Origin of the sequence: Candidatus Sysuiplasma jiujiangense, assembly GCA_019721075.1 — an archaeon.
Taxonomy (GTDB): Archaea; Thermoplasmatota; Thermoplasmata; order Sysuiplasmatales; family Sysuiplasmataceae; genus Sysuiplasma; species Sysuiplasma jiujiangense.
In genome coordinates this window covers 3,509-46,138 of record JAHEAD010000015.1, presented here as the reverse complement: position 1 = coordinate 46,138, position 42,630 = coordinate 3,509, and the positions used below count along the sequence as shown (strand labels likewise).

Annotated in this window: 44 protein-coding genes; 27 read left to right on the top strand and 17 right to left on the bottom strand. The window is 50.0% G+C overall.

From position 1 onward, the window contains the following. Positions 1 to 148: 148 nt before the first annotated feature. Entirely contained in the window at positions 149 to 538 is a 390-nt protein-coding gene (locus tag KIS29_08855; GenBank protein MBX8640429.1) for an OsmC family protein, read from the bottom strand. A gap of 240 nt (positions 539 to 778) precedes the next feature. On the opposite strand from KIS29_08855, the gene KIS29_08850 reads away from it, so the two are divergent. The 11 genes from KIS29_08850 to KIS29_08800 all read left to right on the top strand — a co-directional run bounded on the left by KIS29_08850 (position 779) and on the right by KIS29_08800 (position 12,406). After that, entirely contained in the window at positions 779 to 2,074 is a 1,296-nt protein-coding gene (locus KIS29_08850; GenBank protein MBX8640428.1) for an MFS transporter, read from the top strand. 4 nt (positions 2,075 to 2,078) lie between these two features. Further along, positions 2,079 to 3,083 (top strand): ADP-ribosylglycohydrolase family protein, encoded by a 1,005-nt coding sequence (locus KIS29_08845; GenBank protein MBX8640427.1) that lies wholly within the window; start codon positions 2,079 to 2,081, stop codon positions 3,081 to 3,083. Beyond that, entirely contained in the window at positions 3,067 to 3,999 is a 933-nt protein-coding gene (locus tag KIS29_08840; GenBank protein ID MBX8640426.1) for a carbohydrate kinase family protein, read from the top strand. Before KIS29_08845 ends, KIS29_08840 begins: the two co-directional genes overlap by 17 nt. 134 nt (positions 4,000 to 4,133) lie before the next feature. Further along, positions 4,134 to 4,607, top strand: a complete 474-nt coding sequence (locus tag KIS29_08835) for a helix-turn-helix domain-containing protein (GenBank protein ID MBX8640425.1) — start codon at positions 4,134 to 4,136, stop codon at positions 4,605 to 4,607. A gap of 396 nt (positions 4,608 to 5,003) precedes the next feature. Beyond that, positions 5,004 to 5,801, top strand: coding sequence for a hypothetical protein (locus tag KIS29_08830; GenBank protein MBX8640424.1), 798 nt, complete (start codon positions 5,004 to 5,006; stop codon positions 5,799 to 5,801). A gap of 653 nt (positions 5,802 to 6,454) precedes the next feature. Beyond that, complete coding sequence (locus tag KIS29_08825) at positions 6,455 to 7,318, top strand: sugar ABC transporter permease (protein ID MBX8640423.1); 864 nt, start codon at positions 6,455 to 6,457, stop codon at positions 7,316 to 7,318. Continuing rightward, positions 7,311 to 8,162 carry a carbohydrate ABC transporter permease gene (locus KIS29_08820; GenBank protein MBX8640422.1) on the top strand — a complete coding sequence of 284 codons (852 nt, stop codon included), beginning with the start codon at positions 7,311 to 7,313 and terminating at the stop codon, positions 8,160 to 8,162. The genes KIS29_08825 and KIS29_08820 overlap by 8 nt, the downstream gene beginning before the upstream one ends. A 6-nt stretch (positions 8,163 to 8,168) precedes the next feature. Next, positions 8,169 to 9,341, top strand: coding sequence for an ABC transporter ATP-binding protein (locus KIS29_08815; GenBank protein MBX8640421.1), 1,173 nt, complete (start codon positions 8,169 to 8,171; stop codon positions 9,339 to 9,341). 55 nt (positions 9,342 to 9,396) lie between these two features. Further along, a complete protein-coding gene (locus KIS29_08810) occupies positions 9,397 to 10,203 on the top strand; it encodes an SDR family oxidoreductase (protein ID MBX8640420.1) in 807 nt (268 codons plus the stop codon). A gap of 111 nt (positions 10,204 to 10,314) precedes the next feature. Further along, complete coding sequence (locus KIS29_08805) at positions 10,315 to 11,301, top strand: Gfo/Idh/MocA family oxidoreductase (protein ID MBX8640419.1); 987 nt, start codon at positions 10,315 to 10,317, stop codon at positions 11,299 to 11,301. A 97-nt stretch (positions 11,302 to 11,398) separates the two neighbouring features. Next, on the top strand, positions 11,399 to 12,406 hold the full coding sequence (locus KIS29_08800) for an alcohol dehydrogenase catalytic domain-containing protein (GenBank protein MBX8640418.1): 1,008 nt from the start codon (positions 11,399 to 11,401) through the stop codon (positions 12,404 to 12,406). Positions 12,407 to 12,501: 95 nt separating this feature from the next. On the opposite strand, the gene KIS29_08795 is transcribed toward KIS29_08800, so the two are convergent. After that, positions 12,502 to 14,112: an extracellular solute-binding protein gene (locus tag KIS29_08795; protein MBX8640417.1), complete on the bottom strand. Its 1,611-nt coding sequence runs from the start codon at positions 14,110 to 14,112 to the stop codon at positions 12,502 to 12,504. Positions 14,113 to 14,519: 407 nt separating this feature from the next. On the opposite strand from KIS29_08795, the gene KIS29_08790 reads away from it, so the two are divergent. Genes KIS29_08790 through KIS29_08780 form a run of 3 tightly spaced genes read left to right on the top strand, consistent with a single transcriptional unit; the run spans position 14,520 to position 17,163 of the window. Beyond that, complete coding sequence (locus KIS29_08790) at positions 14,520 to 15,551, top strand: zinc-binding dehydrogenase (GenBank protein MBX8640416.1); 1,032 nt, start codon at positions 14,520 to 14,522, stop codon at positions 15,549 to 15,551. Then, complete coding sequence (locus KIS29_08785) at positions 15,548 to 16,252, top strand: orotidine 5'-phosphate decarboxylase (protein MBX8640415.1); 705 nt, start codon at positions 15,548 to 15,550, stop codon at positions 16,250 to 16,252. The genes KIS29_08790 and KIS29_08785 overlap by 4 nt, the downstream gene beginning before the upstream one ends. 14 nt (positions 16,253 to 16,266) lie before the next feature. Next, entirely contained in the window at positions 16,267 to 17,163 is an 897-nt protein-coding gene (locus KIS29_08780; protein ID MBX8640414.1) for a sugar phosphate isomerase/epimerase, read from the top strand. A 32-nt stretch (positions 17,164 to 17,195) separates the two neighbouring features. On the opposite strand, the gene KIS29_08775 is transcribed toward KIS29_08780, so the two are convergent. The 5 genes from KIS29_08775 to KIS29_08755 all read right to left on the bottom strand — a co-directional run bounded on the left by KIS29_08775 (position 17,196) and on the right by KIS29_08755 (position 22,193). After that, positions 17,196 to 17,978 (bottom strand): SDR family oxidoreductase, encoded by a 783-nt coding sequence (locus tag KIS29_08775; protein ID MBX8640413.1) that lies wholly within the window; start codon positions 17,976 to 17,978, stop codon positions 17,196 to 17,198. A gap of 10 nt (positions 17,979 to 17,988) precedes the next feature. Beyond that, positions 17,989 to 19,140, bottom strand: a complete 1,152-nt coding sequence (locus KIS29_08770; protein MBX8640412.1) for a lactate utilization protein — start codon at positions 19,138 to 19,140, stop codon at positions 17,989 to 17,991. Beyond that, positions 19,140 to 20,045 carry a (Fe-S)-binding protein gene (locus tag KIS29_08765; protein MBX8640411.1) on the bottom strand — a complete coding sequence of 302 codons (906 nt, stop codon included), beginning with the start codon at positions 20,043 to 20,045 and terminating at the stop codon, positions 19,140 to 19,142. Before KIS29_08765 ends, KIS29_08770 begins: the two co-directional genes overlap by 1 nt. Positions 20,046 to 20,233: 188 nt before the next feature. Then, positions 20,234 to 21,244, bottom strand: a complete 1,011-nt coding sequence (locus tag KIS29_08760; GenBank protein ID MBX8640410.1) for a carbohydrate kinase — start codon at positions 21,242 to 21,244, stop codon at positions 20,234 to 20,236. 85 nt (positions 21,245 to 21,329) lie between these two features. Next, on the bottom strand, positions 21,330 to 22,193 hold the full coding sequence (locus tag KIS29_08755) for an SMP-30/gluconolactonase/LRE family protein (GenBank protein ID MBX8640409.1): 864 nt from the start codon (positions 22,191 to 22,193) through the stop codon (positions 21,330 to 21,332). Positions 22,194 to 22,609: 416 nt separating this feature from the next. Between KIS29_08755 and KIS29_08750 the strand changes: the two genes are divergently transcribed. The 3 genes from KIS29_08750 (at position 22,610) to KIS29_08740 (ending at position 25,411) form a co-directional block, all read left to right on the top strand. Beyond that, the gene (locus KIS29_08750; protein MBX8640408.1) at positions 22,610 to 23,635 is read left to right on the top strand and encodes a zinc-ribbon domain-containing protein; all 1,026 of its coding nucleotides are present in this window, start codon (positions 22,610 to 22,612) and stop codon (positions 23,633 to 23,635) included. A 470-nt stretch (positions 23,636 to 24,105) separates the two neighbouring features. Continuing rightward, positions 24,106 to 24,558: a type IV pilin gene (locus KIS29_08745; GenBank protein MBX8640407.1), complete on the top strand. Its 453-nt coding sequence runs from the start codon at positions 24,106 to 24,108 to the stop codon at positions 24,556 to 24,558. A gap of 349 nt (positions 24,559 to 24,907) precedes the next feature. Beyond that, positions 24,908 to 25,411: a hypothetical protein gene (locus tag KIS29_08740; protein MBX8640406.1), complete on the top strand. Its 504-nt coding sequence runs from the start codon at positions 24,908 to 24,910 to the stop codon at positions 25,409 to 25,411. Between the two features lie 55 nt (positions 25,412 to 25,466). Here KIS29_08740 and KIS29_08735 read toward each other — a convergent pair whose 3' ends face one another. After that, a complete protein-coding gene (locus tag KIS29_08735; GenBank protein MBX8640405.1) occupies positions 25,467 to 26,135 on the bottom strand; it encodes a peroxiredoxin in 669 nt (222 codons plus the stop codon). Between the two features lie 206 nt (positions 26,136 to 26,341). Between KIS29_08735 and KIS29_08730 the strand changes: the two genes are divergently transcribed. Both KIS29_08730 and KIS29_08725 read left to right on the top strand, forming a co-directional pair. Beyond that, positions 26,342 to 26,839 (top strand): GyrI-like domain-containing protein, encoded by a 498-nt coding sequence (locus tag KIS29_08730; protein MBX8640404.1) that lies wholly within the window; start codon positions 26,342 to 26,344, stop codon positions 26,837 to 26,839. A gap of 120 nt (positions 26,840 to 26,959) precedes the next feature. Further along, complete coding sequence (locus KIS29_08725; GenBank protein ID MBX8640403.1) at positions 26,960 to 28,057, top strand: M42 family metallopeptidase; 1,098 nt, start codon at positions 26,960 to 26,962, stop codon at positions 28,055 to 28,057. A 245-nt stretch (positions 28,058 to 28,302) separates the two neighbouring features. Here KIS29_08725 and KIS29_08720 read toward each other — a convergent pair whose 3' ends face one another. The 3 genes from KIS29_08720 to KIS29_08710 form a co-directional block, all read right to left on the bottom strand. Beyond that, positions 28,303 to 28,716: a PAS domain-containing protein gene (locus tag KIS29_08720; GenBank protein MBX8640402.1), complete on the bottom strand. Its 414-nt coding sequence runs from the start codon at positions 28,714 to 28,716 to the stop codon at positions 28,303 to 28,305. Positions 28,717 to 28,861: 145 nt separating this feature from the next. After that, positions 28,862 to 29,656: a nucleotidyl transferase AbiEii/AbiGii toxin family protein gene (locus tag KIS29_08715; GenBank protein ID MBX8640401.1), complete on the bottom strand. Its 795-nt coding sequence runs from the start codon at positions 29,654 to 29,656 to the stop codon at positions 28,862 to 28,864. Next, positions 29,653 to 30,306: a hypothetical protein gene (locus KIS29_08710; GenBank protein ID MBX8640400.1), complete on the bottom strand. Its 654-nt coding sequence runs from the start codon at positions 30,304 to 30,306 to the stop codon at positions 29,653 to 29,655. Before KIS29_08710 ends, KIS29_08715 begins: the two co-directional genes overlap by 4 nt. Before the next feature lie 311 nt (positions 30,307 to 30,617). Here KIS29_08710 and KIS29_08705 point away from each other — a divergent pair, with 311 nt between their 5' ends. The 3 genes from KIS29_08705 to KIS29_08695 all read left to right on the top strand — a co-directional run bounded on the left by KIS29_08705 (position 30,618) and on the right by KIS29_08695 (position 31,801). Then, positions 30,618 to 31,022 (top strand): SWIM zinc finger domain-containing protein, encoded by a 405-nt coding sequence (locus tag KIS29_08705; protein ID MBX8640399.1) that lies wholly within the window; start codon positions 30,618 to 30,620, stop codon positions 31,020 to 31,022. 361 nt (positions 31,023 to 31,383) lie between these two features. After that, positions 31,384 to 31,716, top strand: a complete 333-nt coding sequence (locus KIS29_08700; GenBank protein MBX8640398.1) for an IS200/IS605 family accessory protein TnpB-related protein — start codon at positions 31,384 to 31,386, stop codon at positions 31,714 to 31,716. Next, positions 31,646 to 31,801 (top strand): transposase, encoded by a 156-nt coding sequence (locus KIS29_08695; protein ID MBX8640397.1) that lies wholly within the window; start codon positions 31,646 to 31,648, stop codon positions 31,799 to 31,801. The genes KIS29_08700 and KIS29_08695 overlap by 71 nt, the downstream gene beginning before the upstream one ends. A gap of 164 nt (positions 31,802 to 31,965) precedes the next feature. Here KIS29_08695 and KIS29_08690 read toward each other — a convergent pair whose 3' ends face one another. Then, complete coding sequence (locus KIS29_08690; protein MBX8640396.1) at positions 31,966 to 32,331, bottom strand: PAS domain S-box protein; 366 nt, start codon at positions 32,329 to 32,331, stop codon at positions 31,966 to 31,968. Continuing rightward, positions 32,289 to 34,001, bottom strand: a complete 1,713-nt coding sequence (locus KIS29_08685; protein MBX8640395.1) for a PAS domain S-box protein — start codon at positions 33,999 to 34,001, stop codon at positions 32,289 to 32,291. Before KIS29_08685 ends, KIS29_08690 begins: the two co-directional genes overlap by 43 nt. Before the next feature lie 711 nt (positions 34,002 to 34,712). Here KIS29_08685 and KIS29_08680 point away from each other — a divergent pair. Both KIS29_08680 and KIS29_08675 read left to right on the top strand, forming a co-directional pair. Further along, positions 34,713 to 36,065, top strand: a complete 1,353-nt coding sequence (locus KIS29_08680) for a divalent metal cation transporter (GenBank protein MBX8640394.1) — start codon at positions 34,713 to 34,715, stop codon at positions 36,063 to 36,065. Positions 36,066 to 36,080: 15 nt separating this feature from the next. Beyond that, positions 36,081 to 36,287 (top strand): hypothetical protein, encoded by a 207-nt coding sequence (locus tag KIS29_08675; GenBank protein ID MBX8640393.1) that lies wholly within the window; start codon positions 36,081 to 36,083, stop codon positions 36,285 to 36,287. A 330-nt stretch (positions 36,288 to 36,617) separates the two neighbouring features. Here the strand turns inward: KIS29_08675 and KIS29_08670 are convergent, their stop codons facing one another. From KIS29_08670 to KIS29_08655, 4 genes are all read right to left on the bottom strand, one after another. Further along, positions 36,618 to 37,481 carry a site-specific integrase gene (locus tag KIS29_08670; protein MBX8640392.1) on the bottom strand — a complete coding sequence of 288 codons (864 nt, stop codon included), beginning with the start codon at positions 37,479 to 37,481 and terminating at the stop codon, positions 36,618 to 36,620. Between the two features lie 271 nt (positions 37,482 to 37,752). Next, on the bottom strand, positions 37,753 to 38,649 hold the full coding sequence (locus tag KIS29_08665) for a hypothetical protein (protein MBX8640391.1): 897 nt from the start codon (positions 38,647 to 38,649) through the stop codon (positions 37,753 to 37,755). 84 nt (positions 38,650 to 38,733) lie between these two features. Further along, entirely contained in the window at positions 38,734 to 39,846 is a 1,113-nt protein-coding gene (locus KIS29_08660; protein ID MBX8640390.1) for a hypothetical protein, read from the bottom strand. 61 nt (positions 39,847 to 39,907) lie between these two features. Beyond that, positions 39,908 to 40,546: a hypothetical protein gene (locus tag KIS29_08655; GenBank protein ID MBX8640389.1), complete on the bottom strand. Its 639-nt coding sequence runs from the start codon at positions 40,544 to 40,546 to the stop codon at positions 39,908 to 39,910. A 219-nt stretch (positions 40,547 to 40,765) separates the two neighbouring features. Here KIS29_08655 and KIS29_08650 point away from each other — a divergent pair, with 219 nt between their 5' ends. From KIS29_08650 to KIS29_08640, 3 genes are all read left to right on the top strand, one after another. Further along, positions 40,766 to 41,656: an iron-containing redox enzyme family protein gene (locus KIS29_08650; GenBank protein MBX8640388.1), complete on the top strand. Its 891-nt coding sequence runs from the start codon at positions 40,766 to 40,768 to the stop codon at positions 41,654 to 41,656. Further along, positions 41,565 to 41,939 carry a TA0938 family protein gene (locus KIS29_08645; GenBank protein MBX8640387.1) on the top strand — a complete coding sequence of 125 codons (375 nt, stop codon included), beginning with the start codon at positions 41,565 to 41,567 and terminating at the stop codon, positions 41,937 to 41,939. The genes KIS29_08650 and KIS29_08645 overlap by 92 nt, the downstream gene beginning before the upstream one ends. 137 nt (positions 41,940 to 42,076) lie before the next feature. After that, positions 42,077 to 42,630 (top strand): hypothetical protein (locus KIS29_08640; protein MBX8640386.1); only part of this gene is annotated, 554 nt, incomplete at its 3' end.

Genomic DNA, 42,630 nt, shown 5'->3' with positions numbered 1-42,630 from the left:
GCAACACCACCTTCATTCTTCGGAGTGGGATAGACGGGAATGGTTCCAGTTGGCATCTGTTCAGACCTTACGGGCAATTGCCCTGCACGGAACCAACGATAGGCCGTCTTGTAATCTATGCCTTGTTCCCGCGCCCAATCCGCCAACTTCATTTGATCCTACATAAGCACATATGGTATTGAAGTTTCCTGCTGCTAATTACCCTTGTTTCTTCAGCTTCCGGATCCAGAGCAGGCCTGACCTTCACATCCATTTTAGTGACTCTCCAGTAGCCTTCCTTGTTCCTTTCAAGCGTCGGTGTCACTTCTGTATGTATGCCCTTGACGTCTATCCTGCTCTTTCTCAGACAGAAAGCAAGACTAGCGCTCAGGCAGTTCCCTATTGCAGCAGCGAGCACCCTCGATGCATTGGGCCCCTCAAGCCTGCCAAGCGGTTCCGGCTCGTCCATGACAAGTGTCGTTCCGTCCGCGTCAGGGAACGAAACACGGAAGACATAGTCGTGCAGAAGATCAATTTCCACTTTCGGTTTTTCATCCATGCTTATTTCACTCCTTTTCCATAACCAGCCAGGCTCATACACAAACACATAGTCGAACTTTGCGATTGGCCCGTCATATTTGCCTGAACAGGGGGATATGTCAAAGTTTCATCACTGTTTAACAAAATTCCAGGTCTGATGCCAGCATTTCGATTCGCCCATGCCTTAAGCGGGAGTGGTGTGAAGACGCAAAAGCCAAATTTGAAATAGACTGCCTGATATGACCGCGGATGGGGTCATTTGGCAGATTATTCCACATATGTAGAGAATGCGAAATGGTCATCGCTTCACAGCTGGATATTCACTGCCTTTTGTGTTGGGACACTGCTAGAGGCATACATTTACTCGCTCCCGTACATCGCCACAACCTGGGTGAAATTTCCGATATACCTCATAGCCCTGATTTCTGTCTGGTCACCGCTCTGGCTCCTTGTGGGCGGTATTGCCGCAGGCCCTCTTGCAGACCGCATAGGCAGGAAGAAGACGTTCTATGTTACACTCTCAACCTATGTCGTTGGCGCTCTTGTGCTGATTGCTGCATACGACTTTGTCGAAATTCTGATTGCTCTTGCAATCCTGCTGCTTGCCGCAGGAGGGGAATACAACACGATTCTGGTCAGCACCCACGAACTTTTTCCAAAAAAACACAGATCCAAGGCCCTGTATCTCGAACTGAATTTCACGAACGTCGGCGGTATCGTCGCTACGGCGCTTGCAATAGTGGCAATTACTTCCGTCTCTTCCCAGAAACTCCTTCTGGGAATCTCTGTAATTGCTGTGGCTCTCGTTATCTTCCTTATCAGACTAAGGCTCCCTGAATCAGTAATGTGGCTTGAGAAGTCGGGTGAAGAAAATACAGCCGGCAGGGAGTTTGCCGAATACTATGATGGCAGTCCCGAGACGGTGAAGGCAGGTGAAACGCATTTCACGAAGGAGGCCGAGCCCGGGGAGCGGAAACATCCCGGGAAAGCGTTCAGGTTGGCAGTTGGAGGCATCATCGGGTGGTCCTATACTGCGGGCTTCAGCCTGGGCGTCCTCGCAATCGGCCCATACTTCTTTCCTTCTCTGACAGACTACATAATACTCATATCCGGTGTATCTGCATTCCTTGGCGGTTTCATAGGCATATTTTCCGACAGGCTGAGCAGGAGGAATATGCTGACTTATTCCATAATAGGAATGATAGTCGTGACATTTCTTTTCATCGTGACAGAGAAAGTATGGCTTGTAGACATGATTGTGTTCTGGCTCCTCTTTGTCGTGCTCAACATAATGATAAACATATTCTTCCTTACTGAGGACACGCTGAAATCGGAGGTGTGGCCGGTGAAGGGGCGCGGCACATTTACAGGCATAGTCCGTGTAATATCACTTGGCGGTTCCATACCTGTTATCTTCCTTGCCTCTGAGCTGCCGATTGGCGACTATCTCTGGGCAGAACTCGGCATCTTTGCTCTCGGACTCGCCGCTGCAGTCGCATGGCGTCTCCATGGCGTCGAGACCGGTGAAGGGCAGAGCGTAAGAATGTGGGGCTGAACTCTTGAATGAGACAGAGCAGAGGGCGGCGGGCACCTTTTCCGGCGTTGCCATCGGAGATGCACTGGGTGCGGCAACGACCTTCATTCCCCATCGCGAAATTTTAATGAAATTTGGCAGGGTAACTGGTTTCATCGAACCCAAATCTTCCAGGGTCCATGAGGCTCTCTCTGCCGGAAGCTTTACAGACGACACGGAGCTTACTCTGGTTCTTGCAGAATCAATAATCAGGACTGGAGCTGTCTCGCCGGATGCATTTGCAAAGTCGCTTGTATCATGGGCCAAAAGGCGCAGCATACTGCAGACAACTCTAATCGGACCAAGCACCCGTCGTGCAATAACGAAGCTCATGAACGGGCAGTCGCCCGAAAAATCGGGACAGGGCGGGACCACCAACGGATGCGCCATGAGAATTTCACCCGTGGCCATTGTAAATGCAGGCCGTGCGGACGAAGAGGCCAAGTCGGATGTTGAAAAAGCCTGCATGCCCACTCACTGCACAGGCATTGCAATATCCGGTGCAACAGCAGTCTGCCTTGCGACAAAGAGGGCCATCGAGGGCGAGAGGGACACCGCTCTGATAATACAGAGTGCGCTCGACGGTGCGGCTTTTCCAAGCTGCTCAAAATGCGGCCGTGATTATCGCGGCAAACTGGATCTCAGGATACGTCATGCCATCCGGATAGCGGAAGGTGCAGGAAGCGAGGAACAGCTGCTCACCGATCTCTATGCTTTTATGAAAGGCAAGAGGAAGGCACTCACCGAGGACGCCGTGCCGATAGCGCTTGCATTATGCGCGTATGCGGAATTCGATTTCAACCGCGTCGCGCTGCTTTCAGCAAATCTGGGCGGCGACTGTGATACCATCGGTGCCATAGCAGGCGCAGTGTCCGGCGCCTACACAGGGCTGGGAGGCATACGCAGTGACTGGGTGCGTGCAGTCGGAAAGAATTCGGATGTCGACCTTATCAAAACCGCGAGAGTGCTGTTAAATGCGAAAAGACATTGATCTTCTATGTATCGGCGATGCAGTCCTGGATATTTACCTCGATATAGATTCCTTTCCCCTGAAGGCTGACAAAGTCGTTTCATCCGGGAGTGCGTCATTCGTGCCCGGCGGAATGTGCACTGTCGCGATAACGGCGAGCAGAATGGGCTTGAGGACTGCGCTCTTCGATTTCCTGGGAAAGGATCCTGCAGGATCGCTGCTGCTCAGTGTGCTGAGGAAGGAAGGTGTCTGCACAGGAGGCGTAGTTTCGTCTTCCGGCCGGCACACGGCAATTTGCGCCGTGCTCGTGAGCAGGAAGAAGGAACACACATTTGTCGGATACGGCGGCAGCGGCGTCCATTCCCAGCTGCTGTCGCGGCGACTGCAGGCAGTTCTGCCAGGGACAAGGGCTATTTTTTTCGACGGTTATTTCATTTCGCAGGCGGTAAAGATTGCAGGTATGATGCGCAGTATTCTGGAGCAATGCAGGAAAACGGGTGTGACGGTGGCGTTCGATCCGGGACCGCTGATTGACACAATACCCGATCCGGGGTTCTTCCTGACGAACTCGGATATCGTGTTTGTCAACGAAGTGGAGCATCGATTCCTGCGCAGGTTCAAATCAGTGCACAGCTCCGGTGCAAAAGGAAATCTGATAGTTGTAAAGACCGGGGAAAGAGGCGCGTATGCAACTGACGGTAATGTGTCTGTTCGCGTTCCCGGTGTCAAAGCAAGGAGGCTGGAAAATACAGTCGGCGCAGGCGATGCGTTCGACGGCGCTTTCATGTGGGCACACTTAGGTGGCATGGATCTGGAGGATTCGCTGAACGCAGGCAACATAGTTGCTTCACGCAAAGTGAGTTCGCCGGGACTTTCGGGCATTCCTTCGGGGAAAGAGGTCACACGGGAAATGAGAAGAAAACATTCCCGTCGCTGAATTCAGGGGCCGGAGCTGTGGCACCGGCTGTAAGGCTGCAGAAATTGCGTGCTCTGTTTGACTAAAAAAACGAGCGCAGGCCCATGAATTTATTCGTGGGTAAGCGGGCGGCGGAACTAAACAGGAAGGTGAATATGCAACAGATGTGGCCTCCGGTGTATGTCCCCTTCAAGTACCGCCTGTATCCGTTCCGCAACCAGGAACGTAAGCTCATGCGCCAGCCCGATGAGCTGAGGTCCCTCTGGAACTATGCGCTGGAGCAGAGACAGCATGAATGGAAAACAGGGCGGGTTTCAGTCGTCTATGCTGAAAAGTGCAAATCACTCGCTATGTGGCACAGTAACGACGGCAGCGGTATAGGTCAAGTCTACAGTCATGTCGCACAGGAATGCCTGCACAGGCTGGACAGGGCATTCAAATCATTCTTCAGACACATTGCAGGATATCCGCGTTTCAAGGATGAAATGCTGTCGCTTACCTATCCCGACGCATACAACGGCTCCGCCGTAACCACAGACGGCAGGGCAGGGCATGCCCGAATTCACGCGCGTGGAGAGAATTGCCAACACCTCCCAGAAGGGAAGGTGAGCAGTCTCGAAGAAACGTGAACCGCCGGCCGCAAAGGAGGTCGCATTCTAATGCAGCCAGGAACACACGAATTTATTCGCGGGAGGATGTCAGGTGATTCCAATGGCTGGGTATCCAAACGCCTTAGCCGTCAATGTGCCTGACGAAGACTCATTCTGGAAGGCAGGCGCAATATATTACGAAAGGAATGACGGCCGCGTTCTTGTTCCAGAGAGGCTTGTGGTCAGCTGCACTGTCAATTTGCCAGATCGGTGTCCAGGTTAGTTCAACTATCAGTCATGCTTATGCCGATTGCGATACTTGTAACGATGCCTGCCCGATGATTCCTGCGCCTGAAAGTGCCTGGGCTCTACAAAACTGAAACGGAAAATATTTCTATCCGTCGCTATTATCCGCCTCAGGTTACCCTGACAAAAATGCAAGGAGGAAGGCCGGCCGCAGCATTGTTGCTGGTCGTAATTTCAATAATTGTGGTGTTCACCGTTCCGGCAGTTTCCAGGCATACGGGCAGTCCACTGTTTTACAGAAATCAGTCTGCTGAAGTGAAGTTCCCTGTTTGGTTTTTTAACGGTTCGTTTGTCCGTTACAGTGTAAAGTCCACGGGCTCTCCCTCCGGCAGCAATGGAACGACGGTTCAGACCTTTTATATATCGAAGGTGAGCACAGCAAACGGGAGCTACACGGTGACAGTATCAGGTTCTTCAGGCTCTGGAGTTCCTAACACGACAGTTTCGGAGAATCTGTCCTCGCAGTCGCTGTATCCTGCCGTCAATCAGACGGCGCTGATGTATTTCAACGCTGGAAAGGTGCCCCCGTGGGTATCTGCCATGGAAGGTCCAGACTTCTCTATGACAGTTTCCGCGAATTCTTTGTTCACAACGCCTCTCGGCACTTTTCACTCAGACACCGTTCATCTGCATCAGGTTGTCTTCCTGCACGGAACAGCCATTTATTTCAACGCAACCTTTGCGATTGACAGATTTTCCGGTATTAGGCTTGGCGGACAAGCGAATACGTACTACGGGCAGGTATGGAACAATGAGAGCAGTGCTGTAATGGCGACGAACGTACCGCTGGGTCCCTCCGTCTCGTCGTCTCAGCGCGGTCTGTCGCAGTTTGTTCTGGAAGGCATCGCAGGCGCTGTTGCGATTGTTGCTGCAGTGGCTTTTCTGGTATTTCTGAAAAGAAAGCGAACAGGGGGCAGACCGGGATAGACCGTTGAGGTATTGCCTGATAAACGGTTGCTCAAAGTGCGACAGTCCAAATTGTGATCGCCACGCCATCTGCCTGTCCCGCCGCACTTTGGCGCGAGCGAGCTTTTTAATTTATGTATCATGCATATTGTATTAGTCCGATCGGAGGAAAACAATTGGTACATTCTGCAGGTTTCTTTTTTCCATTTCAGGCGACGGGTAACCGGTGATTGATGCGGCTAAACAATCACGCCCTTCATGCTTCGCCGCCCTTACCGCCGCGTTTTCTGAATTTCTTCAGGCCTTGAATGAATTGCCGCCTTTTTCTGGAAATAAAAGTTACATGATCAGAACTCTGCTGAGTGCATTTATTTCTGATGTCTCGCCTGCAGCAATTTTGGATTTCTGCCGAGATGAATCCTGCAGGCTCAGCCTTCACTCGTTCTGTTCTTACACGCACGGCCGAACTCCAGAGTTCAGTTCATTCCAGATCCTTCCACCTGACTCCTGGTCGTCGCGCTGGACTGCAGCGGGCATCTATCATGATTTATAGTTAATGTTATTTAAGGTAAAGCGTTTCGGACTGAAGTGTAAAACAGGAATGACAGAACCATAAAAATGAAAGAGATGGAATAGTTGCGTATATTGCAGTTTCAGACGGGGGGCAATGCAGTATGGTGCTTTTAAAACGAACCAGTTTCCTTTTCTTCATTCCAACAGGAATATTCTCCGTTGTCCTCCTGTATCTTGTCGGCTGGAATGTATATACGTCCTTCACAAACTCCTCTTCGTTTCATCCGGTCGCCACTTTTGTGGGCTTCCAGACTTACACTTCAATTTTCAGAGACACGGCATTCACCAATCCGCTGAGGAGCTCTCTCATATGGTCCGCTTCTCTCATACTGTTTGGCAATATTTTCGGAATATTTTTTGCAACACTGATATATAATGTCGGAAGCAGCAAAATAAGGCTGATATTCACCACTATTTTCATTTACCCGCTTGCCATTTCCCTGGCCGCATCCGCTGTGATATGGACATGGCTGTACAATACAAGGACAGGCATAAACACAATTTTCCGGGCTCTGGGTTTGCCGCAGTACACATGGCTCGACAGGCCTGCCTCCGCACTTCCAAGTCTCATCCTCGTATCCATCTGGGTATTCTCCGGGCTTGCTGTGATATTCTATCTTGCATCATTCCAGAATGTCACTAAGGAGGTAATCGAATCCGCCAGGATAGACGGTGCCTCAACGATCAGGATCCTTACGAAAATACTGCTTCCTGAATCGAAGAATGCATTCATTGTTTCAACAGCACTGCTTTTCCTGTTTGCACTCAGAATATTTTCACTTCCCTTTGTATCGACCGGTCTGAATCCCTTTACCGAAACGGCTGTCCTCAGTATGTACTTCTACTACATTACCGAGTTTTTCGCCGATTCATCTGCTGCGAGCGTAGTGCTGGTTATTCTGGCGGCAGTTGTCGTGATACCCTACGCGCTCCTGGGCCTGAAGAGGTGGATAACAAATGACTGAGCAGCTGATCAGCGCGCGGACCAAAATACTGATACGCTCTGCTGTTGTAATTGCACTGCTGTGCTTTTTTGCGGCAATATGGCTGATTCCTGTCTACAGCCTGCTAATCAATTCATTCAAGACTGCATCGGGAGTCATCAGCACTCCCGTTCTGGAGCCTGCGGGCTTCTCACTGTCCGCTATAGAAACAGTGTTCTCCCAGATGAAGCAGAGTCTGCTCAACAGCCTTATCGTCACGATTCCGGTGGCTGCAATCTCGACCTTCCTGGGGGCAATGGCTGCATACCATCTTTCCCTCAAGCAATCATACTTCAACGACACTGTTTTTACAATAATAGCAATCGCCACCTTTGTGCCCTATGAGATAACGCTTGTGCCGCTGACCAGCCTGGCGGTGAAGCTGGGTATTTTCAATACATATTACGGATTGATATTCGCCTTTCTTGTTTTCTACCTTCCGACAGGGGCCCTGTTGATGTCGATCTTTATGGCCGTCCTGCCGAAGCGGACACTGGAAGCGGCGCGGATAGACGGAGCAAATGACTGGCTCATATTCAGGAAGGTAGTATGGCCGCTGGTCATCCCAGGTGCGATATCCACCTTCATGTTCATAATAGTTGAAACATGGAATAATTTTTTCATACCTCTTATACTCACCTCGACACCTCCCATGAGAACTGCATCGGTGCTGGTGATGTCCTATTCGGGCAGCTACGGTGCGCTGTACAATGAGAGCTTTGCTGCCGCACTGATATCGTCCCTTCTTCCGCTATTGCTTATAATCGTACTCGGCAGATACTTCATAAGAGGATTTCTGGCCCTGGGCTCGGGCGGCAAGGGGTGAACCGGATTGGTAAAAATAGAATTCAGAAATGTTACGAAATCGTTTGGACGCGGAAACAGGATAAAAACAGCCATCAAGGACATATCGTTCACAGTTGAAAACAGGGACTTCTACGGCATTATCGGTTCCAGCGGCGCCGGCAAGACGACACTCTTGAGACTCATTGCCGGCCTGGAAGAACCAACGACGGGTTCAATCTATTTCAACGATGAAGTGGTCGCTGAAAACGGAAAGATCAATGTTCCGGCCGAGGGCAGAAACATCGGTATGGTATTCCAGAACTGGGCGCTCTATCCGCATCTTACGAGCTATGAGAATATAGCCTTCCCGTTGAGGGCGAGAAAAATGCCCGCTCCCGAGATCAGGAAAAAGGTGGAGTTCCTTGCCGATCTCCTCGATATACGGGAAGCCCTGAACAGGAGGCCCGGCAATATCAGCGGCGGACAGCAGCAGAGGGTCGCCGTGAGCAGGGCGCTCGCCAAGGATCCGTCCCTGCTCCTCCTCGACGAACCTTTCAGCAATCTCGATGCGACCATCAAGGACAGCGCACGTTCGCTTGTCCGGAACGTGCAGAAGGAACTGGAAATCACGGCCATAATTGTTTCCCATGATCCGGCCGATATTTTCGCACTCGCGCACAATGCCCTGGTGATATCCAACGGCCTGAACATTCAGACAGCCGCGACCGAAACGCTCTATCACAAGCCGAAGGCTATCGATGTAGCCAGGGCGATTGGTGAAATAAACCTCATACCTTCGAAACTGACAGCCGGCAGCAGGTCTGTGGTCAATATCGGGGAGAAGATCGGTTTTGAAATCAGCCCGGAGCAGTTAGGGGATGCGCACAGGAGCGCCGGAGAAATGAAAATCCTTCTCGGTCTCAGGCCAGAGGGAATAATGCTTACGACAGAAGATGAGGATGAAGAACTGAATGAGAAAGAATGGCTCATGCTCAGCAACGGTACGGTGAACATTTCCGGTTATTCGGTTGGCGTGTTCAGGGTGATATTCAACATTCCCGGCATAGACAAGGATATTGTGACAACAAGCGAAGTTCCGCTGCCGGGAGGAACTCCAGTAAAGGTATATGTCAGGAAGAACGAGATTCTGCTGTTTGACACCGAAGGGCGCTCGATAATGAATTACGACGGAAAAGTCATACAGCCGGCGTTTAACTGATTCCGGACGCCGGTAAGTTATATCAGTAATGCAGCGATGAACGGGATGAAGTGAAATGGAAGGAAGCGGAAATACAGTTGTTATTACAGGCGCTTCCCTTGGAATAGGCAAGGCAACAGCCATGAAGCTGGCCTCGGAAGGTTATGATCTTATTCTGAACGACTTAGTGGACACAAGCAGGGTTTTCGATAAAATCGCAGGCAGTAATGATTCTGTAATCCATGTCACAGGCGACATTTCCGAGGCCGGAACAATAGACCGGATTGCACGTGCCGCGGGCAGATCAGGGGTGAAACTGACCGGACTCGTGAACAGTGCTTTTGCCATGGTAAGCAAGCCCTTTCTGGAACTCACAGGGAAAGACTGGAGACGGACATTCGATGTCACTTTCTTCGCACCTGTTCTCCTGTGCAGGAAACTAATCCCGCTGATGATCAGGAATGGAGGCGGAAGTATAGTCAACATATCCTCTGTGCACGCTCTTGCGGCCGGAGATGTCGATTCAGCTGCATATGACGCCGCGAAGGCCGCAATGAATGCACTGACACGCTCGATAGCGCTTGAATTCGGTCATCTTGGGATAAGGGCAAATTCCATACTGCCCGGTCTTGTGGCGAGCGAGCGGATACTGGACTGGAAGAAGAGAAAACCGGCTGAATATGAGGCATCCTGCCTCTCGCATGCTCTCGGAAGGGCAGGCAAACCCGAAGAGATTGCCGAGGCAGTGAGCTTTCTGATATCAGGCAGGTCATCATTCGTTACCGGCAGTTCCATGCTGGTTGACGGTGGTCAGATGACAGCACTTAATGAGACGACCGCATTTTCAGTCCTCAGGAAAATGCACCGCAGCGATTCCCGCTGAGGCAAACGTGTGACGATCCCGGGAAATTAAAACTTCTATTTCCAGGAACGAACGGATTCGAAATGTACATCCATGAAAACTTTTAATCACCTTCACGTCTATCCCTCCTTCATGAAAACCCTGGTTCTCGGCTCAAGAGGTTTTGGCAAGGTGCATCTCGACTCATGGAAAAAACAGAACGTCGAAATTGCGCTCTATGACCGTAATGAAAAGATTCTTGAAGAGACGGCCGAAGCCTACGGCGCAACGGAGACTTTCAGCGATATTACGAAGGCTCTGTCATCAGACGCCGAAATAGTCGATATCATCCTGCCGCATAACATGCACAGGGCAGTTGCATTAGACGCCATCTCCAGGAAGAAGCATGTGCTGATTGAAAAACCGATAGCAACGACTGTCGCCGACGCCGAATTGATGATTGAAACGGCGGCCAGGACAGGAGTGAAATTCATGGTGGCAGAGCAGTATTACTTTGATTCATCCGTCAGATATGCAGTCAGGGCAGTGAACGAGGGAAAAATCGGCAGAGTTCACACGATCATTGTCCGGGATCAGAGGCTTTACAGCAAGAACGGCTGGAGGACAGATGCGAAAGTAATGGGTGGCGGTTCCCTTATTGACGGCGGCATCCATTTCGTCGACACGCTTCTCAACTTGGGCGGCGACTACCGCAGTATCAGGTCGGCGGCTTACCATGGCTCTTCCTCTATTGAGGGAGAGGACACGTCCATTTCACTGTTTGATTTCAAATCGTCGGCACATGGCCTGCTCTTCTATACATGGAGCTATCCTTACAGTCCGCGGTTACCCTCGTTCGAAGTCATAGGCAGCGAGGGCAGCATAGTGGAGGATGTCGGCACACATCCCGAAGTGGATTTCAAGTACATGTCCGGCATCCGCTACGCGTTTGGAAAACCCGTACTGAACGGAAAGACAGTTGACATCAAAATAGAAGATGTATTCGATAAGGAGATCGGAGGTTTTCTCAAGGCTGTCGAAGAGAGGAGCGAACCACCCATGGATCCGGTAATTGCGAAGAGAGATCTTGCAGCTGTCCTGGAAATCTATAAGGCCGGAACGACTCCGTTGCAGAAGTAACGAGCTTTGAAACGGTAACAGCGGCAACCTCTGAATCGCGTATGCGTTTCTGCCGAAAAACGATAATGTTAAGCCAGTGTTTCAGATGTCGGTGGCAATGAAAGCGCTTGTATGGGTAGCCAGAAATGAGATGAAGATCGAGGACGTGTCCAAACCTGAGATCCCTGCCGGCTGGGTGCTTGTCAGGGTCTCCATGTCCGGCGTCTGCGGAAGCGAAGTTGCTGCGTATCTGGGTCTGAATGAACTGAGGGTACCGCCACTCACTATGGGGCATGAATTTTCGGGCATCGTGGAGGAGACAGGTACTGGTTCGCCGGAGCATCTGAAAGGCAGGCTTGTCGCAGTCAATCCAATGGTAACATGCGGCCACTGCACGTACTGTCTTTCAGGTTTGAGGAATCTGTGTCAGGACAGGAGAATCATCGGAGCCGCGTTTCCAGGCTCCTTTGCGGAATATGTCGCTGTTCCTGCAGCATCATGCCATCCGGTGGAAAATCCGGTTGCCGGCGCAATAGCCGAACCGCTTGCAACGGCTCTCAGGGCCGTTGACAAGTGCAAATTCAGAACAGGCGACAGCGCTGTTGTCTTTGGAATGGGCATTATAGGGTTGTTAGTTCTCAAACTCCTGAAACTGCATGGCGTGGAAGACTGCACCGCAGTCGACGTGAACGAGGAGAGGCTGAAGACAGCCCGGAGTATGGGAGCCACGCGGGTGATAAACGGCAGTGACAGCAATGCCATACTGAACCTGCAAAATGCAGTTGGCCAGGGGGCAGATTTCTCATTCGATGCTGTTGGCCTGGAATCAACGAGGGCTCAGTGTGTCGAGGTCATAAGAAGAGGCGGCAAGGCAATTTTCATCGGGAATCATGAGGCATCGTCCAGGCTCGGAGCAAACTCAATTGTGAGGGGCGAACTTGTGATAGAGGGGTCGTACGCATATACGGACGTCGAATTTTCCAGGGCGGTGAAGCTTGCGGGCACGAACATCCTGGATGATCGGCAGAACTGGATTTCGATGGAGCCGCTTGATAACGGGCCTGATGTTTTCAGGAAACTGGCCTCCAATCTTATTGGCTCGTCAAAAGTCATGTTGACGCTGTAGCTACTGTAAAATGCCGGATGATGCCGCAGCGTATCATTCAAAAATAAAATAAAGAGAAGAAAGTGGTTTGTAAAAGTTTTGATTCCTTGCAGGGTTTACAGCAGTCTGGTTCCCTGGCTGACGCCCATTACATAGAACTTCTGAAGCAAGGTCACCGAAGTCAGTGAAATCTGGACGTAGTTGATCTTCACCGGTTTCTGGATGTGGCTGCTTGCAGTCGGAGACTTTGCACTGGTAACACCAGTGGTGCTGACGCTGTTAGGATGCGCTGCAACTCCTGACACTGCTGCTGTTGCCCATGGGGGGGCGTAGCCTCCGAAGGGGTGGCCCGGGAAGCCCATGTATCCGTAGCCAAGAGAGTTGGCGGTCATCCATTCGGATTGTTCGCTGCTGATGCCACTCGAAAGCGTCAGGTTCCATGCCGCTAGATCAGAAGGTCCTATCTCAGAAAGGGCAGTCATTGCGGAGGTGTATGACGCAAACACATTGTCGAACAGTCCTCCATCCGACAGCTGGTAAACGAAGTTGGACGGGCTCGTGTTGAGAAGTGTCTTGTAACTGTACCACTGCGCCTGGGTCGCGTAGTAATCGGATGTAACATTATTATAGAATGTTACTGCCTTGGTCTTTGTGAACACCTTATCTCCAGCATAGGATGAGAAATACTTTGCAAACGTCAGACCAAGCGTTGATGTAGGACCGGACGGTACCGCAACTGAGTCTGTAACAAGGACCCAGTAGTTCTGCGTTCCCGGGAAGGACTGGTCGAGCATTGTAAGGTTTGTCCACGAAGTGTATGGTGCGGTTGCCGGATAAACGAGGACATTGAGGTAATCTGTTGTATATTCAAGAACCCAGTTGCCTGAAGTGTAGAAAGCCGCCTGACCCTTCAGGACATAGGGCAGTGCCTGCAGCCAGCTGTCCGATTCGAGACCGGGCATGCTGTATTTCTCAAATGTAAAGAATGCGGCGTTTGTTTCGTTCAGAACATGCATAACACTCGGGCTGCTTGTGTTAAGCGTTCCATACATGAGTTCGTCATACATGGTATTGCCGCCATACGCGAGGAACGCATTCTCCCAGACATTCAGCTGGTCCCATCCGCCGTCTCCGCCGGGTATGACCCAGGCATTGATGCCATGGCTGCCCAGAGCAACGGTGTCGCTGAGCAACGTGGACATGTTATTGGGTATCGGGAGGCTGTATTTGGCCAGAACCTGAGGATTGAAGAATAGCTGTGCACCCTGATGTGCATCCACAGGCAGCGAGAATGTGACACCATTGTAGGTCCCGGCAGCAAGAACGGACGAAACAGCTTTGTTGGCCATATTGCTCTGAACATAGCTTGTAAAGTTGACGAACGAGTTGGCTCCGCTTGGAGCAGCCTCTATGTAACTCAGCATTTCAGGTCCATAGTGGGTCTGGAATGTGTTCGGAGGATCGTTTGCCTTGATTAGTGTAAGTATGGCGTACTTCGCATTGGTGCCTCCCGCCCCGGGAGATACCGTAGGCACGGCAGTGTACTGCGGATATGCCGTATGGAAAGCTTCCGTCAGATTCTGCAGCGCTCTACCGCTGGTTGGTCCCCACCAGGTGTAGAAGTAAACCGTATTGCTCTTCTTTGTGGGCGGTTTGGACAATATGACTGCAGTTGCGGCAGCAACTACAACAATGATAACTACCACCACAACTATTGACGCCCACAATATCTTTTTATTTCCACGCTTTTCGTTCCCACTCGCAGATTGCGTCAATTTTTCACCTTCCCCCCCATCCGGATATAGCTATATTAATCTGTTTCCCGGCAAACTTAATTTTGTTCAGCGCTGAGATCTGAACGATATGCAAATCTGCAGTTTTTCTGAAGAGAGCGCAACCTTTTGATTAAACGATCCGGTGAAACCGCCGATGTGCGTTTCTGTTTCTCGAATCGTTTCGCAAGCAAAGGATTCTTTCTGTAAAACGGCGATATAATTTCGTCGGTGTACAGACATGGGCTCCCTTTGCCATTTGCCAGCGGAATATGGCTGTCCATGCTGTCCTTCGCTTCGACCTGCATGTTTCTAGAAATGTTATTCTATGTGACCTGTCTAGCCGAGTGGTGGTGTCGAATTTGAAGGCTATAGTTTCCGAATCGCATGGTCAAGGAAAAGTTGTGCTGAAGGAAGTGCGTGATCCGGGCGAACCCGGAAAGACGGAAGTGAGATTGAAGATGAAGGCTGTTGGCGTGTGCGGCAGCGACATACACGTTTACAACGGAACGGAATCTTATCCAAGGAAGGAACCTGTAATTCTGGGACATGAACTGATGGGAATAGTCGATAAAACAGGGAGCGAAGTTCGAAATTTCAAAACGGGAGACAGAGTGGTTTGCGAAACCGCGTTCCATGTTTGTGGAAGATGCTATAACTGCAGGAAGGGAAATTACAACCTCTGCTCGAGCAGGATTGGCTTCGGCGCTCTAACAGACGGCGGAATGGCTGAATACCTGATTGCAAGGGAGGAGATACTCCACAAGGTGCCCGACGCAGTAAGCAATGTAACCGCTGCGCTGACAGAACCGAGCTGTGTGGCCTTCAACGCCACTTCCACGATAGGAAAAATAGAACCTGCCGACAGCGTTCTCATAATCGGTCCGGGTCCTATAGGACTCTTCTGCCTTCAGGTTGCGACGCTCAGATCCCCAGCGGCCATTGCAATGCTCGGTGTGCCTTCAGACGCTGAACGGCTCAAAACCGCCTTGGAAATAGGTGCGAACATGATTTTCGACAATGCGCGTGCGGCTGTGGAGGCACTGAGTCATTCCGGCTGGGGCGATGGTGTGGATGTGGTTGTTGACGCCTCGGGAGTCAGTGCGACGCTCAAGACTGCGCTTGATGTTATCCGGCCAGGTGGAAGGATTGTAAAGGTTGGCTGGGGTCCGGACGTTCCAGGGTTTAACCTTGACCAGATTGTTGCAAAGGCTGTCGAACTGCATGGGTCATTCAGCCACAACTGGGAGACATGGGAGAGAGTGCTAAGGCTGTTCACAACAAAAAAGCTGAATCCCGAAAGGATTGTCAGGCAGTACAGCCTGGACAGATGGAAGGACGCATTTGAAGATATGGAGAAGAGAAGGATCGCGAAAGGAGTGCTGATGCTATGAAACTGACGAAAGGAGATCTGAAAAAACCTACTGTCCAGGTCTCCCTGGATCTGGAAACGATAAGGGAAGCCGAACCGATTGCGGAAATAGCCATGGAGTCGGGCGTGGACTGGCTGGAGGTCGGCACACCGTTGCTGCTCGGCGAAGGTCTGCACGCCGTGTCCCATTTCAGAAAAAAATTTCCAGGTACGCCGATAGTGGCAGACCTGAAGACGATGGACGGAGGATATCTTGAGACAGAAATGATGGCAAAGGCAGGCGCAAATTTTGTCGTCGTGATGGCTGCAAGTCATCCTGCCACCGTCAGGGCCACGATACGGGCAGCCCGCGACTACGGCATATACGTCATGGGAGACATTCTGGGCAGAAGCGACAGGGTAAGGGCTGCCGAAGAACTCGAGGAGGCGGGGGTGGATGTTGTCATCGCCCATCTCGGATTCGATGAGAGGGGCGAGAACGGCGGCAGTCCGGTTGACTTCCTGCGGGAGATAGTGGATGCCGTTGACTGCCCGGTTCAGGCAGTAGGCGGTCTGTCTATCAGGGATCTGCCTAAACTGCCCGCTCTCGGAGCCCCGCTTGTTGTGGTCGGAGCCCCGCTGGTGATTGACGGGCACTCCTTCTCGCCTGCTTCCGAATCATCAGAAATACGAAAGGTTCTCAAAGAAGTCGTATCCCTCGTAAAGCACCCGAACACTGCATGAGCGGAGTGGTTGAAATGCAAGGACCCGGTTTGATTGCGTTTCCCAAAGGTTATTTCGATGACCTCTGCAGCGGAAACAGACCCCTCGAAAGCTGGATAGAAGAAGCTTCCAAACTCGGCGTTGACGGCATTGAAATGTATCCGTATTTCTACCAGAAAAAAAGCGAAGGGGACGTACTCAGAATTCATGACTATGCAAAATCCAGGGGGCTTCTGGTGCCAATGATGTGCACTTCCCCCGACTTTACGAATCCAGACAGGGAATACAGGAAAGGCCAGATTGATGATATGCTCTTCTGGATAAAGACGATGTCGAAGTCTGAAACCGGAGGCAGGATTAGAACATGCAGGGTTCTTTCCGGTCAGAGGCGTCCTCAGATCTCAAGGGAGGACGGAATCGGCTGGGTTGTCGAATCCATCGAGAAGCTTATTCCCTACGCCGAGGAATACGGCGTGCATCTGGTGATGGAAAACCACTACAAGGACGGGAGATGGATTTACCCGGAGTTCGCGCAGTCTATAGATATTTTCGAGGAAATAGTCAACAGCATTCACTCACCATGGTTTGGAATCAATTACGATCCTTCGAACGCGCTTGTTTCCGGACAGGATCCAATTGAGGTGCTCGGAAAATTCAAACGGCGAATACTTACCATGCATGCCAGCGACAGACATCTGAAGAGCGGCTACTCATTGGAGGATCTGAAAAAATATACAGGTGTGGGTTATCCTGAGTCACTCGAGCACGGCGTTGTCGGCACGGGGCTGATCGATTATGACAGTGTTTTTGGAATCCTGAAGGAAATTGATTTCAACGGATGGATATCTATCGAGGACGGAGTGAACGGAAACATGGATCTTGTGCGCTCTGTTTCATTCCTTGCCGGCAAAATCCGCAGAACCTTCAGATGAAAGGGCGGGGAACAGACGCCCCTATGCCTACCCTATCCGAGCGGCTGATAAACGGTGCCGTTGTAATTGAGGCCCCCGTCAACAACAAGTTCGTGACCGCTCACGTACCTGCTTGCATCCGAAATGAGAAAAATTGCCGCATCGGCAATTTCTTCCGGCAACGCAATGTGCCCCAGCGGTATCCTGTCGTTGTATGTCTTCCTCACCTCGGGGGTATAGAGTGTTTTATTCAGCGGCGTGTCGGTGGCCCCGGGCGCGAGTGAATTGACCCTGATGCCGTATCGTCCCCATTCGACTGCAAGGCATCTCGTGAGCGACGCAACCGCTCCTTTGGATGCCGTGTATGCGGCCAGAAATTTGACAGCAAGGAGATTTACGCCGGATGTAATGTTGACAATGCTGCCCGAAGAGCCCGTAGCTATGAAGTGCCGGGCAGCCGCCTGGCAGCCAAAGAAATAGCCATCGAGATTTACAGAAAGTATTTTGTGCCACTCAGTTTCGCTCAGTTCCTCAGACCTTGACAGTATCTGTATTGCAGCATTGTTGACCCAGCCGTTAAGCGCACCGAATTTATCCACGGCAGCTTTCCGAAGCAATTCCGATGTCCCCTTTTTTGATACATCGGCGTCAACAATCTCGAAATCTGCCGCATGCCCTTTACGTGACACATAATCTGCAAGCTCCGCAGCTCCCTGTTCATCCCCGCGATGGCAGGTTACCACTTTTGCGCCGCCGTCAATAAGACCCTCAACTATCGCTCTCCCTATTCCGCTTGAGCCGCCGGTTACAACGACTATTTTTCCCTTAACATCCATGAGTACACCTTCACTTTCCTTTTGTCATTCCCTGCATATCCTTCCATTTGAGGTATTCCATTACCCGCGGTATGTCTATATCCATCGGACAGACCTCCTTGCATCCTCCGGAATGAGTGCAGAGGTGCGCATATGAGCTGTCGCCTGTCACGATGGAATGCCACATCACACCTGTGGGCCCGCTGTATGGCGGCTTTCCCCAGTCCTTTCCCAGTATGCCGTAGACAGGACATGCAAAATAACATCTTCCGCACCTAACGCATAACAGAGACTGCCTGAGAACCGGGTCTCCGGCAGCTTTCATCCTTCCGTTGTCAAGAAAGACCACATGAACCTCCTTTGGTCCTGTAGCTGGTCTCACAATTTCAGATTCAATGTCGCCCGTTGAGCTTGGTCCGGTTGTGAAATTGATGTATGTGGGAGGGTAGGAACCCGCATATGCGGACTGGATCATTATCTCATGGAATGCGTCCTGCATTGTCGGAACAATTTTGTCGATGCCTGTCACAACGATATGAACGGCCGGCTTTACGGTGGTCATGCGGATATTGCCCTCATTCTCCACGAGTGCAACGGAGCCTGTATCAGCGGCAACCGCATTTGCACCTGTTATTCCGACCTCCGCCTTCTGGTATTTCTCGCTGAGAAACGACCTTACAACGGCAGCCATGTCCGTAGCGGACGAATTTTCGTCTATCGATTTCTGCAGCTTTTCATGTATGCTTCGGCCGAAAGCCTCCCTTGTCATGTGAAGCGCAACTGTTATGATATGTGACGGCTCCTCGTTCGATATCTGAAGAAGCAGCTCGCCGAAGTCTGTTTCCCACACATCCCTCCCGGTCTCAGCCAGATGCTTTCTGAGGCCGATTTCAAATGCGACGCTTGACTTGCCCATGATGATATGTTTGCTGTCGCCTATTATGCCGTCCACTATCTTCAGGGCCTCTTCGGCATTCCTTGCGAAATGCGGTTTACCGCCGCTCCTTGAGACAGACTCCATAGCCTGCTTCAGATACACGTCCATGTTTTCAATAACCTTCAATTTCGCTTCCCGGAGACTCTTCCTGATGCTTTCAATGTAAGGGTATCTCTCAAGGACGTTCCATACCCCGGGAACGTTGTTCACTGTCGACCTTTCGAGCGCTACATCCCATTCACTTATCAATGAATCACCTCAGCCAGATCCGAAATATCCCGAATGTGTGGCGAAAGATTCTGATAGCACATTGGGCACATTAATATCACCCTGCTCCCGACAGAAGACAGTTTTACTGCGCGATGGGCAGCTATTTCCCCGCTGAGCTCCGGATTCACAACACCGACGGGAGAACCGCAGCACATTGCAGTCTCCCTGCCTGTGACCATTCTGTCCTCCTTCAGCTTAAGGCCGCTGTCCCTCATAAACTGCCTGATGCTTTCGTACATTTTCAGGTGTTTCGAGTACAGGCAGGAATCATGCAGTACAAACTCACCCTCCGCCCTTGCACCCTTAAGAAGAAAGAGATACGGGATAACTTCAATGTCGGACTTATGGTATTCCCTGAGCCTTGACAGCGCATTTGTCGTGTGCGGATCCACTGTTATCAGTCTTGTGATGCCCCTGCTTCCGAAGAATTCCAGCAGGCGTTTTCCGTATTCCCGGAATTCGTCAATCATGCCTAGTTCAAGCAGCAGCGCCCCGCTGTATGGCTCCCTGTCATACAGATATGCAAACTGTACTCCTGAGTTACTAAGCATGGCTGCAATGTTGTTAAGGATGCGGTATGCCCTCTCAACCTCTGTTTTTGATGGCCTGTAAAAATACTTCCCGATGCCTGCGAGCTGTGAAATTCCCTTCATCTTTGAAATGGTGGGAAGCATCTTCTCATAGTTCTTGAAAAGAGGTGCCATCTGGTACATCATGGATGTATAGATTACAGTGGGACCTTCCGTCGGGATTCCCTTCGCCCATCCCGAACACAGTTTTGTATCCATTGGAAACGGAAGATAATTTTTCATCAGATTGCCGTATGCGAACTTTTTCAAAAATACCAGAGACTTCAGGCGCTGCTCGTTTGCAGGAGACATCAATAACACTGCCGGGGGTGAAGAGTTAATTTTACTATTTAACCATGGTTTTTAGACGGCTCTGATTCGACAATTTATGATCTACATGATGTGAAATTCCATTAAGTGCAGTGATAGTGACTGCTGCAACAGTCATCAGAAGAAACTGCTCATGGAAAGCGCTCATGTATCGAAACGGGAATGAGCTGTCATTTCGCGGTCTTCAGAATTTCTGATATCTCTCTGATTGTGGGGAGGGAATCAATTCCGCCGTAATGCATGCAGCTGAAACCCGCGGCCGCATTGCAGAAGCGACCAATTTCTGTCAGTGTGCTCTCAGACAAAACGCTGAATCCGGAAGCATCTGTAAAACCGTCCCTGACAAGGCGATAGAGCAGCGCTGCGGTAAACGCGTCACCTGCTCCGGTCGTGTCCACTGCTCTCACCCGGAAAGCGGGAACGCTTACGATGCTGTTTTCACATCCAACGACCGCACCTCCACGTCCTCGTGTGACGATAACCATTCCGGGGCCAGCAGAGAGTAATTCGTCTATACATCTGCGTATGCTGCGATCGCTGTAATTGCCTCCACTTTTGCGTGATCCGTCTTTCTTAAGTCCGCATTCCAGCAGGTGAAGCTCCTCTTCGCTGCACTTGAATACATCCGAATTCGACAGCAGAAACTCCATTACAGTGCCTATATCCCTCTTCTCAGGCCATAAATCCTCTCTCATGTTGAGATCGCATGAAACCAGGCATTTCGCTGATTTTGCATTCTCAACCAGTCTGACCATCGCGCTTCTTGGCGGATCCGTAGCCATCGAGACGGATCCGAAGTGGAAAATGGATGCATCATCGAACATCTTTCCTGAAACCTCTCCCGGAGTAAGCCGCGTGTCAGCACTCAGGTCATGGTAAAAAGCAAATCTTCTGTTTCCGGATTTGTCAAGCGAAACAACTGCAAGTGCTGTCTGCCTCTCTGAGCGTTCAGGAATAAAATCCGTGTCAACGCCATTTTTCTTCAATGTCCGCAGAAGCAGATCGCCGAACCAGTCATAAGAGAGCTTTCCAAAAAAGCGCGATCTGCCGCCGAGCCTTGCTATACCCACAGCAACGTTTGCAGGAGCACCGCCGGGATGCGCCTCAAAAACGGCACTCCCTCCCCCGCCGGACTGTGTCAAATCAATAAGCATTTCTCCTGAACTTACAACATACTTCATCGATTTCATTCCCCGAATACACGGAACTGCTTTCAGGCTTTCAATTAGCAGCTGTTAAGTCCAGCCTGCAGGCCCACAGTGCAGTTCATCCTGCAAATGCGTCCGGTTCCGTTCCACGGATGTCACTTCTTTCTCTGAATATCGCTCCGCTGAATTTTTCCTTCTTCAATTGCTCCCTGCTCAGGCCGTATGCAGCTGTTGTCACATATAGATCCTTCATATCACTCCCTCCGAACGCGCATGATGAAACATTGCACGCAGGGATCGAAATCCTGCTGATGCGCTCCCCTCCGGAATTCCAGACGGAAACACAGAACCCTCCCCATTGAGCGACGTAGACGTTTCCTTCAGTGTCTGTTGTCAATCCGTCCGGAAATCCTTCGCCTGCAGGGATTTCAACGAATACTTCCCTGTCGGAAATCCTGCCGCTCCCGGGGTCGTAGTGATATCTGAACACGCGTCTTGTCGGAGAATCGACATGGTACATCCTGGTGTTATCGGGGGACCATGCAAGTCCGTTTGATACTGTGAGTCCTCTAACTTTCCTGTCAATTTTCAGATTCTCTCCAATCATATAGAGGCTTCCTGTGGCGCTCTTCTCCTCCATGTCCATGCTTCCGATCCACAATCTTCCCGCCGGGTCACATTTTCCATCATTGAACCTGTTATTGGAAGGTTCGCTGTCGATTGAAAACATCTTTTCAGGGACTTTGTGCGGATCCCAGGAATAGACGGTATGTTCTCTGGCAATCAGGAAGCCGCCTTTCTGCCTTGGCAGGATGCAGCTGACAAGCTTTCCAGCGCTGTATGACTTAAAGGCATTTGCACCAGGGTCATACGAATGAATCCTTCCCTCAATGATATCCACCCAGTATAACACATTCTGTCTTGAGTCCCAGAGAGGCCCCTCCGCCAGCGTGCATTTTATCGTTCCTACGGTTTCCGCCATTCTTCGATTTCACCTCTGATTTGTTTCATAGTGGATGCACGGCTGTTCTTTTAGTCTTTCAGTTTTCAAAAGTTCCAGGGGGGCGGGGAAAAGAGTCATGCTGTTCGTTATCGAATAGCCACGCCAAATGCACATTGTCAAAACTGCTTTCGACTTGGCTTTTGCTGAAGCGAAGTGGTACGACTCCTTCATCCATCAAGAACGACTGAAAAGTAACGATGTTGTCAGAAGGATGCCGAATGCGCAAGTGCCCGAAACCCGGCTATTTCTATGAAGAACTGGATAATCAATACTCCCAGGCTGATTCGACAGCAACAGTTTTACACAATCGCTTTAAGGCACTATGTGTCAAAAAACGTAACTACGGCACAAATCCTTATCAAAAGATATGATATCTATCCAGCAGGCGATATGCGTTGTATTGTACGCAATGCGGTAGTCCGATTGAAGAAGGCGCCAGATTCTGCACTGTCTGCGGAACACCTGTGCAGACATCAGCCGGTGTGCAGCAGGCGCCGAAAAGTGAGTCTGTCAGACCTATGTCGATGCCATCGTCAAATGTGGGAATAACTTCACTGCAACAAAGGCCGGGCTGGAGCAGGAAAAAGAAAGTGGGAATTGTCGCAGTGGTTGTTGTTCTTGCGGTTATCGTGCTGTTTTCCCTCTCCTATTTTGTTCTTTTATTTGAGTTTCACGGCGGTACGCTTCAGTTGCCCAAGAACGCTGCTCCATATTATGATCTGCAGATCGGCGAGGCATTCCAGAGCAACTATTCCTCCCTCGCCTGGAATGTTACGGCGGTGGCGCAAAATGACTTCTCGGCCTTTGGACCCTCATATCTCCTCAATGGCGTGTCGAGCGCAGGCTACTGGTATCAGGTGGGCATCGCATGGAACTGGCCCGGGGATGTCAATAAGACTGCGAACACTGCAGTCATTTATCAGGGATTCCACATGGCTTATCAGGTTTATTTTCCGAACGGTACATCAGACACGATTGGCCTGATTGATCTCAGTGCCAATGTGAACAATGGTAACAGCGTTCAGCTCGGTATGCGCTTCTCGGCAGGTGATGTCATTCTTTCAGTGCATGACTGGAATACAAGCGCGGGCGCAAGCAAGACCGTAAGCGCATATGGCGCATCGTACTTTGCAGGTGGCATCCAGAAGGCAGGGCAGGGAGCATTTTTCACAGGGTTAATGACTGAATGGTACCGCGGCGATATGAATGATTTTACGATGTCTATGGTAACGTATAAAGTGGATGGAGCTCCAATATCCTCCGTCCTTGTGTTTGCCGACGAATGGAATTTCTCAGGCAACACACCTGTTTCAGTATTTCATTACAGCAGTGGATGGGTAAGCGTGAATTCCAATTTGAAACAGTATACATTCATTAGCGTCACGACGCTGACAAGCCGCAATGAGTTTGTAACATACTGACTCGGTTCAAATTACAATTCCAGCTAGAACGATGAGGTTTTGCATGTTGCAATGAATATTACTTTCCAGAAACCATACACGGTTGAGCAAAGAGCTGCCCAATAATCTGATAGGTGCAGGATCTAGACTCAGATCGTGCAGAGTGGACAGTCAGCCTGGCATAGCAATTGCATGGCTTTATTTGTCATAGTAACTTCAAAATCAGCCTACGTTAAAGAACAGGCTTTATTTTGGAAAAATGAAGCGAAGGCTATTGTGCAATTGTAGCAAAGACAAACGACCTTTACGGTTCCCCGGTTTGTTCTATTTTAATCTTGTGAGTCGATTCTCAGCTTCGAAAATAAGCCTGTTGCAGGTCTGTCCCTGAATATCAACATGAGCAATTCATCTGATAACCCTTTTAATTACAACTGCAAACTCAATCCTCGCAACTGTAAGTTGCAGGACATAAGTAAATGAATACAAAGAAAATGGCAAAGAGACTGAAGGACAGCGGTGTGTCGCCTGTCATTGCAACCATATTGATGGTGGCGATTACAGTCGTGCTCGCTGCAGTCCTTTATGTGATGGTGAGCGGGTTCACCCACTCACCGGGAACGGCGAACAGCGCGGGATTGACGACCACAAATAATGGTGCAGGTAGTTGGACCGTAACGGTGGATAAAGTAACTGTTTCGAACATTGCACTTTCCGGTCTGAAAGTTGTACTGAATGGAACTACTTACGCGTACTCTAGTTGGAATACACATGGAAACGGAAACAGTGTCTATCTGAATTTCACGAACGTTGCAACTGGTAGTTCAGATCTGTCAGCCGGAGACTATTTCTCTATTTCAAGCGCTGGTTCGGCACTTATTCAAGCGGGTACCACCTTTGAAATACTCGATGGCTCGTCAATACTCGTTTCCACGACTCTTCAATGAATTTAATTCACCAGAGCCAAAAATGACTTCCTAAATCCCTTAATTTTCTATTTTTACTCATTTTTGTCCGACATCTTTTAAGTTCTCAGTGCCGACACCGAACGCTGTCCACCTCATCGCTCTTTCAGCGCAGTCTCTTTCCAGACCTGCTGAGGGCAGCGAGGACTGCGGGCACCGTGATAAGCGCATGGACTAATGCGGCCGAATTCCAGGGCAGTTACGGAACTGCGGAAGGAAATGGCGGTTTGGCAGTATTCGCAATGGATGACATTTTCCCGGTTGTATCCGGCCCGATTTCCGGGAACGGGCATCAGTATATCTAAAGGTTGAACTGATCGGCCCTGGGTTGATGATGATGACGGACGTGCGTGAACTTGTAAACTATGCAAGGATGGTGAGGAGGCGTTTTGCCGAAAAACTCTCGACACTGTCTGCCGACGTTGTTGAGAAAAATATGGAGGCAAGCTTCTACAGCATGAAAAACGTGCTGCTGCACATGATCGACAACGAGGACTGGATTGTCAATTATGTCATAACAGGACGGCAGGACAGCTACGTAAGGAGGAAGTGGGAAAGCTACGCGGATATGGGTGAAGTGACAGAACACATGCAAAGCGTCGAATCGGGAACGGACGCGTTTTTTCAGTCGATCGACGATGCGGCATTGTCACGCGTCGTTGTATTGAAAACCTCTGCCGGAAAAGAGTTCAGGCTGAGTGTGGAAGAGTGCCTGTTGCAGTCCTTCACCGAGCAGCTCTATCACATGGGTGAACTCATTGCGCTTCTCTGGCAGCATGACATTGAGCCGCCTCCGATGCAATGGTTTTATAACAACCCGCGTGCACATGAATGATTTGCTGACTGGAACAACGCAGGCAGGTGTCGACTGCCCCCTCCCGGCTTCATCCTTAATTCTTTCGCACATTTCGCACTGATTTAAGGTAATCCATTACTTCAGCCGCATTCCTGTCAGGCGGGAAAACTGGATAGAATACCTTCTCTATGCGGCCGGCATATGCCACAATTGTCAGTCTTTTGATCAGCCTGCGGTTCTGCAGCGGGAATGTATATTTCTTTCCTTCGTAGACAACTTCCGGAAATTTCAGTCTGGCAACAAAAGTGGGGAGTCTCAGCGAATCTGCCAGCTCAAACTTTGAATCGTTCAGCAGTTCGTATGGCAGATTTTCGCGTCTGGAAAACTCCATCTGTTCCTCCAGGCCTCTTTCCGGTCCCTGTCCCTGACCGCTTACCCCGAAAACCTGGTACCGCAGTTTTCTGAAACCCTCGTAGGCGTCCCGGAAAGCGCAATTCTGGATCGTGCATCCCCTTGCTCCCGGTATTTCGCTCCACTCACCGGGTATCGGTATTCCCGGCGCAACTGTTGCGGGGTAAAAGAAAAAAATAGAAAGCTTCTTTGCGGCTTTTCCCACATTAACCAGTCTGCCGGACGTGGAGCGCAGCTCTATTTCGGGGACAGCCATGCCTGGAAGGTGTTTAGCCGCTCCGTCGTCTTCGGGAGCCGGCAAATTACGCGGAAGGCTATGCAGACTGGTATCTGTGGGGATGGGTTCTGCCATCGCGATACTAAAGGCCCGGCTGCAATATTAATAGATCCTCTCGCGCTGACTGAATATTCCGTCGGATTAGGTTGCATGATTTAAATCCTGTCTGGCGTCCGGTTTCATTCGGCCAGGTTAGTGTCGCCCGTCCTGATATGCACCCAAGCGGGGACAGTATTGTTTTAAGGGACAATGCGTTATCATAGAAGAGGAGATCGAGCGATATGGCTGTTGATTTCAGGATAAAACGTGCGCCGGGCTACACAGTTGCCTGCATAACGACTGAGGCTGCCTACAGCGACAGGGCAATAAGAACTTCATTTGAAAAGGTCGAAAAGTGGATCACGTCCAGGGGATTGCGTGGGGGGAAGTGGATATTCACAGAACAGGCCGAAGGAGAGGACAGGATAAAGTGGGAAGCCTGCATCGAACTGAAAGGGAAGGCCAGAGGCAGCGGCGGTGTAAGCGTCCGTACGCTCAAACCCTTCGACGTCGTGAGCGTGAAATTTAATCCGGATCAGGTGTCATCATCGATAGTCTATCATGCCATAAATGACTGGATAAGATGGAGAAGGAAGGACGGCACGATTGCAAGAACAGGACGCTTCAGGGAGGTATATGATGGCAATCCCTGGAAGAGCAGGGAAGCGTGGCAGAACATCGAGGTCCAGCTCCTGATCGTCAAAGGCCGGGACGAAATGAAAGATCAGCAGAAGGGCTGACGGACCTTACTGGCTCGGTATTCCTGCTATCGCTGCAGGGAGGGTACAGGAAAGGGCCGCCAGACCGCCACACAATATGGCGGGTCGGAAATAAATAATGCCCATGCTTTTACTGCCATCATGACATTTGCAAAAGAAGACACGGAACTGCTGAAGAGGCTTTCAGAATCCTTCGGCCCATCGGGTTTCGAACGTGAACCGGCGGGAATAGTCAAAGAGGCAGGAAGCCCTTTTGCCGACAGCGTCTCTTTTGACAAGCTTGGTTCAGTGATATTCAGGAAGTCAGGAAAGGAGGAATCACCCAGAATCCTGATGGCCGGGCATATGGATGAGGTCGGATTTGTCGTTACCGGCATAGACGAACAGACCGGTTTCATCTCATTCAGCCCGCTTGGAGGATGGTTTGATCAGGTTCTGCTCGGTCAGAGGGTCAGGATAAGGGCAGGCAAAGGGGATGTAACAGGTGTAATTTCCAGCAAGCCTCCACACCTCCTTGCGCCCGAAGAAAGGGAGAAGGTTGTCAGGCTAACCTCCATGTACATTGACGTCGGTGCGACCGGAAGAAAAGAGGTTGAAAGGGATTTCGGCATAAAGATAGGCGATCCGGTTGCGCCCGATGCGTCCTTTCTGTCCACGGGAAGGAACAGCTGCGTGATAGGAAAGGCGTTCGATGACAGGGTCGGGACGTTTGTGGGCCTCCAGGTGCTTAAGCATCTCCGGAAAAAGCATGTTGACCATCCCAACACGGTTTTCATGGCGGCGACCGTTCAGGAGGAAGTCGGTCTCCGCGGAGCACAGACAGTTTCACACATCGTCGATCCAGACGTCGCCTTTGCGCTTGAGGTGGACATTGCGGGCGATGTTCCGGGAATAAAGCCAAGCGAAGCTCCGTCCCGTATCGGCAAGGGACCTTCGATACTCACCTTTGACGCATCAATGATACCAAACCAGGAACTCAAATCGTTTGTCATAGACACAGCAGAGAAAGAGCGCATTCCATATCAGCTTTCGACCGTGTCCCGCGGCGGAACAGACGCGGGAAAGTTTCACATGAACAGAGCAGGCTGCCCTTCTATTGTTATTGGTGTTCCTACAAGGCATATACATTCGCATTCGGCGATTGCAAGTCTTGATGATATCGATGCGGCCGTCAGACTTATGGTTGCGGTGATACGCATGCTTGATTCGAAAAGGGCAAAATCATTCACAGAACTTTAAACCGGTGCTTTAAAATAATCTGGCGGGAACCCCATTGCCCTGCCCAAGAAACAGCAGCCGCCTGAGTGAAGGAGCTGCTTGCTGGTCCCTGTGCTTTCAGTTTCGACTGAATGGTGATCGGTTGATGGTGTCTTCTGGTATCTGACAGCTTAGTGCAGCAATGCACCGGGTCTCCGGCTTTCTTCTCAATGAACTTTTTAGCCTTTAGCCCTTTCAGCTTAACCGTTATTGTTGCAGTCAGGTGGTTACCTCAGGGGATGGAATACTCTTTGACCGGGACTACTGACCGCCTGAGAGACTGAAATGCGCCCTGTTCCCTTTATGAATATCATCATATGCCAGCTTCCTTCAACGCTGTTTGTGTGCATTTGAAGCTCATGGCAGCTTGTTGTCATTTCTCTTACAAGGCCCCTGAATCCTTCCGGTTTGCCGTTCTTGTCCTTCATGAGCTGTATCGAAACCTCCACCCATCTGGCCTTGCCATTCTTCCCCAGTATTTCGCAACTGACCCCCGTTTCAGGCTTACCTGTGAGAAACACACCATGAAAGACCTGATACAGTCTCTCTGCCGTTTCCATGCTGACGTAGTTTCTGTAATTCATTCCGGCAAGCTCTTCCCGCGAATAACCGGTTATCCCGCAAAGTGCATCGTCGAACAATGTGAGGTTGCCTTTCAGATCGACCTCACACTGTTCGACGACACTACAGTAAACATAAACAAAAATTAAAGCTTCGAACTCTTTACATTTTTATTTTCAGGTTTTAACAGTCCGACGTCTGTTAAGGAATTGTTAATGAATAACATTAACAATTCCTTAGTGCTCTTTCGAGACTTTCGACAACCACTTTGCTTTCAGGGAGCGGATTGACAAGATAGAAGAGTTCAGATCTCCATTTCATTCTATCCAGAGCTCCATTGATCTTGCTGAGTAATTTCTCTTTGTCGAAAATCTCCTTTCTTCTGCTCATCTTTTCCGATACCATGGACTCGTTATATCCGCGGCCACTCACAAAAAGAAGAAAATACAGATCGTATATGTCACGCAGTTTGTCTCTCTCGAATATTGATGCGATTTTCTCTGCGACTATCTCTTCAATGTTCATGACCGGAACTGTGAATGTGGCTATGTCCGGGTAAATAGGGAGCAGATACTTGGTGTCTGGATTCGACATGACGTCCTGCCTGGTGCTTATGTCCAACTTGATGTTCTGAAGCCGACCCAGCTTCCTGTTCAGCGGTCCCCGAACTCTGGCCTCAAAGTTGACGCCTATTACTCGCCCTTCAAACTTGTTGCCTCTGTGTTCCCTCTCAATGACCTCATATTGAAGGCTCAGACTGTCAAGTGCAGAGTTTAACTTGTGGTACAGCAATCTTCTGCCATCAGCTCCGTATTGTCCCGTGTAAGAGAAGTCAAGATCCTCTGAGAATCTGTTTAAATTGTAAAAGTACTTCAAAGATGTCCCGCCTTTGAATATCAGATCATTGCTGAATATAGAGTAAATCTCACGCAGAAGAAGGGTCAGAAGATAATCCTTCTCCAGTTGCCTTTGGTCACTGAATCTGCCGGACAACCCCAGAAGTGTCCCTTCGTCTATCATCGACGTCGACTCCCTTCTTCCGCCAGGCTCCTGTTCCTCGGACCGAGGAGCAATTCCACTTTTCTCACCAGGCTGCTGGAATTCATTCTCCTCGAGAATTCCAATAGTTTATCGACGTCTATAATGTCCCTTTTGACCGCCTCCGAGAATGTCTCCTGTACATAGGACATCGGTGGAGCATTGAAGTACAGCGCATCGATGATTGCCTTTTCAATCGTTGCAATATATGTGTTCTCTGTCTTCTTATAACCAAAAAACCTCTTCTTCTGGATACTCCTGAATTCGATCATGTGTCCGTATAGAGCTACTGGTCTGTGGCGTTTGAGAGAGACAACGCTGACAGTTGTTATGACCTGGTCAGTAACGTCGTAATACTCAAATGCTGCAAAAAGGCTGATGTATGAAGGAAACACAATCTGAGAGGCAATCTCGTAGAAATCAATGTTTTTTCCCGTCGTGATGAAGTATTTTCCTCTTTCGATTCTCGTTACTTTCCTGCTCATGGCTAGCAACTTGGAAACGTACTTCTTTGGTTTGTTCATTATTCTTGCAGCATCATTCAGGGTGAACACAGATTTGTTGTGTTCTGCCAGCTCATCCAGTACATCGCGCACCTTGTTGTGGGTCACATACGTATTACCGTTATTCATCGATATAAAGTATTTGTAACAATATATCCACAAAAATGGAGATTCTGTTACACAATTATAAACACGCACGCAGTAACCCGGTCTGGCCACAGCGGAGGACCCGTTCGAGTTCTCCTCATGCAAACAGGGTATTCCGGCATGAAGGACTGTACCAGATCTCTCAGGCTGTTGCGATCAAATCAACAACTTCACCATTCAGGTGATTATGCTCGACAAAGGCGAACAGCACTCATCGGAGTGCAGACTGCTCTGGTCTAACCGACTTGAAGATTTAAGAGGAATGACCCACATAACTGTGCAGGGAACTGCATATGGGGCGCTCAAGGGAAGAGAGAGTGGCAGAGTACGTCGATTCGGGCTTTCTCCGCGCGCGGCTGAGGACTGGAAACCGTCTTTCCTGCCTGATTGAGGGAAGATACGGCAGCTACATTACAAGTGTCGATCTTAATGACCGCCTGGACTTTTCCTGTTCCTGCCCTTCTGAAGAGTACCCATGCAAGCACGTAGACGCCCTCCTGGAGACTTACACTGTTAACAGGAAGTCGTTCCTCGATCTGGATCGTATGATGAAGAAACTTGCGAAACTGGAGAAAAATGAACTTCTGGACAAAATAAGAAGTATGATAATCGTTTCTCCTCCGGCGCTGTCTGCTCTGGGAGTCAGTGGTTTCGAACTTACAAGGTCCCAAGATATGGAGGAGCGGGAAAACGAGTAACGCATCCGGTCAAATCGAAGAGATTACATCTGAAACAGTGCAACAAATAAGGCAATAAATAGAGAATCCCTGCGAGACTGTGCAGAAAGTAAATGCCCTAATTGAATGCCGGCATTATCTCTCTTCTGCATTCTGCCGGGATGTTTTCTGTGCTGCTCCAGCAGCTGGTGATTGCATCACCTGCTTCCTCGTTCCCATCATGTTCAGCACTCTTCGCAAGTTGAAAGTCCGCACAGTGAGTCCTGTTTCTCCTCTCAGCTTCCTGAGGCCCTTGAGCAGTAGATACGCCCGGTCGAATATCTGATGGGAGGGTGATATTCAGGAAGATCGTTCGGGAGCATTCACCACACTGTTTTCTTGCGTGGAAGCCGGCAGCGCGAAATGGACGCTCACCGGGCCGGGGAAGAGAGCGGAAGGACTGAAGTCCGAGGCGCCGGACACATCCTTTGTCATTGTGATGGAGAAGCTGAAGCACATACGCAGGTCAAAGAGGAAGGGCAATGGCAACGGCCGATCAATCAGGCGACGCATAAACAGATGGCCTTTCTCGATGCTGCAGCAAGCGACAGAGTACAAGGCGGCGTGGGCCGGTGTCGCTGTGGAGTACGCCAAAGAAATGCTCCGTGTGCGGGAAAGTGAACCGCAAACTCGAAGCGGAGAAGGTGTGGCAATGCCCCTGTGGTGCCGCACATGACCGTGACCTGAATGCTGCGAGGAACATCTGGTCGCGGTCCAACCCAGTGTGTCTGCCTGTGACTCAGGCAGGAGCGGTAGGCTGATGAGGCGATGAAGCAGTTCAAAGACGCTGAGCGGAAGCCTTCAAGTGAAGAAAATTCGGCAGCCGGCGGGTTTTTTCACAAAGCTTCTGCGCTGATTGGACATGCCCTCAAATGGAGCTGGATGCAGTTGCTATGAAGTCTGTATTTCATTTCTGTCCAACCGCTTACTGTTTGTGTCCCTTTGAATGATCGTGACAGCCTGCAGTCATCTCTCTGACCAGGCCACTGAATCCTTCCGGTTTGCCGTCCTTGTCCTTCATGAGCTGTACTGATGCCTCCATCAATGTGCCCTTGCCTTGCTTCCCTGCTATTTCGCAGTCGACTCCCGCCTCGAGCCTGCCTGTAAGAAACACATTGTCAAAGACTTCGTATAATCTCTCTGCGGTCTTCCTGCTGACGTAGTTTCTGTAATTCATGCCGGCAAGCTCCTCCCGCGAATACCCGGTTATCCCGCAAAGCGTGTCGCTGAATAATGTGAGGTTGCCGTTCAGATCGATCTCGAAGTATGTTTCGCCGATGCCCTCGAGCATCGTCCTGTATCTCTCCTCGCTCTTCCGCAGTTCTTCATCAAGGTCATCTGCTCTGTTACGTCCCTCTTTATAGCAATGAAGTTCGAGATGGTGCCTTTTTCATTCGCCACCGGGGTGATAACAGTATCCTCTATGTACAGTTCGCCATTCTTGCGTCTGTTCGTGAGTCTTGCATGGAACACCTTTCCGGAAAGTATAGTATTCCAGAGGTTTTTGTAGAAAGCGGCGTCGTGCTTCCCTGATTTCAACACCCGTGGCGTCCTGCCCTTCACCTCATCGAGGGTATAACCGGTGGTTAGCGTGAATGCGTGGTTTGCCCATTCGATTATGCCTTCCTTGTCGGTGAGAACTACAGTGTCGCTCGCGCTCTCGAGGGCTGCCTCCAGAAGCTTCTGTTTTTCCCTTTGCCGCGATGACTGTATTGCAATGCTTATGGCTTCCGCTGCGTTTTCCAGTTGTCCTATCGCTTCAGCTGAAATTTTCCGTAGGTCGCTGCCTACCACGGTCATTGCGCCCATTGTCTGGTCCCCTGATACAATCGGTATGGAAATGACCGAATCGTAACCGTCCTTCCCCACAATATCCTTCCACTCAATGCAATCAGGATCGTCAATACGGCCCACCCGGATCCTGCCGGTTCGCACCGCACTGCCTGTCAGTGTTCTTCCGCCGGGGCTGTCATCCCATCGTACCGCCTTTTCCATCCCGAACTCCGGCATATTTTCCGCCCTCGACAGAAGTCTGAGAGAACCGTCATTCTCCTTGAGAAATACGCCGACTCCCCTGAACTGGAATATCTCCGCTACGGTGCCGCACAGATATGAAAGAATGCCGTCAAGCGGTCTTTCCCTGAGCACCGCAATGGACGTATCGCGTATGGCCCTCACAAGCGCCTGGGAACGTGTCTTGTCTGTCACATCCCTGATCGTGCAGGCGACGAACGCAACACCACCGGATGCATCCCTTATCGGCGTCATACTGACGCTCAGGTACAAACGGCCGCCGTCACTCCTCTCCAGCACTTCGTCATGGCTCATCGGAGTCCCCTTCTCAACAGTCTTTCTGAATATCTCATCGAATCTTGCTGTTGCACCTTCACCGCGCAGCGTGAGTCTCCTGCCCGCAAGTTCGCTTTCGGTCGCTCCGAAGAGCTGTTCCGCGGCAGCGTTGATGTTGAGCACATTTCCGCCGCCGTCAAAGAGGACGATGGCATCAGCTGTGTGCGCGAAGAAGGATGTGAGTTTCCTTTCCATCGCTACGAGCTCTTCCTCCGCTTCACGGCTTTCAACCACACCTTTGATGAAATGGGTGAGTTCAGCGAACTGGGAAGAAATGTCTCCTCCCTTCTGTAAGTAGAAGTCTGCACCGCTGTTTATTGCTTCGATTGCCACTTCCTCCCTCCCCCTCCCGGTAAACAGAATGAACGGAATCTTCCTGTCTTTCGAACGGAGATGCTTCAAAAATCCTATCCCGTCCATTCCGGGCATCTGGTAGTCAGACACAACAGCATCGTAGTGGCCGGAGGACAGCCTTTCCAGCGCCTTATTTGCCGAGTCCACGGCATCGACGAGGAATTCGCCGTCCTTCTCCATGTAGAGCTTGAACGGATCGTGTAGAAAACACTCGTCGTCAACGTAGAGTATTTTTATTCCACCGTTCCCGGAACGCATACAAGATCACAATCACAATTTCGCATTTTCCATCGGGTAATGAAATAAAAAGCTTCAGTATGCAAGTTCATTGGTTTGATAACGACCGACGGGCTATTCCGGAAGTGAAGTTTTCACAGATCTGTGCCACTGCTCTCCCGCAGGAAACTGCTGACAGGTGCGGAGTGATGCTGCATCCCAGGCAAGCAGTGAAAGGAAAGGCAGCGCCAGGACGGGCATCGTGACAGACACTTATACTGCACGACTGAAGAGCGCTTCATTCTTTTTGATCGGCTGTCAGCAGCTCACAAACATGCAGTGTTTGGCTCCGGGTAGCGGAATCTTTCCGGAATGCATGCATTTTTCAAGTTTTGATAAGCATCCGTTCAGTTTTGGCAGTTGTAATCCGCAGGCGGAAAATAATCATAGAATGCATTCGTACGAAGCTACATATATGATGGAAGGGTGAAGGGCAACAGCAGGTGACGGAGGATGAACGATGAACCCCCCAATAGTGCCATCTTCAGTTCTTATGGAACCAGTTTCGCTCCGCCTGTCTTGTGCCATTAACAGTTTTGCACCCGTGCATGCGGGCAGTAAGCCTTCTTTTTTTCACCCGTTCTCCCCTGACAAATCTGAGGCAATTTTAATTTAACAACAGCAGTCAAAATGGAGGTTCCCTGATTGTCATCCTGGAAAAAGCATGTTTCCGAGCATACGGAAACCGAGATGATGAAGCAGTTAAATTCGCTCCCTGTCGATATCAGGTACAGGGCGGAAGACAGGCTGCATGTGGCTTTTCACCGTGAAAGGCACACGCGTCTTTCAAGACTGGAACTCTTTTTCATTTTAATCGGCCCGGGCATACTGGTGATGATCGCAGACAACGATGCAGGCGGCGTGATCACGTATGCGCAGACCGGCGCTATCTTCGGCATAGGTTTTTTCATACCGTTCATGATACTCATGCTTCCGGTAGCATATTTTGTGCAGGAAATGACTGTGAGGCTCGGGGCGGTAACCCACAGGGGACACGCCGAACTCATATGGAAACATTATGGCAAATTCTGGGGTTCCTTCTCTCTGGGGGATCTGGTTATTGCCAACTTCCTGACGCTTATCACAGAATTTATAGGCATAACTGTCGGACTGTCTATATTCGGTGTGCCACGTATATTCTCGGCCGCAGTCTTCGTCTGCATCGTGATTGCAATACAGCTCTTCCTGCGTTACTATACCTGGGAACGGGTTTCGCTTTTTATAGCCGTTTTCAACCTTGTTTTCATTCCGCTGCTGCTGTTTCTGCCTCATCCCGCGTGGAGTCAGGTCGCCGCCAGCTTCGCGACATGGAGAATAAACGGCGGCGTGAGTTCCCTTTTCATCTACGTCCTTCTTGCCAACCTGGGCACAACCATTGCCCCCTGGATGCTGTTCTTTCAGCAGTCCTCTGTCGTGGACAAGGGACTGACGGAAAAGGACATAAAATTCGGACAGCGGGATACGCTTATAGGCTCGGCAGTTATGGTCGCAGTCGCCATTGCCATCATTATACTCACCGGAATGACAGTTTACGGCTCGGCTGTCAGGGGCACGCCAGGCATAGACAGCATACTGCTGAGCTTTGAAGCAAGGGTGGGAGTGTTCCCGATGGAGCTATTCGCAGCCGGACTCATAGAAGCGGGTTTTATTGCTGCAATTGCGATTTCAGCCAGTACATCATGGGCAATGAGTGAAGCATTCGGCTGGAAGAAGAGTATAAACCTTCCGGCACGCGACGGCGTCATGTTCTACCTGCCAAGTTTTGCCTCTCTTGCGATCGCGGCATCTGTAACACTTATTCCCGGTGCTCCGCTCGGTTATCTCAACCTGACAGTACAGGTCATAGCCACAATCTTCATGCCGGCAGCCATGCTGTTTCTTCTGCTGCTCCTCAATGACAAGGGGATAATGGGAGACCGCACCAACAAACGATGGCAGAATGCAATCGGTTTTTCAATAATAGGTTTCCTGATACTGATGAATGCGCTTTACGGTCTGTCGATCGCGCTTCCTGCCCTGTTCAGCCACATCGTGGGGTGGCTGTGAATGGAGGTGATGTGAATGACGCCTGAGGACACTGAATCGAGGATAGATGATGAAGATTATTTCCGGAGATTTATGGTGGAGGAGGGACTTGAAGACTATGCAAAAATTCCTGTGGAAAGGATAGTTTTCAGCAGACGGACAAGATTGGCGTTCTGGTTTCTGAGGCTCTACATCATCCTTATGGTTATACTGGTGATAATCGGCTTTTCACATATTGTCTAATGATAATCATACAGGTAATGAAACCTGATGAAACCGTTCGCACCGATCAGGACGATCCGGCGAAACGGCAGAATGCGGCACGGATATGACATTGCTCTTGAACATGAAGAGGTTTTACAGCGTTCAAAGATGGCTTGCTGAGACCTGTGCCCTGGATTGGGAAACGGGCTCTAATGACTCTCGCATTATCCAGGCGCCGGATGCACAATACGGATCCTTTTGAGCTACGCCAGAATTGCAATGCGCATTATGGGATTGGGGAATTTTGCCTGCGGAACTGAAAATGTTCAGACAGTTCCGGAAATGTGTCATGGTCAACAATTTACAGAATCACTGTTTTCGTCTGTTTGTGTTGCTGTAAGAATTGAAACTTGTCTCTATCTCCCGTGCAACGTCTTCTCCCGAAAGGTGCGTGTATCGTTCGGTGGTGCTGATTGTTGCATGCCCGAGATGTATCTGGACAGCCCTCAGACTCACACGGTTCTTTATCAGCCGGGTAGCGCACCAGTGTCTCAGTGCATGCGGATGCATTTTTCCAATACCGCAATCGCAGCTGACTTTTCTTATCACGTTTCTTATGCAGTGGTAGGAAAGACTGCCGTTGCCCGAAGTGAATAACGGGCTTTCCATCTTCAAATCGGCAGCTTTCAGATATTCTTCGATGTCGTCCCTGACGAAATCGGGCATTGCGACGATCCTGTCCGCCTCCAGCTTCTCGCTCTCGACATGCAGTCTGCCGTTCTGATAGTCCCTCACCTTCAGTCGAGTCATCTCGCCAACCCTCAGTCCGCAGAATGCAAGTATCTCTATCATCACCCGGTTTCTCAATCCTTTCAGGCCTCCGTCATTGAGCTTTTCTGAATTTATCATTTTCCAGACTTCTTCGTCGGTCGGTATCCAGGGTTCACAGCTCCGCTTCATCCTGAGCATCGGAACCCGAACATCTGATTTTCTGAATGAGAGCCATGCCCTGATATCCTTCATTTCATTGTTTATTGTGCCTTCGCACTTTCCCTTCTTTCTTTCGGTTTCGACATAAGACCATAATTTTTCGGCAGAAATGTTGTGTATGTCGAATCTTTTCGAAAGCGACTTCACGGTCACATTCATTCTGACGGCAGTGGACGGAGAGTATTTTCCGCTGCCTATCGCCCACGTCCTGAAATTGGACAGTTCTTCCCGACTTGGTTTCATATCCGATCCCGCGCAATGTATTCGACGAAGGAGTCACAGGCCGCCAATCTGACGACGGTGGATGCTGTAACCCCGCCTGATTGTATTTCGCTACGACCGGCCTATTTAAATCTCTAGTTGGGGGGTGGCCGAATGCTGCATGGACTGCAGATATGTGCCAGCCGTAGCCTTCCGTTCCCCTTAGAATTCACATTCCGGGAAAGCATTGAGGACGGCAGAAAGGGTTCGCTGCACCAGGTTCGGCACCAGTAAACAGTCAGCGAGATGACTGTCAATCCGGACGGCGCTCGTAATAATCTGTCAGTTCCTTTACCAGTTCCAACCCGTGGAATCGAAAAATATCCTCAACGAGCTCGGTCAGCACCCTGAAACGCGACTTGACAACGCTGCTGACTTCGATCCTGCTGCGGGCAAAGTTGATCGTTCCGAGCCTTGTTCCGACCTTCACCTTCGATCCGTCGAGTCTAAAGCAGTAGGCGGTGGCAGAAAGCACTTCCTCCTCGGGCATTTCGTTCTGCTCAAACCGGACTGAATGGAGCACGCCGAAATATTCTATTACCCTTCTGTCTTGATATGAGAGCAGCCAGTTCCAGGCATCCGAACTTTCTTCGATCATGTAGACTCTCATGAAAGGGACAATGATGATGTCCTCCAACGAAGATCCGCGTAGGAGCTCGCTATGCTGCTTGCCGTTACGGCTGTCTTTTCTTCCATGTCCTCCGGCTGCATTCCTTCCGGCCTCCTCCAGTTTCGTTCTCGTGCCAGGTTTCTCAATCTCTGTCATGATGCTGTTGATGACGCCGGCCAGGCCCTCATTCTCGTTCCAGTCCAGAATGATTCGCTGGATCACGACATTGCTGAAATAGAGATTGTCTTCCCTGAGAATCTCGATGTCCCGTTCGCTCAGTTTTTCACCCGGTTCGGGCCGAATCAAACGCAGCCATTCTGGCATCTCCAGAGAGGCCCGCTGGGCGGGAGTCCTGCCCTCCTCGTCCGCAGGTGAGAAATAGTCGAGGTAAATTCTGACTGCCTCAGCAAGCTTGTTCATCTCGCCAGGGGGAACAGATTTCAATCCGTTGATAATCTGGGTGTCTGCGATCAGCGTGTGATTGCCGTCCTTGCCGTCACCATCTGCGATACCGGCCGGAAGACCCCTGCGGTTATTCATAAATCGTAGCGCCTTCTCTTTGCAATGTGCCTGAATCAACGGCTGCCCCGAATTGCATATCTGTCTGTTCCATCAATTTTCATCTCATTTACGGCGGGGGACCATTTCCCTGAACTTCTGTTCGACAGAAAGTTCGCTTATGTCTTCGACCTTTTTACCCCTTTTAATCTCTTCGGCAATTCGGGTCACAAGATTATTCATGTATTCCTTAAATTCACTGTCAAACGGGCAGTTCCCCAGACCGTTAACTGCATAGATGGCTTCGGAATGGGTGCATCTGCTGCATCTGTCATCGAAGTAACGGCTGCACTGCTGCAATTCGAAACCCGGACTCAGCTGTTCCAGCACATCAGTTAGGTTCTCAGCCTTCCATTCGAATGCATCTGTGTCAGCGGGAAGGTCAGATGAGTCCGATTCTATACCTGTCATTACATTTCCGCAATCCTCGCCATTCATGATTCTCTCCACATAAGGGCTGGTGTGGATGCTCTTAATGCCCTCCTGCAGCATGCCCGATTTCTCAATACCGGATTGCAGAACTTCCCGAACTGCCTTTCCGCCGAAAATCATGAATCTCAGGAGGGAGCCGTAGGAGGGCGGTTCACCGAACAGGCTTTCAATCTTCTCTTCCCCCTTCAAGACGTGCTTGAGGATGCTTCTCACCTCGCTGCCCGGCGACATCAATGCAACTGCTGTTCTGAGTGCCCTGAGCGACTTTTTTTCTTGCCCGCTACAATAGAAAGTTCTTGCCTGCTCTATGTAATTGCGCGGATCAGTGCGGTTAAGGCTTATCGCCATATTGAGGTGTGTGAGTGCATCATTGTATTTTCCCGGAATCCGCAGAATCTCAGCGTATAAGTTATGAAAGCGGGCGGCAAGTTGCGGATTGTATGCGGTTTTCATGATGGCGCTATCAAGCAGGCCCATGGCCTCACCGTATCTTTCATTCACTGCCAGCAGCCGTGTGAATAAGACAGCTGGCCAGTAAAATGTCTGATCTACGGAAAGGACACGCGTGAAGAAATATTCTGATGATTTCATGTGGTAAAGGAGTATGCCTTCGATTCTCTCTTCGTCAATATTGGGGTCTATTGCAAGATTTATAAACTCAGCCAGATCAACATTGGCGGGGTTGTCTGATAATATGCTTCTCAATCTTCCAAGTCTGTAGCTTGTGAAGTCCGTATCTTCTATCATTTTCTCATTCTCTGCCCTGCAATCAGATATGCATCTGTCAATGTTAAAGTCTATGCGTTCCTCAGTTCTGAATGCCGCCTGAAGGCTTCTGCTTCACAGTCCGGACATCAGCCGCCTCAACTGTTTCTCGTTTTTCATCAGCAAGCAACCGGACAGCCCTTGCGAAATGATTATCGGGGAGCAGGTCTGTTGATGCAAAGAATCCGGCTAAAGCTTTCGCCAGGTTTTTTACCTGAACTGCGCTGAATATATGAACGCCAGCATCATTCCCGATGGACTGGAGGACTCTGCGTATTCTGTCGGAAGGGGAAGAGAAACTGAAGAAGATGTATCGCGTCTGCGGTTTTGCATCTGCATGCTCGTTCCGGAGAGAATCCTTGAGCGGAATCATCGCCCTGAACAGTCTGACCCTTTCCTGCAGTTTTGGAAGCACTTTGGTCCGGTTCATTTCCAAAGGCCACCACGTGTCCATCCAATCCAGAACGTCGCAGCCAATGTATCTGTGTGTTGCCGATGAATAACCGACCGTCACGATGTCGGGGTGTTTGCTTTCAAGATGGCGCATATTGTGCTGAACCACATTACACCGTTCCATTGCTACAAGATAAGCTGCAATGAAGTGCTGCTCAAATGAGATAGCATGATCGGGTTGTATGCATTTAAGCGCATTGCCGGCTACACTCCGATCTCTGTCAATCATGGCGATTCGCCTGCATTCCCTGACAGCAACGATAAATGCCCCGCGGAAAGACTTTTCATATTACCGTCGCCAACAAGGAATAGAGAAGGCAATTATTCAAACTGTCGATTGCCAGTATCTGGAATTCGGCCTGAGGATAAAATATGCAGCAAATCTTTGCCTTTCGGCATCCCCCGGAAATTCGTAATTGGTTAATAGGAATTTCGCTTATACATCTGTGTGAAATGCCCGGCGTGTCTTGAAACGGTTGAAGGCGCAAAATTTACCGGTCTGGCAAATCATCTGCTGGTTAATGCCAAACAGGCCGGCAATCAGCATGTCCGGTGGCTGAACAGATATGTCGTTCGCGAGAAAATTACGGAGACGGAACTGGAGGCATTGCTCGTCAACCTTTACGAGATTAACGGAGACCTGAAAGGATGGATCGTGAACCGCCTGATTGAAAGAATATATGCGGATCCGCCCCATCCCTTTATTCAGAAGCTCCAACATCCTGACAAGAAGACAATCTACGGGTATGTGATGGAACATCACCATTTCCTTGTCCAGTGGGTCAGATCCTGCGCTTCAATAATCTCCCGTACAGACCTGGAGGATGTGCAGATGTATGAGATAGACAACATCGTTTCGGAGTTCAGGGGAAATCCTCCGGTCCAACCGTCTCACCATGAACTTCTTCTCAGAATGGGCGAGAGCATCGGTATCGGCAGAAACACGGTGTATGCAAGCAGACCGCTGCCTGCCACAGCAAACTGCCTTAAATGGTGGAATCGTATCGCCAGTGAATGCACCTGGATTGAAACAATGGCCGCAATGCATACACTCGAGCTCACTGCCAATCCCGACATTAAAAAGATGGGTTCAAGCATGACGTATTTCGACCCTGCCATCCTCGAGGACAGGGAATATCCGGAAGCAGTCAAGTCCTTCCTTTACGAAGGTTACAAGGCCGATGCGGGTCACTCGATGGAAGCTCTGGATCTCATAGTGAAGTACTGCAACACAACGGACCTTCAGCATGACATCCAGTCTGTCGTCTACAAAACAGTGGAACTCCTGGACGACTACCTTATGGCAAGACTTGAGAGGGGCGAGCAGTTTGCAGATTAACAACACACGTGGATGTGCTCTGTGCGATGCAACATGGGGAGAATACTGGGATGAGGTGGAAGGCGAAAAAAGGCGTTTCTGCTGCAGCACATGCGCTTTTGCGTTCAGGAACATGATAGCTAAGGTTAAGGAATCAACTCAGTGGCCAAGTATAGACAGGCTCGAAATAAATGGTAACAATACGACCGGCAGGAACTGTCTTGCCGTCTGCAAAGCGAAAATGCTGAGGTTTTACATCAAATTCAACGATGACGGCAGGATATTTGATTTCCATAGTTTGTGATACCGCATGTAAAAACAATCCTGTAACTTTCCCGATATCACTGTCTTTCGAATGTAAAACTTTTTACTTCTCTATCAAGGCGATTTTCGGAAATGCCGCAGGAATAACTAAATATCCATCCTTTATGGATTCACGTCATGATGGACGTCACAAGAGAGGAAGTAAAGAGGATAGTGGACTTCCTCAGGGAAAACCCTGATGTGGCGAGGGAGTTCAGCGTAGTCGTTAGCGCCGGAATAGTGGAACGAATTGACTCCTTCGAAAAGGTGATGGAACGGCATTTTGAAGAGTCTTCAGCAAGGTTTGAAGCACTCGATGCTAAATTCAATGCAATCATCAAGGAGATGCACGAGGGCTTCGAAGAAGCAAGAAAGGAGAGAGAGGCAGGTTTTGCCGCAGCCAACAGAAGATTCGAAGAGCATGATCGCAAGTTCGACGCAATCATCAAGGAGATGCACGAGGGCTTCGAAGAAGCAAGAAAGGAGAGAGAGGCAGGTTTTGCCGCAGCCAACAGAAGATTCGAAGAGCATGATCGCAAGTTCGATGAAATCATTAAGAGAATGGATGAGACAACAGCTTCATTCAACAAGAAATTCGAAGAGCATGATCGCAAGTTCGATGAAATCATTAAGAGAATGGATGAGACAACAGCTTCATTCAACAAGAAATTCGAAGAGCATGATCGCAAGTT

Bases quoted from the DNA above. Each gene is read 5' to 3' on its own strand.
- KIS29_08855 (MBX8640429.1), bottom strand. From the start codon at position 538: ATGGATGAAAAACCGAAAGTGGAAATTGATCTTCTGCACGACTATGTC.
- KIS29_08840 (MBX8640426.1), top strand. From the start codon at position 3,067: ATGCGAAAAGACATTGATCTTCTATGTATCGGCGATGCAGTCCTGGAT.
- KIS29_08835 (MBX8640425.1), top strand. From the start codon at position 4,134: ATGCAACAGATGTGGCCTCCGGTGTATGTCCCCTTCAAGTACCGCCTG.
- KIS29_08830 (MBX8640424.1), top strand. From the start codon at position 5,004: ATGCAAGGAGGAAGGCCGGCCGCAGCATTGTTGCTGGTCGTAATTTCA.
- KIS29_08825 (MBX8640423.1), top strand. From the start codon at position 6,455: ATGGTGCTTTTAAAACGAACCAGTTTCCTTTTCTTCATTCCAACAGGA.
- KIS29_08820 (MBX8640422.1), top strand. From the start codon at position 7,311: ATGACTGAGCAGCTGATCAGCGCGCGGACCAAAATACTGATACGCTCT.
- KIS29_08810 (MBX8640420.1), top strand. From the start codon at position 9,397: ATGGAAGGAAGCGGAAATACAGTTGTTATTACAGGCGCTTCCCTTGGA.
- KIS29_08805 (MBX8640419.1), top strand. From the start codon at position 10,315: ATGAAAACCCTGGTTCTCGGCTCAAGAGGTTTTGGCAAGGTGCATCTC.
- KIS29_08800 (MBX8640418.1), top strand. From the start codon at position 11,399: ATGAAAGCGCTTGTATGGGTAGCCAGAAATGAGATGAAGATCGAGGAC.
- KIS29_08785 (MBX8640415.1), top strand. From the start codon at position 15,548: ATGAAACTGACGAAAGGAGATCTGAAAAAACCTACTGTCCAGGTCTCC.
- KIS29_08780 (MBX8640414.1), top strand. From the start codon at position 16,267: ATGCAAGGACCCGGTTTGATTGCGTTTCCCAAAGGTTATTTCGATGAC.
- KIS29_08775 (MBX8640413.1), bottom strand. From the start codon at position 17,978: ATGGATGTTAAGGGAAAAATAGTCGTTGTAACCGGCGGCTCAAGCGGA.
- KIS29_08765 (MBX8640411.1), bottom strand. From the start codon at position 20,045: ATGTCTCCTGCAAACGAGCAGCGCCTGAAGTCTCTGGTATTTTTGAAA.
- KIS29_08760 (MBX8640410.1), bottom strand. From the start codon at position 21,244: ATGAAGTATGTTGTAAGTTCAGGAGAAATGCTTATTGATTTGACACAG.
- KIS29_08755 (MBX8640409.1), bottom strand. From the start codon at position 22,193: ATGGCGGAAACCGTAGGAACGATAAAATGCACGCTGGCGGAGGGGCCT.
- KIS29_08745 (MBX8640407.1), top strand. From the start codon at position 24,106: ATGGCAAAGAGACTGAAGGACAGCGGTGTGTCGCCTGTCATTGCAACC.
- KIS29_08740 (MBX8640406.1), top strand. From the start codon at position 24,908: ATGATGATGACGGACGTGCGTGAACTTGTAAACTATGCAAGGATGGTG.
- KIS29_08735 (MBX8640405.1), bottom strand. From the start codon at position 26,135: ATGGCAGAACCCATCCCCACAGATACCAGTCTGCATAGCCTTCCGCGT.
- KIS29_08730 (MBX8640404.1), top strand. From the start codon at position 26,342: ATGGCTGTTGATTTCAGGATAAAACGTGCGCCGGGCTACACAGTTGCC.
- KIS29_08725 (MBX8640403.1), top strand. From the start codon at position 26,960: ATGACATTTGCAAAAGAAGACACGGAACTGCTGAAGAGGCTTTCAGAA.
- KIS29_08715 (MBX8640401.1), bottom strand. From the start codon at position 29,656: ATGATAGACGAAGGGACACTTCTGGGGTTGTCCGGCAGATTCAGTGAC.
- KIS29_08710 (MBX8640400.1), bottom strand. From the start codon at position 30,306: ATGAATAACGGTAATACGTATGTGACCCACAACAAGGTGCGCGATGTA.
- KIS29_08705 (MBX8640399.1), top strand. From the start codon at position 30,618: ATGGGGCGCTCAAGGGAAGAGAGAGTGGCAGAGTACGTCGATTCGGGC.
- KIS29_08690 (MBX8640396.1), bottom strand. From the start codon at position 32,331: ATGCTCGAGGGCATCGGCGAAACATACTTCGAGATCGATCTGAACGGC.
- KIS29_08685 (MBX8640395.1), bottom strand. From the start codon at position 34,001: ATGCGTTCCGGGAACGGTGGAATAAAAATACTCTACGTTGACGACGAG.
- KIS29_08680 (MBX8640394.1), top strand. From the start codon at position 34,713: ATGAAGCAGTTAAATTCGCTCCCTGTCGATATCAGGTACAGGGCGGAA.
- KIS29_08675 (MBX8640393.1), top strand. From the start codon at position 36,081: ATGACGCCTGAGGACACTGAATCGAGGATAGATGATGAAGATTATTTC.
- KIS29_08670 (MBX8640392.1), bottom strand. From the start codon at position 37,481: ATGAAACCAAGTCGGGAAGAACTGTCCAATTTCAGGACGTGGGCGATA.
- KIS29_08665 (MBX8640391.1), bottom strand. From the start codon at position 38,649: ATGAATAACCGCAGGGGTCTTCCGGCCGGTATCGCAGATGGTGACGGC.
- KIS29_08660 (MBX8640390.1), bottom strand. From the start codon at position 39,846: ATGATAGAAGATACGGACTTCACAAGCTACAGACTTGGAAGATTGAGA.
- KIS29_08655 (MBX8640389.1), bottom strand. From the start codon at position 40,546: ATGATTGACAGAGATCGGAGTGTAGCCGGCAATGCGCTTAAATGCATA.
- KIS29_08645 (MBX8640387.1), top strand. From the start codon at position 41,565: ATGACATCCAGTCTGTCGTCTACAAAACAGTGGAACTCCTGGACGACT.